The following is a 55,797-nucleotide window of genomic DNA, read 5'->3' on the forward strand; positions in this document are numbered from 1 at the left end:
GTTGCGGTCGAGCGTGCACCAGGTCTCGAAGGTGGTCCGCGCCGGGTCGCTCACATACATTTTGGCCAGCACATCGCCAGGGTATTCAAGCTGGCGGTAAAAGTTGCAAAACGCGTTCACAATCACCGGCCCTTGCCCCTTGGGGTTGAGGCCGCAGTTGGCCTTTTCCAGCCAATCGACCCGCGCAATTTCCAGATAGCGAAAGTACAGCGTGTTGTTGACATGCCCCATGGCATCCATATCACCCCAACGCAGGGGGATCACCGTTTCATAGACCAGCTTTTTGCGTGCAGGGATTTCGTAGCGCATAGCAACCTCTTAGAGTGCAAAACCATCGTCCGCGGCAATGATCGCGCCGTTGACAAACCCAGACTGATCGCTGGCCAACATCATCAGCACCGCATCCAGGTCGTGCGGCTGCCCGACACGCTTGCGCGGCAGCATCTGGATCAGTTTCTGGCCACTCTCGGTCTGCCAGTGGGCATGGTTGATTTCGGTGTCGATGTAGCCCGGGCAAATCGCGTTGACGTTGATGCCGAACTTGCCCCACTCCACCGCAAAGGCTTTGGTCATGTGGATCACAGCTGCCTTGCTCATGCAATACACGCTGATTTGCGGCAGCACCTTGAGCCCCGCCATGGATGCAATGTTGATGATCCGCCCACCAGTAAAGCTGCCTGGCGCCGCACCTTTGGCCCGTGCCAGCATGCGCTTGCCCACCTCTTGCGCCACAAAAAACGCACCGCGCACATTGGTGTTCATGACGAAGTCGTAGTCTTGTTCGGTCACGTCCTGAATACGGCAAGTGGCGCTCACGCCGGAGTTGTTGACCAATATATCGATCGTGCCGAATTCGGTTTCGGCATGCGCCACCGCAGCGGCAATGCTGTCCTTGTCGGTCACATCCATCTGCACCACATGGGCGCTGCCGCCTTCGGCTTCGATCTCGTTGCGCAGCTCCTTGAGCTTGTCCACTCGCCGCCCGGCCAGCACCACGCCTGCACCGGCTTTGGCCAATGTGCGCGCGAATTGCGCCCCCAAACCACTCGACGCCCCTGTGACCAAGGCGACGCGCCCAGACAAGTCGATTTCATAACTCATGGAAAACCCTTTACTCGACAAACATCAACATCTGCCATTTTGCTGTGAATACACATGATCGCCGCATAAAATGAGTCACAAGTCAGACACTCCAACCTTTGCACGTTTATGAGCCCAGAAGAAATCATCAGTACCTACGGTCCCCGTGAAGCCATGGAATACGACGTGGTCGTGGTCGGTGGTGGCCCGGCCGGTCTGTCCGCGGCCATCCGCCTGAAGCAACTGGCCGCCGAAAAAGGCCAGGATGTCTCGGTCGTGGTGCTCGAAAAAGGTGGCGAGCCCGGCGCTCACATCCTCTCGGGCGCCATCATGGACCCGCGCGCCCTGACCGAACTCTTCCCTGACTGGAAAGAGCTGGGCGCCCCGCTCAACCAGCCAGTGACCGACGACGCCTGGAGCTTTTTGAGTGAAACCGGTGCGACGCGTACCCCTGGCATCTTCCTGCCCGAGTGCGCTCAGAACCACGGCAACTACATCATCAGCCTGTCCAACTTCACGCGCTGGCTGGGCCAGCAGGCCGAGAACCTGGGCGTGGAAATCTTCCCTGGCTTCACCGCCGCCGAAGTGCTCTACAACGAAGACGGCAGCGTCAAGGGCGTGGCCACCGGCAACATGGGCATCGGCAAGGATGGCGAACCCACCGGGGAATTCCAGCTGGGCATGGAGCTGCACGCCAAGTACACCGTGTTTGCCGAAGGCGCGCGCGGCCACCTGGGCAAGCAAGTGATTGCCAAGTACAAGCTGGACGAAGGTCGCGACCCACAGACGTATGGCATCGGTATCAAAGAAGTCTGGGAAATCGATCCTTCACGCCACACCCCCGGCTTTGTCATGCACACTGCCGGTTGGCCCATGAACAACGACACCTACGGCGGCGCTTTCATGTACCACATGGAAGACAACAAAGTGGCCGTGGGCTATGTGGTCGGTCTGGACTACGCCAACCCCTGGCTGAGCCCCTTTGAAGAATTCCAGCGCTGGAAGACACACCCCAACGTCAAGTGGTACTTCACCGACGACAAGGGCGAAGTCAACGCCAAGCGCATCGGCTACGGTGCCCGCGCCATCACCGCTGGCGGCCTGATGAGTCTGCCCAAAACGGTGTTCCCGGGCGGTGCCCTGGTCGGATGTGACGCCGGTTACCTGAACGTGAGCCGCATCAAGGGCAGCCATGCCGCCATCAAGACCGGCATGCTGGCTGCAGAAGCCGCTTACGACGCCATCGTGGCAGGTCGCCAGCATGATGAATTGGAAGCCTACCCCGAAGCCTTCGAAGCCAGCTGGCTGCACACCGAGCTCAACAAGTCGCGCAACTTCAAGAGCTGGTTCAAGAAGGGCTTGACCGTGGCCACGTTGATGAACGGCTTTGAACAATACGTGCTGCGCGGTCACATTCCATGGACGCTGCGCCGCAGCAAGCCTGACCATGTTTACCTCAAGCCCGCGGCCGAGTGCGAAAAAATCGAGTACCCGAAACCCGACGGCAAGCTGACCTTTGACCGCCTCTCCAGCGTGTTCATCAGCAACACCAATCACGCCGAAGACCAGCCAGCCCACCTCACGCTCAAGGACGCCTCGGTGCCCGTGAGCGTGAACCTGGCCAAGTTTGCCGGCCCCGAGAGCCGCTACTGCCCAGCCGGCGTGTACGAGTTCGTCAAAAACGAGGACAACAGCGACCGCCTGCAAATCAACGCGCAAAACTGCGTGCACTGCAAGACCTGCGACATCAAGGATCCGACGCAGAACATCGTCTGGGTTACGCCCGAAGGCGGCGGCGGGCCGAATTATTCAGGCATGTGAGCTTGCTCCTCTCGACAAGAAAAGGCCCATATGGGCCTTTTCTTTTGGGATGCGAAGTGGCTGTAGAATTTGCGCTGTCAGGAGAGCGCTTTGTATCCACTTAAGGGTGCCAAGCCGCCGAAGGCGCAGGCTGCAGTGCAGCTGAACGCTCAGGCAAAAGGACTGACAAAACGTCTTGGACGTTGCCTCACTGGAGAGAGGTGCCGGGTCATCGAACCACAGCACCCACCGAAGGAGCAAACCGCAGAACGGACCCCGTTCCCGGCGAATCTCTCAGGTAAAGCGGACAGCGAGGGCCCACCACGGCATGTGCCTTGGTGAACCGTGCCCTTGAAAGCTCAACATGTCCGCCACCGAAAACCTGCTCACCACCCCTTTGAACGGCCTGCACCTCGAGCTTGGCGCGCGCATGGTGCCTTTTGCTGGCTACAGCATGCCGGTGCAATACCCCTCTGGCCTGGTCGCCGAACACCACCACACCCGCACTGCAGCTGGCTTGTTTGATGTTTCTCACATGGGCCAGTTGTGCCTGAGAGGACCTGATGCCGCAGCCGCCTTTGAGAGCCTGATGCCGGTGGACGTGATCGGTCTGGGCCTGCACAAGCAGCGCTATGGCCTCTTGCTCAACGACGAGGGCGGCATCATCGACGACCTGATGTTCGTCAACCGGGGCGAGGATATTTTTGTCATCGTCAACGGTGCTTGCAAACATGGCGATCTGGCGCACATCCAGGCACGCATCGGCAGTCGCTGCACCATCGAGCCGCAATTTGACCGCGCCCTGCTGGCCCTGCAAGGCCCGCAGGCCGTGACTGCGCTGGCCCGCCTGCTGCCTGGCGCCCAGCAGCTCGTGTTCATGACCGGCATGCCATTCACCTGGGAAGGCGCTGACCTTTACGTGACCCGTAGCGGCTATACCGGTGAAGATGGTTTTGAAATTTCGCTGCCTGCCCATGCCGCCGATGCCTTTGCCCGTGCCCTGCTGGCCCAGCCTGAAGTCAAGCCTATTGGCCTGGGTGCCCGCAACTCGCTGCGCCTGGAAGCCGGTCTGTGCCTGTACGGGAACGACATTGACACCAAGAGCACGCCCGTCGAGGCCAATCTGAACTGGGCCATGCAGAAGGTACGCCGCAATGGTGGCGCCCGCGCGGGCGGCTTTCCTGGTGCAGACAAGGTTCTGGCCCAGCTCGATGGCACACAAGCTGCTGAACGTTTGCGCGTAGGTCTGGTCGGCCTGGAACGTGTACCGGTGCGCGAGCATGTGGAGCTGCACAACGAAGCAGGCCTGAAAGTGGGCGAAGTCACCAGCGGTCTGCTCGCCCCCACGGCCGACAAGCCCGTGGCCCTGGCCTACGTGCAGGCAGAATATGCACCCGTAGGGACCCGTCTGAACGCCATGGTGCGCGGCAAAGCCGTACCGATGGAAGTCAGCGCCCTGCCCTTCGTTCCCAACCGCTATTACCGCGGTTGATTTCTGTCCAAACAATCGGGATCTGACCCCCATTACGCAATCGGGATCTGCCCCCCATTACGACCCCAATCAACCAATTCAACCGGAGCAAACCATGATCAAGTACACCGAAGACCACGAATGGATCAATGTTGAAGGCGACATTGCTGTCGTCGGCATCACCCACCACGCGCAGGACGCCCTGGGCGATGTGGTGTTTGTAGACCTGCCCGAAATCGGCAAGTCCTTTGCACAAAAAGATGTGGCCGGTGTGGTCGAGTCCGTCAAGGCTGCCGCTGACGTGTACATGCCCGTGTCGGGCGAGATCGTCGAGGTCAACGAAGACCTGCGCAATGACCCCGCTCTGGCCAACACCGACCCGCTCGGCAAAGGCTGGTTCTTCAAGGTCAAGCTGTCCAACGCTTCGGAAGTTGACGCGTTGCTCGACGAAACCGCCTACAACACCTTCACTGGCTGAGCCTGAACATGACCGACTCCTTGCGCACTCTCGAAAACGACAGCGAATTCATTGCCCGCCATATCGGCATCAGCCCGACGGATGAGCAACTCATGCTCGGCGTCATTGGCGAAGCCTCGCGCCGCGCCCTGATCGATTCGATCGTTCCGCGCTCGATTGCGCGCCAGGAGTCCATGCAGCTGCCCGCAGCCACCACCGAAGCCGCAGCGCTCGACCAACTCAAACGCATTGCGCGCAAGAACAAGCTCTTCAAGAGCTTCATTGGCCAAGGCTACCACGGCACGCACACGCCCGGCGTCATCCTGCGCAACATCCTGGAGAACCCCGCCTGGTACACCGCCTACACGCCCTACCAGGCCGAGATTTCGCAGGGCCGCATGGAAGCGCTGGTCAACTTCCAGACCATGGTCTGCGACCTGACCGGGATGCCGATCGCCAACGCTTCCATGCTCGACGAAGCCACCGCCGCCGCCGAAGCCATGACGCTGGCCAAGCGCTCGGTCAAGGCCAAAGGCGATGTGTTCATCGTGAGCGGCGACGTGCACCCGCAAACGCTCGAAGTCATCGAGACCCGTGCCGCCCCGCTGGGCATCACCGTCAAGGTGGTGCGCTCCAGCGATGAGTGGCAATCGGCCATCGCGCAAGACGACTACTTTGCGGCCCTCAACCAGTACCCCGGCAGCAGCGGCTGGCTGGCCGACTGGCAAGAGAGCGCCGACCTGATCCACAGCAAGCAGGCTGCCTTCATTCTGGCGGCTGACCTGATGGCGCTGGTGCTACTCAAGACCCCGGGCGAGATGGGGGCCGACATCGTGGTGGGCACCACCCAGCGCTTTGGCATGCCCATGGGCGCGGGCGGACCGCACGCGGCTTATCTGGCCTGCCGCGACGAGTACAAGCGCTCCATGCCTGGCCGTCTGGTGGGTGTGAGCGTGGACGCGCACGGTCAGCCCGCTTACCGCCTGGCCCTGCAGACCCGTGAGCAGCACATCCGCCGCGAAAAGGCCACCAGCAACATCTGCACTGCGCAGGTGCTCCCTGCCGTCGTGGCCAGCATGTACGTGGTCTACCACGGTCCAGATGGCCTCAAGCGCATCGCCCAGCGGATTGCCAGCTACACCGCCGTGCTGGCCGAGGGCCTCAAATCGCTGGGCGCCTCGCTCCTCCACGGCACCGCCTTCGACACGCTGACCGTGGACTGCGGCAGCGCCGCCGCGGCCGACGCCCTGCACGCCAAAGCCATGGCCAAGGAGATCAACCTGCGCCGCTACAGCGGTGGCCGTGCGGACTTTGTGGGCATCACGCTCGACGAAACCACCCAGCGCGAAGACATCGCCACGCTCTGGAGCCTGTTCGCGCAGGATGGCCAGAAGCTGCCGTCTTTTGAGCAGTTTGAAAAAGGCATCGCCCCGCTGATCCCCGAACCGCTGCGCCGCACCAGCAGTTTCCTCACGCACCCGGTCTTCAACCGATACCACAGCGAGACCGGGATGCTGCGCTACATCCGCCAGCTCTCCGACAAGGACCTGGCGCTGGACCGCACCATGATCCCGCTGGGGTCGTGCACCATGAAGCTCAACGCCACCAGCGAGATGATCCCCGTCACCTGGCCCGAGTTCGCACTGCCCCACCCCTTTGCCCCGGCCGACCAGCTGCAGGGCTATGCCGAACTGGACCAGCAGTTGCGCGACTGGCTGTGCCAGGCCACCGGCTACAAGGGCATCAGCCTGCAGCCCAACGCCGGCTCGCAAGGCGAGTACGCCGGTCTGCTCGTCATTCAGGCCTACCACCGCGCCCGTGGCGAAGGCCACCGCAACATCTGCCTGATCCCCTCCAGCGCCCACGGCACCAACCCCGCCAGCGCCCAGATGGTGGGCATGCAGGTCGTCGTGACCAAGTGCGACGACAACGGCAACGTCGACATGGCCGACCTGAAAGCCAAGTGCGAGCAGCACAGCGCCAACCTCGCCGCCGTGATGATCACCTACCCCAGCACCCACGGCGTGTTCGAAACGCAGGTCAAAGCCCTGTGCGAACTCGTGCACCAACACGGTGGTCGCGTGTACGTGGACGGCGCCAACATGAACGCGCTGGTGGGCGTGGCCGCCCCCGGCGAGTTTGGCGGTGACGTGAGCCACCTGAACCTGCACAAGACCTTCTGCATCCCCCACGGCGGTGGCGGCCCTGGCGTCGGCCCCGTCTGCGTGGTCGAAGACTTGGTGCCCTACCTGCCCGGCCATGCCACAGCGGGCGTTAAGGTCAACGGCGTAGGGGCCGTGTCCGCAGCCCCCTACGGCAACGCGGCCGTGCTACCGATCAGCTGGATGTACATCCGCATGATGGGCGCCGACGGCCTGCAGCACGCGACCGAAGCCGCCATCCTGGCCGCCAACTACATCAGCAAGCGCCTGGCACCGCACTATCCCACGCTGTACGCGAGCGAAAACGGCCATGTGGCCCACGAGTGCATCCTGGACCTGCGCCACTTCAAGGACACGTGCGGCGTGATGGCCGAAGATGTGGCCAAGCGCCTGATGGATTACGGTTTCCACGCGCCCACCCTCTCCTTCCCGGTGGCCAACACCCTGATGGTCGAGCCCACCGAAAGCGAAACGCTCGAAGAGATCGACCGCTTCATCGACGCGATGATCGCGATTCGCGAAGAGATCCGTCAGGTCGAAAACGGTGTCTGGCCGCAGGACAACAACCCGCTCAAAAACGCCCCTCACACCGCAGGCACGCTGATGGCCGCCGACTGGGATCGCGCCTACCCGCGCGAGGTTGGCGCTGCGCTCAAGGGCCGCGTGCCGGGCAGCGTCAAGTACTGGCCGCCCGTGGGCCGCGTGGACAACGTTTATGGCGACCGCAACCTGTTTTGCACCTGTCTGCCGATGGACGCTTATGCTGACTGAAGCGCTGCAATCCAAACCGGCAACTGCTCGTGCACGATGCGCAGCGCGGGTGCGGGCTGCCTTTTGGCCAGTGTGACAAGACCAAATTTTGCGGTGGCCTTCAATTCTGGCTTCATGTTCAAAATGCGCAAGTCCGGCCCTGCCGCCACAATGCTGAGCACCACCGCGTCACTTTGACGGGCAACTTCCACAATATGGCTGGTCTCGTCGCTGCGCAAGGTCACCAAATCATCCGGGTTGGCTTGAGGACCGTAGGTCGCCATGAGCATGCGCGCCACTTCGTCGCTGAGCGGGGTCGATGCAATGGGAAACACTTTGATGTCCTCCAGGCTCACCGATTTTCTTTTCAGCAAGGGATGCCCTGCTCGCACCATGAATGCGCCTTGCATCTCGAAGGTGTGCGTCACCTCAAAGTCAGACGATGGGCGCATTGCCCGGACATCAATCACCGCTGCATCCAACTCCTGTTCTTTCAGCGCACGCAGCAGCGTCTCTGTATTGCCCCGCGACAAGCTCAGTTGCAACCGCGGATGCTGTGTCGCCATATGACTCATCATCACGCCAGAAAACAGCAAGCCCGGTCCTGAGCCAAGCCCCATACGCAATTTACCGGTCAGACCTTGGTCCAGACCTGCCCCCAGCCGTTTAAGCGCATCCGCATCGCTGACGAGCAATCGTGCTCGCTGCAACACCTCCTGACCAAAGGGCGTCAGACCAATACGGCGGCCCATGCGATCAAACAATTTGCCGCCCAGCTCATCCTCTAGAGACTGAATGCTGCGTGTCAATGCAGGTTGCGTCAGAAACACCGCTTTGGCTGTTTGCGCAAAGGAGCCCCATTGCGCCAACGCCACCAGATGCTTAAGTTGGGTGAGGGTCATTTTTAACTTTAAATTTATAGATCATTGCTTTCGTATGCATTGGACTTTAACAAAACTGACACCTACGATGCAAGAAAAATCACCACCATGGAGACAAGGTGTACCAACTCAGCACTGAAGCCATTGAAGAATTCATCGGCCTGCGCCGTGACATTCATCGCCATCCTGAACTGGCCTACGAAGAGCATCGCACCAGCGCGCTGGTGGCCGACAAGCTTCGCCAGTGGGGCTACAGCGTCACCACCGGCTTGGGTGGCACGGGTGTCGTGGGTCAACTGGTGCGCGGCACCGGTAAAGTACGCATTGGACTGCGTGCCGACATGGACGCGCTGCCCATCGAAGAAAACAACGGCCTGGCCTGGAGCAGTTGCAAACCCGGCTTGATGCATGCCTGCGGCCACGACGGCCACACTGCCATGCTGCTGGCCGCGGCGCAAATGCTGGCCCTACAAACCAGTTGGTCCGGCACCCTGAACCTGATTTTTCAGCCTGCTGAAGAAGGCGGCGGCGGCGCGCTGCGCATGATGCAGGACGGCTTGTTCGAACAATTTCCCTGCGACAGCATTTACGCCATGCACAACATGCCAGGTTTCCCTCAGGGCCAGCTGGTTTTTCGCAACGGCCCCACCATGGCGTCGTCCGACTACATGAGCATCACCCTGCAAGGTCAGGGCGGGCACGGCGCCATGCCGCATCGCGCCAATGACCCCTTGGTGGCCGCCGCTTCGCTGATCATGGCGCTGCAAACCGTGGTCTCACGCAATGTGGACCCACTCCAACCGGCAGTGGTCACGGTCGGTTCGATTCAGGCAGGCAAAGCCAACAACGTCATCCCCGACACCGCCCAGCTTGAGATCAGTGTTCGTGCGCTCGACCCGCAGGTGCGCGTTCACATGCGCCAACGTCTGCACGAGCTGGTGCAACTGCAGGCGCAAAGCTATGGCGTTAAAGCGCACATTGACTGGCGCGACGGCTATGCCGTGCTGGTCAACGATGCGCAATGCACCGCACAAGCGCTGCAAGTGGCCCGCAAACACTTTGCGCCCGAACAGATTGTGGACAACGGCCCCATGCTGACCGGTAGCGAAGACTTCGCCTTCATGCTCGAACGCGTGCCCGGCTGTTACCTGTTCATCGGGAACGGCACTGGCCAGGAGCCTGGAGCCTGCATGGTGCACAACCCGGCCTACGACTTCAACGATCACAATATTGCCATTGGCGCTCAGTACTGGGTGGCTTTGGTCAATGACCTGCTTTCATAACCACCCAAAGGAGACAAACCATGAACCCACGTATCCGCGTCAAAGCCCTGGCAGCCACCGCAGCTGCAGCCGCTCTCTTCGCCACAACCGGCACTGCCCAGGCCAACACCGCCCTGACAATGTCCAGCTGGGTACCCCCTGCTCACTATGTGGTCAAGGACATCCTGGTGCCCTGGACCGAAGAAGTCAAAAAAGTGACCCAAGGCCGGGTCAGCATCAACCTGTTGCCCAAAGCCGTGGGCAGTCCGCCACAGCACTTCGAGCTGGCACGCAAAGGTGTCGCCGACGTCACATGGGGCAACTTCACCTACGAGCCTGAGCGCTTCAAGATGATGTGGTTTGCCGAGCTGCCGATGATGGGCTCCAACTGCGAAGCCACCTCAGTCGCACTGTGGCGCACCTATGACAAATTCCTGGCCTCCAATGACGCATTCAAAGGCGTCAAGATGCTCGGCGTAGGCATGCTCGGCGGCGGTCAATTCAATCATCCCAGCAAATTGATCGACAGCCTGGATGCACTCAAGGGGCAAAAAGTACGCATGGGAGGCCCTATCCAGAAGCGTCTGCTCGAAGAGATGGGCGCCATTCCGGTAGCCGGCCCCGCGACCAAGGCTTATGAAATGTTGCAAGGCGGCCAGATTGATGCATCCTTGCATGGCCTGGAGTCCGTGGTCAACTTCCGTCTGGACGGCGTGCTCAAGAACCACACCATCGTCCCCAATGGGTTGTATGACGGCACCTTCTTCATCGTGATGAATGAAGGCAAGTGGAGCAAAATCAACAAAGCCGATCAGGCCGCCATCATGAAAGTGTCGGGCGAGATGCTCTCACGCAGATGGGGGCAAGAGTTTGACAAACAGACCAAGTCTGCCGAAGCCAAAATGCGCGCCGATGGCCACAAGTTCGGTGAGCCTGGCAAAGACGTGATGAACGTGATTCGCAAAGTACGCGCTGACATGCTTCAGGAGCTCAATACCGAAGGCCCCAAGTTTGGCGTGAACAACCACAACGCCGTTCTGGACTTCTACGAGCAACAGTACAAGCTGCTGTCCAAATAAACCCGACTTACTCAAATGATGGTTGTCATGAAACGTGTTCTTCAACCCCTTCAGCGCTTTGTCGGCACTGGACTGGTCGTGATGCTTTTTTCCATGGTTGCAATGACATTTGTCGATGTGCTCGGCCGGCGCCTGTTCAACACCCCGGTGTTTGGCGCGAACGACATCACAGAACACCTCATGGCTGCCATCATTTTTTCGGGCTTACCCCTGCTGACCGGACAGCGTGGGCACCTGAGCATCGATTTGTTTGACAAATGGCTGCTCACCCCCGGCTGGCGCCTGTGGCACCGGGCTGTGGATGTGATCATCAGTGCGGTTCTGGCTTTGATCGCCTATGAGTACTACATGGCCATTGAAGAGGCACGCAACATCAACGAGGTCAGCCAGGCCCTGCTCATCCCTCGTTACTGGATGTATGCGTTCATTTCGTTCACAACGTCTTTGGCCGCAGTAGTTGCCTTGTTTGTGGATGCTCCACACCCCGAATACCACGAGGAGATACCGTCATGATGGTCGGTCTGTTTTGCCTGGCCGCCGTTTTGTTGCTGGCTTTTTTGCGTGTACCGCTGGGCATCAGCCTGATGGCTGTGGCCATAGGCGGCATCAGCTATCTCAACAGTTTCGATGTGGCTCGCACTTTGCTGCCGATGACCTTGACAGAAGCGTCATTTTCATATGACCTGGCAGTGGTTCCCCTGTTCATTCTGATGGGCGACATCCTGTCGCGCACAGGCATTTCAGCCGACTTGTTTCGCGCCGCTTATGCCTTTTTGGGCGCCATTCGCGGAGGTTTGGCATTGGCCACCATGGTGACCTGCGCTGGCTTCAGCGCCGTGTGTGGCTCCAGCTTTGCCACTGCAGCCACCATGGCCAAAGTGGCTTACCCCAGCATGCAAAAGTATGGCTACTCAGAGCGCCTGGCCACAGCCACTATCGCTGCTGGCGGCACCTTGGGCATTCTGATTCCACCGTCCATCATCCTGATGATTTACGGTATCCTCACTCAACAAAACATTGGTGAGTTGTTTGTGGCCGGCGTGTTGCCTGGGCTGCTGGGCCTGTCGCTGTACATGCTGGCGATTTACCTGATTGCCGTGTTCAAGCCCGAGCACGCACCACGCGGCGAAAAAGTATCTGCCAAGGAACGCTGGCAATCGCTTGCAGGCGTATGGCCCTTCATGGCGCTGTTCACCCTCATCATTGGTGGCTTGTACATGGGCTGGTTCACAGCCACCGAAGCCGGTGGCATGGGCGCGGGCACAGCCCTGATCATTGCCTTGCTGCAAAAACGCCTGTCCTGGCAAACCTTCCATGAGACGTTGCTAGCCACTGCCAAGACATCCGTCATGCTCTATGTGGTGCTGTTTGGCGCCATGATGTTTTCGCAGCTGATTTCGTTTTCAGGTCTGGCCGATGAACTGCTGAACATGGTGCAAGGTTCTGGGCTGTCAAAAACCGGCATTCTGCTGTCCATCCTGGCAGTGTTCCTGTTGCTGGGTTGCGTGATGGATTCGATGGCCATCATCCTGATTTTTGTTCCACTGTTCACGCCTGTATTGATCGCACAAGGTTTCGACCTGGTGTGGTTCGGCATCATCGTGGTGGTCCTGACCGAAATCGGTCTGATCACGCCACCTGTAGGCATGAACGTGTTTGTACTGAAAGCAAATTTACCGGGCGTGCGCGTGGGCACCATCTTCCGTGGTCTGGTGCCCTTCATCGCCGCCGACCTTGTGCGCTTGGGCGTGCTGGTCGGTTTCCCATCGATTTCGCTGGTTCTTGTTCAGCTCATGAGATAATCAAATTCGTCTGCATCGGGAGAGACCAGCCCCGCGCTGGCGCCGAAGGAGCAACCACCCCGGAAACTCTCAGGCCAAAGGACCGATGCAGGAAGGCGCCCGATAGGGCACCACACACTCTGAAGAGTGACCAGGACTCGTCACCTGGTCCACCGCAGGAGCAAGTTCCAGACTGGAACGAATCTCTCAGGTCTCAAACAGAGGGGGTCATGCCGTGCACATGCCGTGCGCTGCATGTCCTTCCATTTGAGACGTTTTGCAAAGAGAGAAAGCTCCATGAAAAAGCACATGGTTGTCATCGGCGGCGGCATCACCGGCGTCACTTCCGCCTACGCCCTCGCCCGTCAGGGTTTCCAGGTCACCCTCATCGAAAAGAACCGCTACGCGGCCATGGAAACGTCCTACGCCAACGGCGGTCAGCTCTCGGCCTCCAACGCCGAAGTCTGGACCCACCCGTCCACCCTCATCAAGGGCCTGAAGTGGATGATGAAAGCCGACGCCCCGCTCTTGATGAACCCCAAGCCCAGCTGGCACAAGTTCAGCTGGATCGCCGAGTTCGTCGCCAACATCCCCAAGTACGAACGCAACACGATCGACACGGCCAAACTGGCGATCGATGCCCGCGAGCACCTGTTCGCCTGGGCGGCCAGCGAAGGCATTGACTTCGACCACAAGCGCGAAGGCATCCTGCACATCTACCGCGACAAAAAGGGCTTTGACCATGCAGGCCGTGTCTCGAAGCTGCTGGCCGCAGGCGGCCTGGAGCGCCGTGCCGTCACGCCCGAGGAAATGCGCGCCATCGAGCCCACGCTGCAAGGCCAGTACTATGGCGGTTACTTCACCGAAAGCGATTCGACCGGCGACATCCACAAGTTCACTTTTGGTCTGGCACAGGCTTGCAAGCGACTGGGCGTGCAAATGCTCACGGGGCATGAGGTATTGAACGTCAGCAGTGATGGCGAAGTCGCCACAGTCCAGGTCCGCTATGAAGGACAGATCGACACCTTGCGTTTTGACGGCATCGTCATCAGCGCCGGCGTTCACAGCCGCCGCCTGGCCGCGCAGCTCGGCGACCGCCTCAACGTCTACCCGGTCAAGGGCTACTCGATCACCGTCAACATGCCCGACGCCGCCAGTCAGGCCGCTGCGCCGCAAGTCAGCCTGCTGGACGATGAAACCAAGCTGGTCACGAGTCGTCTGGGCGATGACCGTTTCCGCGTGGCCGGCACCGCCGAGTTCAACGGCTTCAACCTCGACATCCGCGCCGACCGCATCGCCCCGCTGATCCGCTGGGTCAACGAATGCTTCCCCGGCATCGACACCCGCAAGGTGGTGCCCTGGGCCGGCCTGCGCCCCATGATGCCTGACATGTTGCCGCGCGTCGGTGCTGGCAAAAAAGCCAATGTGTTCTACAACACGGGTCACGGTCACCTGGGCTGGACGCTGAGTGCCATCACCGCGCATCAGCTGGCCGGGCATGTCCAGCAGTCGCTGTTGCTCAGTCCAAGCCTGGGGGCCAGCGGCTTGTCAAAAACGGGTGCTGTACACCACGCCCACGGATGATCGACTGATGACAGGTACCAAGAGGTACCTGTCGCTGTACCAAGCCCCAATCGCTGAGCCGATGGCGTGCGAGGCCATATCAAGGTACTGGCTGGAACGCTTGCCGCCGCGAGCAATGCTTGCGCTTTCGACCAGTATCCCGGCAGCCGTGCTGGCAGCAAAACCGATCATGGCACGATGGGGTGAATCGCGGTACACATATGAAATTCCACCCGCCAACAAGGCTCCACCTGCGGCATGTGACACCTCACTTGTCCAGCCATCGTAAGCCTGGCATGTCCCTGCGGTAGCCAGCAGTACCCCCATCATGATGTGTTTCATTCGAGACTCCTGAGCTTGTATTGAACAATTTCGTGATTGTCGCTTCCCCCCGCGATGCGTCGTCATCCGATAATCGGACTATTGACCCTCATCAACATCGCATGCCAGAAGTTTCGTCCGTGAAGGTGCTCTGCCTCATCCCCCCGATGACGCAGCTCAACACCCCCTACCCCTCCACCGCCTACCTCACGGGCTTTCTGCGCTCGCGCGGTGTGAACGCGGAACAAGCCGACCTGGCGCTGGCACTGGTGCTGCAGCTCATGAGTCACTCAGGCTTGGTGCAACTGCGTGAGGCGGCCCTTGCGCAGCCTGAAGAAAAACGCAGTGGCCCGGTCAACTTTTTTTTGGACCACTTTGAACGCTACGCGCAAACGATCAATCCGGTCATAGCGTTTTTGCAGGGGCGCGACAGCACGCTGGCGCACCGCATCGCCAGCCGAGGCTTTTTGCCAGAAGGCCCACGCTTTGCCACGCTCGACAGCTACGACGATGAGGAAACCGGCGATCCACTGGGCTGGGCCTTTGGCGCTTTGGGCAGCACCGACCGTGCACGGCACCTGGCCACGCTGTATTTGAACGACCTGGCCGATGTGCTGCAAGGCGCGGTGGATGAGCGATTTGAGTTTGTGCGCTACGCCGAAAGTCTGGCCGCCGCGCAGCCCAGCTTTGACCCGCTGGCCCAAGCCTTGGCCGCGCCGCCCAATCTGGTGGACCGGACACTGGCCGAACTCACGCTAGCGGCCATCGCGCAGCACAGCCCCCAGCTGGTCTTGCTGTCGGTGCCTTTTCCTGGTTCGGTTTATGGCGCGCTGCGCATCGCCCAAACCCTCAAGCAACACCACCCCAACATTCGCATTGGACTGGGCGGTGGCTTTGTGAACACCGAGCTGCGCGAGCTGGCCGAACCGCGCTTGTTTGATTTAGTGGACTATGTGACGGTCGACAGCGGCGAGCGTCCGGTGCTCGCACTGGTCGAGCACCTGCAAGGCCAACGCAGCCGCGAACGCCTAGTGCGCACCTTTGTACGAGAAGATGCTCTCGTCAGGTGGATCAACTGGCCAGAGCCCGATATTCCCTTTGAAGACGTGGGCACGCCCACCTGGGACGGCCTGCCGATCCACGACTATCTGAGCTTGCTGGACATGCTCAACCCCATGCACCGTCTCTGGAGCGACGGGCGCTGGAACAAGCTGACCATTGCCCACGGCTGCTACTGGAAGAAATGCAGCTTCTGCGATGTGAGCCTGGACTACATCGGCCGCTACGAAACCGCACAGGCCAGCACGCTGGTGGACCGCATTGAAGCCATCGTGGCGGAAACGGGCCAGACCGGCTTTCATTTTGTGGACGAAGCTGCGCCGCCCAAAATTCTCAAGGCCCTGGCCGAAGAATTGCTGCGTCGCAAGGTGCAGATCAGCTGGTGGGGCAACATCCGCTTTGAAAAAACCTTCACCCCCGAGCTGAGCGAGCTGCTGGCCGAAAGCGGCTGCATTGCCCTATCGGGAGGTCTGGAGGTCGCCTCTGACCGCTTGCTGGCCCTCATGCAAAAAGGCGTGACGGTAGACCAGGTGGCACGCGTGACGCGTGGCATGGCCGACGCCGGCATTCTGGTGCACGCCTACCTGATGTACGGCTTTCCCACCCAAACGCTGCAGGACACGGTGGACGCGCTCGAATACGTGCGCCAGCTCTTTGAAAACGGCTGCATCCACAGCGGCTTCTTCCACCGCTTTGTCTGCACCGTGCATTCACCCGTGGGGCAAAACCCCGAGGCCTATGGCGTGCAACTGGTGCCGCTGCCCGAAGTCACCTTTGCCAAAAACGACGTCGGCTTCATCGACCCCACGCCCATGCCCCGGGGCGTGGACCACGACGTTCTCGGCCGAGGCCTCAAGAAGGCCATCTACAACTTCATGCACGGTGTGGGACTGGAACAAGACGTGCGCGACTGGTTCGAACTGCCAAAGGGCGTCTGCCCCAAGCCCACCGTCAAGCGCGACCGGATCGGCATCGCCTTGCGGCGCTAAGTTTCACCAGGCGATGGGCTGTCCCCGGTGGTCCAAGAAGACGGCCCGCCCGGTCGCAGGCGCCGCGTCCAGCGCCTGCAGCAGGCCCTGCACCGACGTCTCCGGCGCCAAGGCATCGCTCCCCACAAAAGGCGCACTCAGGCTTGAACGCACCGTGCCTGGCTGAAGTGCAGCCACCACCGCCAACGGGCGCTGGCGACTGATTTCAATCGCGGCGGTCTGCAGCAACTGGTTGAGCGCGGCCTTGGCTGCGCGGTAACCGTACCAGCCGCCTTTGTGGTTGTCTTCAATGCTGCCCACACGTGCCGACAGCTTGGCCCAGATCACGCGCTCGCCACGGGCCAGCAGCGGGTTGAGGTGGCGCAGCAGCAGGGCTGGCCCCACGGCATTGACCTGCACAGAGCGCAGCAGGCGGTTGGCATCCAGCTCCTGCAAGCGTTTTTCGGGGCCATGGCCGTCGATGGTGAGCGCTCCTGAGGCATCCACCACCAGATGCAAAGGGCCTTGCACCTGCAGGGCCAGTGCCTCGAGACTGGCTTGGTCCGCCAAATCCCACTCGGTGGGTTCACCTCGCCGAATGGCTTGCACATCGCTGCAGCGCGGGTCGGCACGCAAGGCCTGCACGAAGGCCTGTCCAATGCTGCCGCTGGCGCCAATCACCAGCGCACGGTAGCCCTCTGGCAGGCTGCGCATGGAGACCATCATCGCCGGCCTCCAGCCTCGTACACGCAGCGAAAGCCGATGTAGACCGCATAAAAGTCAGCGTTTTTGAAGGCCTGCACATCGGCTTTCATCTGGTAGGCCGGGTACCACCAGGAGCCACCCAGGGTCTGGCGCTCCTGGCCGCGGGCATCAAGCGCCCACTCCCATACATTGGCGCCCATGTCGTGCAGCCCATTCACACCGGCACGCGTCTGCGTGACCGGGGCGGCACGGGGCCAGGGGTCGGGGTCGCTGGTGTTGGCGCCTTGCGGACTCTCGCCTGTGGTCCAAGGGTAGGTTTTGCCGCGCACCCAGGGTTCCGGGGGTGCCGTGCGCAGCTCGGTAAAGCCGGCGCGGCGCCATTCGGCTGCGGTCGGCAGCCGCCCACCGGCCCACTGGCAATAGGCGGCGGCTTCCGCATGGGTCAAGTGCACAGCGGGCAAGTCGGGCGCAGCGGATACGCCATCGGGTTGGCGCCAGGTCCAACCGGGGCGGCGCTGCCAGCCTGCCACATATTCAAAGCCACCACCTTCTTGCTCGGCGCGGGTGCGCACCCCCGTGGCCTGCACGTATCGGGCAAATTGCCCAATGGTCACTTCGGTGCGGTCGATCTGCAGGCCGCCCATTTCTGGCAAGGCTACCCTCTCGCCCATCTGCGCATGTGCGCTGCTCAGCAGCAGCAGCAACAGCACCGCCACCATGGCTACGCCCCTCAGCTTCATCCCCTGGTCTCCTGATCAGGCCACCAGCGCAGCGCAGCGCGTTGCAAGCGCGGGCGCAGCGGCAAAAAAACGCGGTAAGCCAGCTCCAGCAGCCAAGACATGGGTGGCCAAACAAACACCCAGCCCAACACTCGCCAGCCCGGCAAAGCCAGCCACAAGCGCGAAAAGGCCGCACCTCCACTCCACAAGCGCTTGTGTTCATCGCGCACATGAAAGCGACGCATCGCGACCTCGCACGACAGGCCCTCACCCAGGGGCAGGCCAGCGCTCACGTCCAGCCAGCGCAGTCGGTCTGCACCTCGCAAACGGCGGTAGAGGGCAATCTCCCGTCGGCACAGCGGGCAGCTGCCGTCGTAATAAACCGTCAATTCAGTGCTCATCATGGTCTGACTCTAGTGCAGGCTAAAGGCGTCCATCGAAATCGTCCGGAACTGAACCTCACGGCTGATATAAACCGGGCCAGGACCATGGGTCCGCCCCCAACCCGCAGCGCCCAAAGCAAAGTAAATCGTCAGGAAGTGTTCATCGCTTGGGTGCGCCCGCTTTGCATCGGGCGCCCGAGCTCGATAGTCCAGCATGGAGGCTAAATCGCCTTGCATCAGCGTATCGTGGACCCAGCCGCAAAACGCGGCTACATAGGGCTCAGTGGGACCGTCTTCACGACGCAGCTCATACAGGTTGTGCGTCATGCTGCCCGATGCCACCAGCAAGATGCCTTGTTCACGCAAGGGGGCCAACGCTTGACCCACCGCATAAATATCGGCCGTGCTGAAGCCATCGGGCAAGGACACCTGAACCACTGGCACATCGGCCTGCGGGTACAAATGCATCAAAGGCACCCAGCAACCGTGATCGTAGGGACGTCGTTCGTCGGCTGCGTGTGGCACGCCAGCGGTTTGCAACAAGTCCATGACTTTGTCGGCCAAGGCCGGATCGCCCTGCGCCGGGTATTGCAGCTGGTAAAGCGCATCCGGGAAACCGCCAAAGTCATGCCAGGTACGCGGCATGGGTGTGCTCATCACCGCTACGCCACCGCGCGTCATCCAGTGCGGCGAGATCAGCACAATGCCTTTGATGCGGTCGGCAGGTGCCTGCTCTGCGGCCCATTGCTGCAAAGCCGGACCCGTCTGCCCAGGGTTCAAGGCAAACAAAGGCGAACCGTGCGAAACAAACAAGACTGGCGTGCGCGGCTGCTCACTCATTCGTCGGCTTCCCAGGCGGCCTGCGCCGCAATTTGCCGCAAGGCCTGCTCGAACACTGCAGAAGGTTGCCCGCCCGAAATCAAGTGCTTGTCGTTGATGATGACCGCTGGAACCGAACGGACCCCGGCCTGCTGGTACATGCGCTCCACGGCGCGCACTTTGTCGGCGTAGGCATCCATGTCCAGCACTTCGTTGGCAGCCACTTCATTCAAGCCCGCTTCCCGCGCAGCCGCAAGCAACACCGCTTTGTCGGCAATGTGCTCAGCTCGGCCATGGTAGGCCGCCAGCAAGGCTTGCTTGAGGCGCAGCTGAGCGCCTTCGCCCTGGCCCTCGGCCCAAGCCAACAGACGGTGGGCATCGAAGGTGTTCCACACGCGACCGCGTCCATCGGGGTTGAAGGCAAAGCCCACCTCCTGACCTCGGGCGGTGATGGTCTGGCGAATACGCGCCTGATCCGCAGCGGTGGAGCCGTATTTTTGCGTCAAGTGCTCGGACAGATCCTGCCCTTCAGGGCCCATGTCAGGGTTGAGTTCAAAGGGCTGAAAATGCAGCTCGGCGCTCACCTCGCCTTGCAGACGGCCGAGCGCCTGCTGCAAGGAATACAAACCCACCGCGCACCAAGGGCAAGCCACGTCCGAGACGAAATCGATTTTCAAAGGAATGCTCATGTCAGCATCTTGCCCCAAATCGCGGACAATGGGGATATTGCATACGCCATACCCCTGAGCACATCATGAAAATCCTGACCCTCAACGGCATCAATCTCAACATGTTCGGCAAACGCGATCCGGCTCAGTATGGCACCGCCACCCTGACCGAAATCGATGCAAAACTGGTCGCTTTGGGCAAGGAACTGGGCGCCGAGGTCGAGTGCTTCCAGACCAACTTTGAAGGCGAAATGGCTGAGCGCATTCACCGCGCCCACACGGACGGCACGCAAGCCGTGCTGATCAACGCAGGTGCCTGGACGCATTACAGCTACGGCATCCGCGATGCGCTGGCCATCCTCAAGTGCCCGATCATCGAGGTGCACATGTCCAACATCCACGCCCGCGAAGAATTCCGTCACCACTCGGTGATTGCGCCCATCGCCAAAGGCCAGATCGCCGGTTTTGGCGTGGACAGCTACCTGCTGGCCCTGCGCGCTGCCGTGTCAGCCATTCAGGCCTGATCACTCAAAGTCTGGATCAAGGCGGCGTTGAACGCCTGAGCCGCCTCATACTGAACCCAATGCCCTGCACCAGACACAGTGGTCCAGCGATTCCACTGACCACACAGCATTTGCATGGCCCCCTGCACCTCGGGTAGCCGCTCGCGATAAAGCGCATCGTGCTCACCATAAATGGCACTCACCGGCACCTGCACATCAGGCAGGGCTCGCGCCAGAATGTCGGTGCTGGACAAACGCCTGCGCGGCATGCGGTCGCGGTGCACATTGGCGGTATGCAAAGCCAGCGCCAGAGAGTCCAACGCACTGGCGTTTTGGAACATCAGCGCCATCAAGTTGTATTTATGGATCTCTTCCTGCGCCTCGGACGTGGCCAAGTGCCGCCAGCCTTTGAGGGGCGTACGCACCGCTGTTTGAAGGCCCATGCCAGGAGCGCCCACCAGCACAAGTGCGTGTGCGTCCTGCGGATAGGCCTGCAGCCACAAACCCGCCGTCATGCCGCCAAAGGAAAAGCCCACCAGCTGGACAGGCCCCTTGGGTGCCAGTTGCTGCAAGCCGTCATGCAAGTAAGAGGACAAAGCATCAACATCCACGCAACCAGGCGGCAAGTCTGAGTCGCCAAAGCCCGGCAAGTCCGGGACCAGTACGCGCCAGCCCGCATCACGCAAGGCGGCGATATTGCGCACCCAATGCAGCCAGCTGCCACTGCCGCCGTGCAACAACACCACAGTGGCGCTGTCTTGCTCACCCCAGCTGTGCCAGACCACGGTAACGCCGTCGACCTCGGTCACCAGGCGCTGCCCATCGGTCAGCGCGATACGCAAGTCGCCTTCAATGAAATCAGGCACATCCATCATCTTTTTCTCTCACTGCATGGCCGCGGGGTGCGTCAGACGCCACATGCGCCAGCCCGCCGCCATGGCCAACAAGGCGCACAAGGTCATGACGGCGAATACCGTGCGCAAGCCCCAGTATTCACTGATCACCCCCCCGGCGAAACCACCCAGTACACCCGGCACGCCATAAGCAATCACGGTATACAGGGCTTGGCCGCGACCACGCATACGCCCTGGGAAATGGTGCGACAGCAGCGCTACACAAGCCGTGTGATGGGCAGCAAAAGTCAAGGCGTGCAAGGCCTGCGCCAGCAGCAGCACCCACAACACATCAGCCCACACAGTGGTCACACCCATGCGCAGCGCCATGGCTGCCGAACACAGAACGATCCAGGCCGTCAGCGGCAAACGCGGCAACCAGCGCGATTGGGTAAAGAACCAAGCGATCTCAACCAGCACAGAAACAGCCCACAAGGCGCCGATCATGGTTTTGCTGTATCCCAATGCATCCAGATACAGCGAGAAAAACACATAAAGCCCCATGTGCGAGAGCACATGAAAAAACGCTGCAATAAAAAACCAGCGAACTTCCGGGCGTTGCACAACAGCCCAGACCCGCACGCTTTGGGCGTGCACAGGCTGGGCTTCTTTCAAATTGGGCATGAGCAGCGTGCTCACCCACACAGCCAGCAGACTCAACACCGTCCAGGTCGCAAAGCTTTGCATGCCTTGAGCTTCAAACCAGGCACCGGCTACGAACACAGTGGCCATGAAGCCCAGCGAGCCCCACAAACGCACACGTCCATAACGCCGTGCATCAAAGCCGCCCCCCAGACTGACCAGGTGAGCCATGGCCGCCTCGCTCATGGGCATCATGGCACTGGTGTGCGTGAACATCACGAGCAGCACAACGCCCAGCATGACCGGAGACAGAGACCACCACAACGCACTGGCGCACAGCAAAGCCACGGCAGCACCCCAGCGCAGAAAGCGCACACGCTCACCCGTGTGGTCACTGAGCCAGCCCCACACGTAGGGGGCAAACAAGCGCGTCACCGCCTGCATCGAGCTGAGCACACTGATGGTCAGCAAGCCCAGGCCCAAATCCTTGAGCCACAGCGGAAGGTAGGAGTTGAACAGCCCAATGTGGGCGAAGTACGTCGCCGACAGGGCTGCAAAGGGCAGCAGCGCCTTGCGCTCTGCCATCAAGGCTTGCTGGCCGCAATCGGGGCCAGATCATGGGCCACATCCGCGCTTTGGGCACGGAACTGCAACGCATGCTCCATGATCACCAGGGCCAGCATGGCCTCGGCAATGGGTGTGGCTCGAATGCCCACGCAAGGGTCGTGACGACCTTTGGTGATGACCTCGGTCGCATGGCCTTCCGAGTCAATCGTCTGGCGAGGAATCAGGATCGAGCTGGTCGGCTTGATGGCGATGGACACCTCAATGTCCTGGCCCGAGCTGATGCCTCCCAGAATGCCACCGGCATTGTTGCCCACAAAGCCTTCGGGCGTGAGCGAGTCGCCTGCCGTGCTGCCCTTTTGCGTGACGCAGCCAAAGCCAGCGCCAATCTCGACGCCCTTGACAGCGTTGATGCCCATCATGGCGTAGGCAATATCGGCGTCGAGCTTGTCAAACAGCGGCTGCCCCAGGCCAACGGGAACTCCGCGAGCCACCACACGCAGACGCGCACCGCATGAGTCGCCGGATTTGCGCAGCGCGCTCATGTAGTCCTCTAGCGCTGACACATCAGCCACGGGTGCAAAAAACGGATTGTTGGGCACATGGTCCCAGCTTTCAAAACCAATCGGCACTTCACCAATTTGCGTCATGCAGCCCACAAAGGTGGTGCCCAGTTTTTCCTTGAGCCACTTCTTGGCCACCGCACCCGCTGCCACCATGGGCGCAGTCAGTCGGGCCGAAGAGCGGCCGCCGCCACGTGGGTCGCGGATGCCGTATTTGCGCCAGTAGGTGTAGTCAGCATGACCGGGGCGGAAGGTTTGCAGAATGTCGCCGTAATCCTTGCTGCGCTGGTCGGTGTTCTGGATCAGCAGGCAGATCGGGGTGCCGGTGGTCTTGCCCTGGTACACGCCAGAGAGAATTTGGACCGCATCGGGCTCATTGCGCTGGGTGACGAATTTGCTGGTCCCTGGACGGCGACGGTCCAGATCGGGCTGAATGTCGGCCTCGGACAGTGCAAGCCCCGGCGGACAGCCGTCAATCACGCAGCCGATGGCCGGGCCGTGGGATTCACCGAAGTTGGTGACTGCGAAGAGGTTTCCGAAGGTATTGCCGCTCATGGGTGCAGATTATCCCAGAGCCAACGGCCATCAGGCCTCGTCTTTCTCCGGCCAGTCACGAATGTAGGCCTTGAGCATCTTGTTTTCGAAATTCTGCGCGTCCACCACGGCTTTGGCGACGTCATAAAAGCTGATCACGCCCATGAGCAGCGTGCCATCCATCACAGGCATGTAGCGGGCATGGCGCTCCAGCATCATGCGGCGTACCGCGTCCATATCGGTGTCACTGGAGCAGACCAGAGGGCTGGCGTCCATGGCCTCGGCGACCTGGGTGATGCCGACCTGACCCCCGTTGCGGTTGATTTGCAAGATCACTTCGCGAAAAGTCAACACACCTGCCAAGCGACCTTTATCCATCACCACCAAGGACCCAATGTCCTGCTCCTGCATCAAAAGCATGGCTTTGGCCAGCGTTTCATGCGGCGGAACCGTGAACAGCGTGTGGCCTTTAACGCGCAGGATGTCGCTGACTTGCATGGTATTTGTCTCCAATGTGATGCGGCACAAATTCTGGCTCTCAATATAGCCCACAATAAGCCTGACCAAGCTTAGTGCTGAGCCCTTGCCGCAAGCTTTCGAGCAAGGACCACCATAGGAGACAACCATGCCCGGCTATTCCGACCCCGGCTTTGACACCCTTTCCCTGCACGCTGGGGCCTCACCAGACCCGACCACCGGTGCACGCGCGGTACCCATCCACCTGACCACGTCTTTTGTCTTCGAGTCCAGCGACCAGGCCGCCGCCCTCTTCAACCTGGAGCGGGCGGGTCATGTGTACAGCCGCATCAGCAACCCGACGACTGCCGTGCTGGAGCAGCGCATATCGGCCCTCGAAGGCGGCATTGGGGCCATTGCCACGGCCAGCGGCCAGGCCGCGTTGCACCTGGCCGTCAGCACATTGATGGGCGCGGGCAGCCACATCGTGGCGTCCACCGCGCTGTACGGCGGCTCGCAAAACCTGCTGCACTACACGATGCGCCGCTTTGGCATCGAGACGACTTTTGTGAAGCCCGGCGACATCGACGGCTGGAAAGCGGCCGTGCGCCCCAACACCAAATTGTTCTTTGGCGAGACCGTGGGCAACCCGGGCCTGGACGTGCTGGACATCCCCACCGTGAGCCAGATCGCCCACGAGGCCGGCGTGCCGCTGCTGGTGGACTCGACACTGACCTCCCCCTGGTTGATCAAGCCTTTTGACCACGGCGCCGATCTGGTCTACCACTCGGCGACCAAATTCCTGTCGGGCCACGGCACCGTGATCGGCGGCGTGCTGGTGGATGGTGGCAGCTTTGACTGGGAGCGCTCGTGCAAATTCACCGAACTGACGCAGGCCTATGAGGGCTTTCACAACATGGTCTTCACCGAGGAAAGTACGGTGGGCGCCTTTTTGCTGCGTGCCCGACGCGAAGGCCTGCGCGACTTCGGGGCCTGCCTGTCGCCGCACAGCGCCTGGCTGATCTTGCAGGGCATGGAAACCCTGTCGCTGCGCATGGAACGCCACATGGCCAACACCGCCAAAGTGGTCGAATTTCTGGCCTCACACCCTTTGGTGTCACGCGTCGGCCATCCGCTGCTGGAAAGCCACCCCAGCCACGCGCTGGCGCAAAAGCTGCTGCCGCGCGGCGCCGGTTCGGTCTTCAGCTTCGACATTGCAGGCAGCCGCCAGCAAGGCAAAGCCTTCATCGAGGCACTCAAGGTCTTCAGCCACCTGGCCAATGTAGGCGACGCCAAGAGCCTAGTGATCCACCCGGCCAGCACCACGCATTTCCGCATGAGCGACGAAGCGCTCGCGCAGGCCGGCATCGGCCCGGGCACCATCCGCCTGTCGATTGGCCTGGAAGACGCGGCCGACCTCATCGATGACCTGAAAAAAGCCTTGAAGGCTGCGGAGAAAGCGGCATGAAGCTGGGGAGCATTTACGCCTACACCGGCGGCAAGGAATTTGACGCCGCCAAGCCCACCGTGGTTTTCATCCACGGGGTGCTCAACGACCACAGCGTCTGGATTTTGCAAAGCCGCTACCTGGCACACCACGGCTGGAACGTGCTGACCATTGACCTGCCGGGCCACTGCAAAAGCGGCGGTGAGCCGCCCTCCACCGTCGAAGAAGCCAGCGCCGCCATCGTGGCCCTGCTTGACGCCGCCGGGGTACAAAAGGCCGCGCTGGTCGGCCACAGCTTTGGCTCACTGATCGCCCTGGAGACCGCTTCCCGAAACCCTGAGCGCGTGAGCCACCTGGTGCTGGTGGGCACAGCCTTCCCGATGCGCGTGTCGCCTGCCTTGCTCGAATCGAGTGTGTCCTCACCCATGAAGGCCATCGACATGGTCAACACCTTTTCGCACTCCACACTGGCGCCACCGCCCTCGGCGCTGGGCCCCGGCACCTGGCTGTACGGCGGCAGCCGCGCGCTGATGCGCCGCGTGCTGGCCAGCAACACCAAAGTCAATGTGTTTTTCACCGGCTTCAAGGCCTGCGACAGCTATGCCAATGGCGACGCTGCGATGGAAAAAGTGCAGTGCCCCACCCTGTTTTTGCTGGGCAGCCAGGACCAAATGACGCCACCCAAAGCCGCGCAAAGCCTGGTGAGCAAAGCCCAAAACGCCAAAGTGGTGAAACTGCCCGCCGGCCACTCGCTGATGACCGAGGCCCCCGACGGTGTGCTGCAGGCGCTCAAGGACTTTCTCAAGGCATGAACACCATCACGCCCGCCATGACCGCTGCCCGGGCCGCAGAAATTGCAGCCCATCTGGACCTGCGCCAACTGCCTGCCGATTTTCTGGCCAACCCCTACCCGGTCTATGCCCGGTTACGCGAGACCGATCCTGTCAAACGCATGCCCGATGGTTCGGTGTTCCTGACCCGCCACGCTGACTTGGTGGCGGTGTACCGCGACGCGCAACTGTTCAGCTCGAACAAGCAGGTGGAATTTGCCCCCAAGTACAACCACGGGCCCTACGATCAGGCCCCCTGGGCGGTAGCACCCGGCGTCTCGCCACTGTTCCAGCACCACACCAGCTCGCTGGTGTTCAACGACCCGCCGCTGCACACCCGTGTGCGCCGCATCATCATGGGCGCCCTCACGCGCCGCGCCATCGAAGGCATGACGCCGGGGCTGGTACGTCTGGTGGACGAGTTGCTGGACGCCATGCAAGCCAAGGGCGGCGGCGACCTGATCGAAGACTTTGCCAGCGCGATCCCGGTGGAGATCATCGGCAACCTGCTGGACGTACCGCATGGCGACCGAGGCCCACTGCGCGGCTGGTCTCTGGCTATTTTGGGCGCACTCGAACCCGCACTCACACCCGAACAAGAAGCCTTGGGGCATCGCAGCGTCAACGAATTTCTCGACTACCTCAAGCAACTGGTCGCAGATCGCCGCAAGCACCCCGGCGATCCGGAGCACGACGTCCTGACCCGCCTCATCCAGGGCGATGGTGGCGAAGCGCTGAGCGAAGTGGAGTTGCTGCAAAACTGCGTGTTCCTGCTCAACGCAGGACATGAAACCACCACCAACCTGATCGGCAACGCCCTCATCAGCCTGCAAGAGTGGCCCGAACAACGTGCGCAGCTCATGGCCGACCTGCACGCGGCAGCCGACGAAGAAGCCAGAGAAGATGTGCTGACCCTGGCGGTCGACGAGTTTTTGCGCTTTGAATCGTCCAACCAGCTGGGCAATCGCCGTGCCCTGCAAGACTGCACCGTGGGCGGTGTGGCTCTGCCCGCTGGCAGCCTCATCACGCTTTGCATTGGCGCTGCAAATCGTGACCCTGCGGTTTACGACAAGCCTGAAGCGCTCAACTTGCGCCGCACCGGCAACAAGCACCTGGCCTTTGGTTTTGGCCCCCACCAATGTGCGGGCCTGAGTCTGGCCCGGCTCGAAGGCCGGATTGCGATTGGGCGGTTTTTACAGCGCTTCCCACATTACCAGCTGACGACCACGCCCATACGCGGCATGCGTGCACGCTTTCGCGGATTTTTGAACGCACCCTTCAAGCCTTGACATCGATCGCATCAGACACATGCAGCTTGTGCAGCCGACTGCTTTGCCAAAACGCTTGCAACTCTTGCGAGGGCGCAAGAAGCAAACGTTCATTGAGCGGATTCAACAGCGTATGCTCAGGTGCAATCAGCAGCACCCAACGAGGCTGCAAAGGCCTTTGCTCGTCTTGTAACTGGCCCACCCAATCGAGCTCCTGCAAGACCCGCATCGGTTCATCGAGCTGACGCAGATCGACCCGTAGCAGTCGCCCCAAAGACGCAAGATCCAGCCCGCGCAAGTCGGTCGATTGGGCTTTATGCAACTGGGTCAACACCTCCAGCGCCATACGGTAGCTCCAGCCTGCTCCCGAGGGTTGGCGCAAGTGCTGGCGTCCCAGCTCAGGCAGGCTCGAAGCCACGACTGCCCCCAACAAGACAATCACCCAGGCCACATAAATCCAGACCAGCAAAATCGGTACTGCAGCAAATGCGCCGTAAATCGCTGAATAGGTGGGGATCTGGGCCAGGTAAATCGTCAGGGCTTTTTTAGCCACTTCAATGCCCAACGCACACATCACCCCGGCTGTGATGGCGTGTCGCCATCGCACGCGTACGTAGGGCACATAAAAATACAAACCACTGATGCAGGCCACCAGCAAGACGAATTCAAGCATGTCCAGCCACAGGCGAGCACCGCCCGGCAAGGCATCACCCACCACAGACCGAGAAACACTGACCAGGTATGAGCTGATCGCCAGACTCCCCCCCAGGAACAAGGGGCCTAACGTCAACGCAGACCAATACAGCAAGATACGCTGCGCCAAAGGACGTTGACGCTGGACATGCCAAATTTGACCGAGCGTCCGTTCGATCGTCACCATCAAAGCCACAGCCGCGCCCACCACCGCCACCAGCCCCACCGAGCCCAAGCGGTTGGCCTTGCGGGAGAATTGCGTCAGATACCCCATGACCTGGCGCGCAATGCTGTCGGGCACCAGACTGTCCACCAACCAGCGCTGCAAGGTGTCCTGAAACTTGCCAAATACCGGGAAAGCCGTAAAAAGGGCCAAGCCTACGGCCAGCAAAGGCACCAGTGCCAACAGGGTTGTAAAGGTCAAGGAGCTGGCCGAAACGCCCAAGCGCGCCTCCCTGAAGCGCCAGCGCAAATGCCGTGCCATCTGCCGCCACGGAACTTGGGCCATTTCGTCCCACCATTCATTCCAGATGGTCTTCAGGCGGTTGATCGCATTCAGGTCGTTCGTCATCCCGGTATGATGCCACCGCAATGAAGCCGAACACTGACAAACCTGCATTTAACCTCAATCTGACGCGCTGGCTGGCTGTCGGCAGCCTGCTGGGCCTGATCCTTTTGGGACTGTCCTGGGAACTGTGGTTGGCGCCCTTGCGCCCCGGTGGCTCCTGGTGGGCCTTGAAGGTGTTGCCTTTGACACTGCCCATGGCGGGTCTGCTGAAAAACCGGATGTACACCTATCGCTGGGTCAGCCTGCTGGTGTGGCTGTACTTCACGGAAGCCTGCGTGCGCGGCTGGAGTGACCGTTGGCCCTCCAATGCACTGGCCATGGCCCAGGGCGTGCTCTGTCTGCTGCTGTTCATCGCCTGCGCCATGCACGTGCGCCTTCGTTTCAAGGCTGCCAAAGCTCAAACTGCCGCCACCGCCACATGAGCACACTGCTCCAACAGCTGCGTCAGACCGTCGGCCACGAGCATGTGCTCACCCCCGAAACGGATCTGAGCGCCTGGGAGCAAGACTGGCGCCAACGCGCCAGGGGTAAGGCCTTGGCCGTGGTTCGCCCGGCCACAACAGACGAAGTAGCTCAAGTGGTGCGTTCATGCGCAGCTTCTGGCACGGCCATCGTGCCCCAAGGCGGCAACACAGGCTTGGTGGTCGGCTCGGTACCCGACGACAGCGGTACGCAAATCGTGCTGAGCCTGCAACGCATGAACCGTGTGCGCGCCCTGGACACCGAAAACCTGACCCTCACGGTCGACGCAGGCTGCATCTTGCAGCAAGTGCAGGACGCAGCCGCACAAGCCAGTTTGCTTTTCCCGCTGAGCTTGGCCTCCGAAGGCAGCTGCACCATAGGCGGCAACCTGGCCACCAACGCCGGGGGTACGCAGGTCTTGCGTTATGGCAATGCACGGGAACTTTGCCTGGGACTGGAAGTGGTCACGGCACAAGGCGAAATCTGGCATGGCCTCAGTGGTCTGCGCAAAGACAACACCGGCTACGACTTGCGCCACCTGATGATGGGCAGCGAGGGCACTTTGGGCATCATCACTGCAGCCACACTCAAACTGTTTCCTCAGCCGGCGGCGCAGCTGACCGCCTGGGCCACCGTGCCCGACCTGCACGCAGCCGTGCAACTTCTGAGTTTGGCGCAACGCCAGCTGGGCGCGGCACTGACCGGCTTTGAGGTCATGAGTCAGTTCTCCCTGAGCCTGGTGGCCAAACACTTGCCACAGCTGAATGTGCCGCTTTACACCCAGTCGCCCTGGTGCGTGCTGCTGGAACTTTCAGACAATGAGTCTGAGGCTCATGCACATCAGGCATTTGAAATATTGCTCGGTGCGGCCATGGAGGCCGAGGTGGTGACAGACGCGGTGATCGCCCAGAACCTGAGCCAGGCTCAGGCCTTGTGGCAAGTGCGGGAGAGCATTTCCATGGCACAGGCCCAGGAGGGCCTGAACATCAAACACGACATCAGCCTGCCCATTTCAAGCATCCCGGCCTTTGTGGCCGAAACCGACGCCTTGCTGGAGCGCGAAATTGCTGGCGTGCGTCTGGTCAACTTTGGCCACCTGGGCGATGGCAACCTGCACTACAACGTACAAGCCCCCGAAGGTGGCAATAGCCAGCAGTTTTTGCAGACCCAGGAAGACCGAGTCAACACCCTGGTGTTTGAACAAGTGCGCAAGTACCAAGGCTCCATCAGTGCCGAACACGGTATTGGGACACTGAAAGTCCACACCCTGCCCCGCTACAAGGATGCCACGGCACTGGTTATGATGCGCGCCCTCAAACAGGCCCTGGACCCGCAAAACATCTTTAACCCTGGCAAGGTATTGCCTTGATCCGCGACCGTTAAACTTGAGTCCATGAACACCCTAGCCAGCCCTCAGCGCCCTGTGCGCAGCCAGTATGAAGACTTCATGCGCCATGTCTACACAACAGGCGTACAAAAAGGCGACCGCACCGGCACCGGTACGCGAAGCGTGTTCGGCCACCAGATGCGTTTCGACCTCTCGGAGGGCTTCCCTCTGGTGACCACCAAGAAGGTGTTCCTCAAAGCCATCATCGTCGAGTTGCTGTGGTTTTTGCGCGGTGACAGCAACGTGAAATGGCTGCAAGAGCGCGGCTGCACCATCTGGGACGAATGGGCGCGCGAAGACGGCAGCCTGGGCCCGGTGTACGGCGTACAGTGGCGCAGCTGGCCTACGCCGGACGGTGGTCACATTGATCAGGTTCAGCAGGTCATGGACACGCTCCAAAACAATCCGGACAGCCGACGCATCATCGTTTCGGCCTGGAACGTGGCCGAGCTGGACAAGATGGCGCTCATGCCTTGCCACGCCTTCTTCCAGTTTTATGTGGCGCCACCGCAAAAACCAGGCGGGAAGCCCAAACTCAGCTGCCAGCTGTACCAACGCAGCGCCGACATTTTTCTGGGTGTGCCCTTCAACATTGCCAGCTACGCGCTGCTGACGCACATGATCGCGCAGCAATGCGACATGGATGTGGGTGACTTCATCTGGACCGGTGGTGACTGCCACATCTACAGCAACCACCACGAACAGGTAGAACTGCAGCTCAGTCGCCAGCCTTTCGCTTACCCTACGCTCAACATCAAGCGCAAGCCCGCCTCCATCTTCGACTACGAATATGAAGATTTCGAGGTCACCGGCTACGAATGCCACCCGGCCATCAAAGCGCCTGTAGCCGTTTGATGCAAGAGCCGTGATCAATCGTCGTCAGCTTTGGGCCCTGTTGGCCCTCACGCTCATGTGGGGCGTGAACTGGCCCATGATGAAGCTGTCGCTATCGCAGCTCTCACCCCTGTACTTTCGCGCCATCACCATGACGCTGGGTGCCAGCTGGTTGTTTGCCTTTGTGGCCTGGCGTGGCGAGCGCATGCGCCCACGTCCTGAAGAATGGCGTGGCATTGCTTTGCTGGGTCTGCCCAATATTCTGGGCTGGCACACCCTGTCAATCTTTGGGGTACAAGCCTTGGCCTCCGGCAGAGCAGCCATTCTGGGCTTCACCATGCCCATCTTTACCGTGGTGTTGGGCGCCTTGTTTTTTGGCGAAAAAATCACACCTCGTGTTCGCCTGGCCCTGGTCAGCGTGGTGCTGGCCATTGGTTTGTTGCTCTGGCACGAGCTCGCCAGACTGAGTGGTCGTCCCGCTGGTGTGGCGTGGATGCTGGGTGCCGCAGCGTGCTGGGCCTTGGGGACCTTGTTGTTTCGCCGTGCGCACCTCACGCTCTCACCCATGGTGGTCACGGTGTGGATGCTGCTCTTGTTTTCTGTGGCGCTATGGGTCATGGCCTTGAGCCTGGAGCCCCTGCCTCGCCCTGAGACCTTTACGCCCATGATGTGGGTCAGCCTGGCCTATGGCGTCGGCGTCAACTATGGCGTGGCCCAACTCATCTGGTTTGGCATGGCGCGCGACCTCCCGCCGGCGACCAGCGCCATGAGCGTGATGGCCATTCCTTTGGTTGGCACTTTAAGTGCCACCTTCATCACCGCGGAAGTGCCGCACTGGCAAGACTGGCTGGCCATGGCTTTTGTGATGGTCGCGATTGCCAGCGTATTGCTCCCCTCCCGGCCTTCCGGCCTACCTGTCAAAGCATCATGAGTACACCTGCACTGCCTCGCCTGCACTTGATTTATGCCCGAGCCCGCAATGGCGTTATTGGCAAAGACGGTCAAATGCCTTGGCATCTCCCCGAAGACCTGGCGCACTTCAAACGCGTCACCTTGGGTCAACCTGTCATCATGGGCCGCAAGACTTGGGAGTCTCTACCCGAACGTTTCAGGCCTCTGCCAGGTCGCATCAACATCGTCATCACCCGCCAATCTGACTGGCAGGCCTCAGGTGCGTTACGCGCGGGCTCCATAGAGCAAGCCCAGCATCTGTGCGGCGAGGCACACGATGCCTGGATCATGGGGGGCGCCGAAATTTACCGACAAGCTGAGCCATTGGCACATACCGCCGTGGTCACCGAAATCGACGCTGATTTCGAAGGGGATGCCTTTGCCCCCACCTTGTCTTCAGCCTGGAAAGAAACACAACGTGAAGCTCACACCGCCGCCAATGGCCTGGGCTTCAGTTTTGTCACACTCACCCGTACATCATGAAAATCGCCACCTGGAACGTCAACTCATTGGGCGTGCGCTTGCCGCAAGTGCTGGACTGGCTAGCTGCCAACCCCGTAGATGTGCTGGCCCTGCAGGAACTCAAACTCACAGACGACAAATTCCCCCTGGATGCGTTTCAGGAGGCCGGTTGGCACGCACAGTGGTTTGGTCAGAAAACCTACAACGGCGTCGCCCTGATTTCACGAACTCAAGGTCGGGATGTGGTCAAGAACATCCCTGGCTTTGAAGACGATATGTCGCGCGTGATTGCCGCCACTTACACCGATGCCTCTGGGCAAAACATTCGGGTCATTGGCGCCTACTTCCCCAACGGTCAAGCGCCAGACAGCGACAAATTTGCCTACAAAATGCGCTGGCTCGATGCACTGCACCACTGGCTGCAAACGGAAATAGGACAACACCCCCAACTCACACTGGTGGGCGACTACAACATCACCTTTGATGACCTGGATGTGTGGGATCCCGAGGGCCTGCGCGAAACCATTCATTGCACCAGCGCCGAACGCGCCAAGTTGCAAGCCTTGATCGATCTGGGCCTGAGCGATGCTGTGAGACTATTTGAGCAGCCCGACAAAAACTACAGCTGGTGGGATTACCGCGAATTTGCATTTCGTCGCAACCGAGGCCTGCGCATTGACCACATTCTGATCACCGATGCACTCAAGACTCGTGCCACAGCTTGTGCAGTCGACAAGGCCCCACGCAAAAACGAGCGCCCGAGCGATCATGCACCTGTGGTGCTGACCCTGGACTGAAGTACGAAAGGGGAGTTTGGAGGCGCGGGCCGGAGTCGAACCGACCTACACGGATTTGCAATCCGGTGCATAACCGCTTTGCTACCGCGCCTTGTTCTTTGACAAAAAAGGGAAGCATTGCTTCCCTTTTTTGATTGGCTTGTTTGGAGCGGGATAAGAGGCTCGAACTCTCGACCTATACCTTGGCAAGGTATCGCTCTACCAACTGAGCTAATCCCGCGTTAGACATGAATTATAGCCACAAAAACACCCGTTTTTCAAGCCTCGCTATTTAATGAGGAAAATCAATGCGTCGCATTCCCCAAACCCGTAGACACTTTTCTAGCGCAGTTTGAAGCTGCCTCTCGAACGCTTGAGTCTTCAGCCCACCACCAGGCGAATCGCCGGAGCAACGCCCGACACCTGATCCCGCATCTCCAAGGCTTTGCGCAGATTCATCAAGGCCACCTCAATGTGCTCGATAGCCAGATTTTGGGCGCGAGTTGCATCACTCCGCACCAAAGCATCAAACAGCATGTGATGCTGCTTGTGGGCATACAGCATCCAATCCCGATCCATGTCCACCACGCCTTGCATGGGCAGCATGGCCGAAGCCTGGGCAAACGGCAGTTTGTCGTTCAGATCCAGCGCACGTTGCAATGCACGGTTACCGCACGCCTGCAGGATCAGCGCATGAAAACGATCATTCATTTGGGCATAGGCTGCATAGTCTTCAAGTGAGAGCGTTTTGTTCTTGAACAAACGATCCCCAGCCAGCAAACACGCTTCCAAATCGGATGCCAGCTTTCTGGACACGCCATGTTCAGCCACATTTTTTGCTGCCATGCCCTCCAGGTGCCCACGTACCAAAATGGCATCCATGATCTCTTGCACAGTAAATTCGCGAACCGCGTATTTACCCAGATCATTGGCCTCAATCAAACCCTCTTGCTCTAGCGACATCAAGGCGCTGCGCACAGGTGTTCGCGAAACCCCAAGTCTCTCAGCCAATTGCTGCTCGGCCAACTTGTGCCCTGGCAAAAACTCACCCTTCAGAATGAGGTCGCGCAAAGCCATCAAAACGGTATCGTGTCTGCTCATGAGAAAATTGTATTCTGTTTTTAAAAAATGGGATACCATTTTGGAAAATGGAGACAAAATGAAAGCAGACATCAACGAACGCATCACCCGTATTGGCCCTGACACCCCCTGCGGCAAACTGATGCGCCACTACTGGCAACCTGTCGCCTTGGTGGATGAATTCAATCCTTCGCTCGACCCGCATATGGCGATTCGTCCTGTCAAAGCTGTGCGCTTGCTGGGGCAAGACCTGGTGCTGTTCAAGAATGAACAAGGCGAATTTGGCTTGCTGGACCGCGATTGCCCACACCGCGGAGCTGATCTGTCCTTTGGCCGAAACGAGGGCGATGGTCTACGCTGCCCATTTCACGGTTGGAAATTTGACATCCAGGGCCAATGCTTGGACACGCCCGCAGAACCCAATGGCAGCAAGTTGTGCCAGCATGTGCGGCAGCGTCATTACCCGATTGTCGAGCGAAACGGTATCCTGTTTGCCTGGCTGGGCGAAGAAGACACGCTCCCACCACCCTTGCCCGCCATTGACAGCCTGAGTGCACCTGGCTCCCATGTTTTTGCTTTCAAAGGTATGTGGGCCTGCAACTGGTTGCAAGCCTTCGAGGTCGGCGTCGATCCTGCCCACGCATCCTTTTTGCATCGATTCTTTTTTGACGAATCGCTTGAAAACACCTACGGACGCCAGTTCCGTGGTGCCAGCGCTGGTGAAATTGATGGACAGCGATTACCGATGACTCGCGTGATGCGCGAGTTTGATCAACCAGACATTCGTGTTGAACCACAGCCCTATGGCATCCGCTTGACAGCTCTTCGCCAAATGAGTGAAGCCTTGACGCATGTGCGCGTCACCAACGCCATCTTCCCCCACACCTTTGTGATTCCGTTGTCCGAAACAATGACAATCACTCAGATACATGTGCCTATCGACGACACCCATACCTATTGGTACGCCATGTTCACCAGCTTTGCCGACCCTGTCGACAAAGATGTGATGCGCGAACAGCGGCTGCGACACATCACCTTGCCCGACTACATTCCCAAGTCCGGTCGGCACAACAACTGGGGATTTAACCCGCAAGAGCAAATCAGCCGCACATACCTGGGCATGGGCGAAGACGACATCAACGTCCACGACCAATGGGCCTGCGAAAGCATGGGGCCCATCCAGGACAGGACACGCGAACACTTGGGCACCAGCGACCGTGCCATCATGGCCAACCGTCGCTTGTTGTTGCAAGCCATTGACGATGTCGAAGCTGGCAAAACGCCTCTGGGCATGGCTAAAACCGATATCGCGGTCAAACGCATCGGTCCCGACACAGTGGACGGCATTGCCCCCACACAGGCTTGGGGTGACTGGTGGACACAGGCTGTCAAAACCAAACGCGCCAACGCGCCTTGGCGCGATGCTGTGGACACTTCGGAGCCCTCTGCATGACGACCGCCGAGCGCGAACTCGCCTTGCGCCAATGTGCTCAAGCCATTGAAGACAACGACCTCGAGTTGGTTCGTTTCGTCTGGTGCGACACACATGGCCAGACACGCGGCAAGACCCTGACACGCAACGCAGCCCTTCGGGCATTGACCCATGGTGTTGGCATGGTCAGCACGCTCATGCTCAAAGACACTTCCGACCGCACCGCCTACAAGGTGTTTGAACCGGGCATGGACGACACACTGCCCGGCTTTGAGTTCGCCAACAACCTGACCCTGCACCCCATTGCAGAGACTTTTCATGTTCTGCCCTGGGCCGAGAAAACAGGCTGGATCCAATGCCAGCCCTTCTTTGGCGATGGGCGTGCCGTCACCCTCGACAGCCGCTGGCAACTGCAACGCGCGCTCGAACGCCTGACCGCAAAAGGTCTGCAAATGATGTGCGGCCTGGAAATCGAGTTCCATATTTATCGCATACACAACCACACGGCCAGAACTGATCGTGACCCTTCTCAGGCGGCCTGGCCAGGTCTTGCACCCGAGGTATCGCTGATTCATCCTGGCTACAACCTGCTGTCAGAACAGTGGTTCGACATGAGCGAAGAGCCTCTGCGTATTGTTCAACGCACAGCACAGGCTTTAGGCTTGCCCTTGATTTCGCTGGAAATTGAATTGGGCCCCAGTCAAGTTGAAGCGGTTTTCGAACCCAGCGATGCACTGACCGCTGCCGACAACATGGTGTTGTTTCGAAGCGCCGTGCAGCAAGCTTTGCGCCGCGCTGGCTACCACGCCACTTTCATGTGCCGCCCGCCATTTCAGCACATCATGTCCAGCGGCTGGCACCTGCACCAGTCCTTGGTGGATGCAACAAGCGGACACAACGTGCTGATGCGGGAATCACCCGCCGCAGGCACCCATAAACGCGATGCCTCTTACAGCCTGAGCACCACGGGCAGCCAATTTTTGGCGGGTCTCTTGCAACACGCGCCAGGCATGACCCTGTTTTGCACACCCACCATCAATGGCTTCGGTCGGTTCCGTCCCAACGCGCTGGCCCCTCAGTCCATTTTGTGGGGATTTGACAACCGGGGGGCCATGCTGCGCGTCATTGGTGGGCCCGGTGATGCAGCTACGCGCATTGAGAACCGATTGGGTGAACCAGCAGCCAACCCTTACCTGTACATGGCCGCGCAAATTCATGCTGGTCTGTCGGGCATGGGTCAGTCCATCGAGCCTCCTCAGGCCACCGAGTCCCCCTATGCCGAAGGCGATGCGGTACAACGCATTCCCTCGAACATGACCGATGCACTCGCAGCGCTGCAAAACGACTACGCCATGTCGTCTGGCTTTGGTGCTGACTTTGTCACCCACTACATCCACTTGAAGCGCGCCGAACTGCAACGTTACGAAGCCGCAACCGATAAGGATGAGTTCCAACGCCGGGAATACTTTTCACGCACATGAACACAAGAGAACACCCATGATTGAAATCACATTTTTTGAACACCAGCAAAGTGAAGGCACAACCATCACAGCCAAACCCGGCACTTCCTTGATGAAGGCTGCCCTGGCCGGGGGCATTGAGGGCATCGCGGCCGATTGTGGTGGCACCCTGACCTGCGCCACCTGCCACGTGATGGTGCGAGAGCCTTGGCTGTCGCAACTGCCTACCGCCAAAGAAGATGAGCGTGGCATGCTCGAATTTGCGGCCTGTAGACCTCAAGCCAACAGCCGATTGGCGTGCCAGATTGAACTGACACCCGCGCTCAACGGCATGCAGGTGGATTTGCCACAGTCCCAATACTGAAAACAAAAAAGCCACTGCGTTCGGGCAGTGGCTTTAAAGATAACTGGAGGCGCGGGCCGGAGTCGAACCGACCTACACGGATTTGCAATCCGGTGCATAACCGCTTTGCTACCGCGCCTTGTTCTTTGACAAAAAAGGGAAGCATTGCTTCCCTTTTTTGATTGGCTTGTTTGGAGCGGGATAAGAGGCTCGAACTCTCGACCTATACCTTGGCAAGGTATCGCTCTACCAACTGAGCTAATCCCGCGTGAGCTTGAAATTATACGCAGAAAAAGCTCGTTCGCGAGCTTCTCCTGAACAAATTTTTCAGTGCTTGGTGGCGGCCTCTTTGGCCTCCCCTGCAACCACCACAGCAGCCGCTGCCGGAACCTCTTCCGGCAAAGGTTGCGGACGAGACTCCAAGGCGATATCGAGCACCTGGTCAATCCATTTGACCGGCACAATTTCCAGGCCGCTTTTGACGTTGTCGGGAATGTCCTGCAAGTCTTTGACGTTCTCTTCAGGAATCAAGGCCGTCTTGATGCCACCGCGCAAGGCAGCCAGCAATTTTTCTTTCAGTCCGCCAATAGCCGTGACTTCGCCGCGCAGCGTGATCTCGCCGGTCATGGCCACATCACAGCGAACGGGAATACCAGTCATAGCCGAAACCATGGCCGTGGTCATGGCTGCACCCGCACTGGGGCCATCCTTGGGGGTGGCGCCATCGGGCACGTGGATGTGCAGGTCTTTCTTCTCGAACACCTCGTCCTTGATGCCCAACATACGCGAGCGACTGCGGACCACCGTGCGTGCTGCTTCGACGGACTCCTTCATCACATCGCCCAAGGAGCCCGTACGGGTGATGACGCCTTTTCCAGGCATGAGCGCAGCCTCGATGGTCAACAAATCGCCGCCCACCTCGGTCCAGGCCAGACCCACCACCTGGCCCACCTGATTTTTCTGCTCGGCACGGCCATAGGTGTACTTGCGCACCCCCAGGAAGTCGGGCAAGTTATCAGCGGTGACTTGGACCTGCGGCTTCATTTGTTTGAGCAGCAGGCTCTTGACCACCTTACGGCAAACTTTGGAGAGCTCACGCTCGAGCGACCGCACACCAGCCTCGCGGGTGTAATAGCGCACGATGTCGCGCACTGCATCTTCACTGACCGCCATTTCTTCGGGCTTGATGCCGTTGTTTTGCATCTGCTTGGGCAGCAGGTAACGCATGGCAATGCTGGTCTTTTCGTCTTCGGTGTAGCCCGACAAACGAATGACTTCCATGCGGTCCAGCAGTGCTGGAGGAATGTTCATGGAGTTGGAGGTCGCCACGAACATGACATCGCTGAGATCAAAGTCCACCTCGACGTAATGGTCGCCAAACGTATTGTTCTGCTCCGGGTCCAGCACTTCCAGCAAGGCACTGGACGGGTCACCACGAAAATCAGTGCCCAGTTTGTCGATCTCGTCGAGCAGAAACAGCGGGTTACGAACGCCGACCTTGTTCAGGCTTTGCAGCACCTTGCCCGGCATGGCGCCAATGTAGGTGCGGCGGTGCCCACGGATCTCGGCCTCATCGCGCATACCGCCCAAGGCCATGCGCACGTACTTGCGCCCGGTGGCCTTGGCAATGGATTGCCCCAACGAGGTTTTGCCCACCCCTGGAGGCCCAACCAGGCACAGAATGGGGGCCTTGACCTTGTCTACACGCTGCTGCACAGCAAGGTACTCAAGAATGCGGTCCTTGACCTTTTCCAGGCCGTAGTGATCTTCGTTGAGCACCGTCTCGGCGTTGCCCAAATCGTGCTTGATCTTGGTTTTTTTGGACCAAGGCAAACCGGTCAACACTTCAATGTAGTTACGTACCACCGAAGCCTCAGCGGACATGGGCGACATGAGCTTGAGCTTCTTGAGCTCGGCATCGGCCTTTTTACGGGCCTCGGCTGGCATCTTCGCGAGTTTGATCTTCTTCTCGATCTCTTCGATGTCAGCACCCTCTTCGCCCTCGCCCAGCTCTTTCTGGATGGCTTTGACCTGTTCGTTGAGATAGAAGTCGCGCTGGTTTTTCTCCATCTGGCGCTTGACGCGGCCACGGATACGCTTGTCCACGTTAAGGATGTCCACCTCACGTTCAAGCTGTGCAAACAGATCTTCGAGACGACCACGGATTTGCACCTGATCGAGCACTTGCTGTTTGTTTTCCAGCTTGAGCGGCAAGTGCGCGGCAATGGTGTCCGCCAAACGGCCAGCATCGTCAATGCTGGAAATCGACGTCAGGATTTCCGGCGGAATTTTCTTGTTGAGTTTGACGTATTGCTCAAACTGCTGCATCACCGCACGGCGCAAAGCCTCGACCTCGCTGTCAGCCGCTGTTTCGTCGGGCGTTACCGGTACAGCGTGGGCCACAAAATGCGACTCGCCATCGGTGATGCTCTCCACCCGGGCCCGCTGCTGCCCTTCAACCAGCACTTTGACGGTGCCATCAGGCAGCTTGAGCATTTGCAAGATGGTGGACACGCAGCCAACAGCGAACATATCCTCAACAGCAGGCTCATCCTTGGCCGCGGTTTTTTGCGCGAGCAGCATGATACGGCGGTCCTGCGCCATGGCAAATTCCAGCGCCTTGATGCTCTTGGGGCGCCCCACAAAAAGGGGAATGACCATGTGCGGAAAAACCACCACGTCGCGCAAAGGCAACATGGGCAAATCCAGGGGTGTCGGGGGCAAAGGGGTATGTCCGGACATGGTGGCCTCCATCAAGCCTGTTTGGCGCTCTCGCGATACACCAGCAAAGGCGCCTTGTTTTCTTCGATGGTGGACTCCTCCACCACCACTTTGTCCACATTGCTCATTGTGGGCAAATCGAACATGGTGTCGATCAGCGCTTGTTCAAGGATGGAGCGCAAACCACGCGCACCTGTTTTGCGTGCAATGGCCTTGCGGGCGATCGCATGCAGCGCGTTGGCACGCACTTCCAGCTCCACGCCTTCCATGCCCAAAAGCTTGGCGAACTGCTTGACCACAGCGTTTTTGGGTTCAGTCAGGATCTGGACCAGCGCGTCTTCAGTCAGTTCAGCCAAGGAGGCCACAACCGGCAAACGGCCGACCAACTCGGGAATCAGGCCGTACTTGATCAGGTCTTCAGGCTCGACTTCGCTGAACATTTCCGACAGCGAACGTTGCTGCTTGCTCTTGACCGTCGCACCAAAACCAATACCACCGGCTTCGGTACGGTTTTCAATCACCTTTTCCAGGCCAGCAAAGGCGCCGCCACAAATGAACAGGATGTTGGTCGTGTCGATCTGCAAAAAGTCCTGGTTGGGGTGCTTGCGCCCGCCTTGGGGCGGTACGCTGGCCATGGTGCCTTCGATCAGCTTGAGCAGCGCTTGTTGTACGCCCTCACCCGACACATCACGGGTAATGGAGGGGTTATCAGACTTGCGGGTGATCTTGTCGATCTCGTCGATATAGACAATGCCGCGCTGCGCGCGATCGACGTCGTAGTTACAGGTCTGCAGCAGCTTGGAGATGATGTTTTCCACATCCTCGCCCACATAACCGGCCTCGGTGAGCGTGGTGGCATCCGCCATCACAAAGGGCACGTCCAACATGCGGGCCATGGTCTGCGCCAGCAAGGTCTTGCCCGAGCCAGTAGGGCCCACCAACAAGATATTGCTCTTGGCCAGTTCGACATCGTCTTTCTTGGCGCCTTCTTTGTGGCGCAGACGTTTGTAGTGGTTATAGACCGCTACAGCCAGACTGCGCTTGGCTTTTTCCTGGCCAATCACATAGTTGTCCAGATTTGCCTTGAGTTCGGAAGGGGTGGGCAAACCATCCTTTCCCTTCTCGCCGGCTTCAACATCGGTGACTTCATCGCGGATGATGTCGTTGCACAAATCGATACATTCATCGCAAATAAAGACCGATGGGCCGGCGATGAGTTTCTTGACCTCGTGCTGGCTCTTGCCGCAGAAAGAGCAGTACAGGTTCTTTTCGGAGGAGGTGCCTTTTTTGTCGGCCATATCGGTTGCCTAGCTGTGTTATGCAGCAATCATAACGAAAGAAAAACGGCGCTCACCTCGGGGTAAACGCCGCTGCAGACAAAGCCATTTCAGCCAGCTTTGTCAAAGAAGTCGATCTTAAGGACGCTTGGCAATGACCTGGTCGACCAGACCGTACTCTTTGGCCTCGTCGGCCGAGAGGTAATAGTCACGCTCGGTGTCGTTTTCAATCCGGCTCAGGGGCTGGCCAGTGTTACCCGCCAGAATCTTGTTGAGCTGCTCGCGCGTCTTGATGATTTCGCGCGCTGCAATTTCGATTTCGGTGGCCTGACCCCGTGCGCCACCCAAAGGCTGGTGAATCATGACCTTGGAGTTGGGCAAGGAAAAACGCTTGCCCTTGGTGCCCGACGACAACAGGAAAGCGCCCATGCTGGCAGCCATGCCCATGCACAGCGTGGACACATCAGGCTTGATGAAGTTCATGGTGTCGTAAATCGCCATGCCAGCGCTCACAGAGCCACCGGGCGAGTTGATGTACAGGGAAATGTCCTTTTCAGGATTTTCGCTTTCCAGAAACAGGAGCTGGGCGATCACCAGGTTGGCCATATGGTCATTGACCTCGCCCACCAGAAACACCACGCGCTCTTTGAGCAGGCGCGAGTAAATGTCATAGGCGCGCTCGCCGCGGCCCGAGGTTTCGATCACCATCGGGACCATGCCCAATGCTTGCGTTTCCAATGCGCTCATCTTGACTCCAAAAATACTGCAGCTACTGTAACCATTTTTCAATGCGCTTTAACAACATGGGGCTTGTTGCGCGAACAACAAGCCCCATGAATTCAGGAAGCCTGAAAATTGATCAGGCCTGTCCCATCAGTTCTTCGAAAGACAGGGTCTTCTCAGTCACTTTGGCTTGAGACAGCACGTAATCGGCCACGTTGGACTCGATCACCACAGCCTCGACTTCAGCCAGGCGCTGGTTGTCGCCGTAGTACCAACGGCTCACATCTTCGGGACGCTCGTAGCTGGCCGCCAGCTCTTCGATGTGGGCACGGATCTGCTCGGGCTTGGCGTGCAGGTCGTTGGCCTTGACCAGCTCAGCTACCACCAGGCCCAGACGCACGCGCTGCTCGGCTTGGGGGCGGAAGATGTCGTCAGGAATCGGGGCCTTGTCGGCGTCCTTGATGCCGCGTTGCTTGAGGTCAGCGCGGGCGCCTTCCTTCAGACGCTCCACCTCGGACTGCACAATGGCCTGCGGCAGGTCCAGCTCGGCCTTGGACACCAGGGCTTCCATGGCTGCTGCCTTGTTGCGCGAGAGCAAGCGGAACTTGACTTCGCGCTCCAGGTTCTTGCGGATGTCGGCGCGCAGGCCTTCGACGGTGCCGTCGGCAATGCCCAAGGACTTGGCCAGTGCTTCATTGACTTCGGGCAGGTGAGCGGCCTCGATTTTCTTGACCGTCACCAGGAAGTCGGCGGTTTTACCAGCCACATCCTTGCCGTGGTAGTCGGCGGGGAAAGCCAGGGGGAAAGTCTTGCTCTCGCCGGACTTCATGCCACGCACCGCGTCTTCAAACTCCTTGAGCATTTGGCCTTCACCCACCAGGAACTGGAAGTCTTCGGCCTTGCCGCCGGCAAAGGGTTCGCCGTCGATCTTGCCTTCGAAGTCGATAGTGACGCGGTCACCGTCCACAGCAGCATCAGCCTGAGCACGCTGTGCAAACGTACGGCGCTGCTTGCGCAGGATGTCCACGGTCTTGTCGATCGCTTCGTCGCTGACGGAAGCAGTGGCTTTTTCCACCTCCACGCTCGACAAGTCGGCCAGTTTGACATCGGGGTACACCTCGAAAATGGCGTCAAAGGTCAGTTCACCTTCGGGAGCGCCTTCTTTTTCGGAAATACGGGGCTGGCCCGCCACGCGCACTTTGGCTTCATTGGCAGCTTGGGCAAACGCTTCACCGACTTTGTCGTTGAGCACTTCATATTGCACGGAATAGCCGTAACGCTGAGCCACCACATTCATGGGCACCTTGCCAGGACGGAAACCGTCCATCTTGACGGTGCGGGCCAGCTTTTTCAGTCGGGCGTCCACTTCGGTCTGGATGCTGGTGACGGGCACGCTCAGCGTGATCTTGCGTTCCAGCTTTTCAAGGGTTTCAACAGTCACAGTCATGTTGCTTCTCTGAGTTAATGGTGCGCGGGGGGGGACTCGAACCCCCACAGTGTTGCCACCGTCAGGACCTAAACCTGGTGCGTCTACCAATTTCGCCACCCGCGCGGGTCCAAACAAAACGGGCGGACAGGTGCTTTTTCCTGACCACCCGCGTGAAATCGGTCAACCCATTATTCTAGCCGCTCCGGTCGGGCCCTCACTGGAGTTTCATCCTGCTGGGGCGCTCCACCTTGAACCAGGCCGCGTACATGGCTGGCAAAGCCAGCAGCGTCAGGGCTGTGGCCACAATCAGCCCCCCCATGATGGCCACCGCCATGGGCCCCCAGAACACGCTGCGCGAGAGCGGAATCATGGCCAGGACCGCTGCCGCAGCTGTCAGCACAATGGGGCGCAGACGGCGTACGGCCGACTCCACAATGGCCTGCCAATCGGGCACGCCACTGGAACGGTCTTGCTCGATCTGGTCAATCAGGATCACCGAATTGCGTTGAATCATGCCCATCAGAGCGATCACCCCCAGCAAGGCGACAAAACCAAACGGTCTGTCCAGCGCCAGCAAGGCCGCAGCCACCCCCGCCATGCCCAACGGCCCCGTGAGGAACACCAGCATGGCGCGACTGAAGCTTTGCAACTGCAGCATCAGCAGGGTAAAGGTGATGAACAGCATGATGGGCATGCCCGCCGCAATCGAGGAAGAACCCTTGGAGCTCTCTTCCACCGCCCCTGCCACTTCAATGCGATAAGGCTGCAAGCCTTTGTCATGCCAGGCTTGCTCCATCTGCTTGAGGGCAGGCATCAATTGCGCCGTGACCGTAGCGCCCTGAACACCATCGACCACATCGGCCTGTACGGTGATGGCGTATTCGCGACCTTCGCGCCACATGACGCCAGGCTCCCAGCCCAATACGGGGGTCGCCACCTGCAACAAAGGCACGCTCTTGCCACTGTTGGTTTGCACATAGGCCTGGGACAGGTCTTGCAAGGCATCCCTCTCGCTATGCGGCTGGCGCAAAACAATGTCAATCAAGCGGTCTTCGTCGCGCAGATGCGCCACGGTAGTGCCCACCGTCATGGTGCGGGTCGCCTGGGCAATCGCCTGGCTGCTCACGCCCAAAGCGCGAGCCTTGGCCTGATCCACCTCCAGCCGGACAGACTTGATCGATTCATTCCAGTTGTCATTGACCCCGCGTGCATTGGGATTTCCCTGCATCTGCGCCTTGACCTCGTCGGCCAGCAAACGCAGCTGAACAGGGTCCGGCCCCATGACCCTGAATTGCACCGGGTACGGCACCGGAGGACCATTCGGCAACAGTTTGACGCGCGCACGCACCTCCGGGAACTCCTGCGCCAGCACTGCAGGCAGACTCTGGCGCAAGGACTCACGCAGCTTCAGGGTTTCGGGCACCACAATCAACTGGGACACATTGGTTTGCGGGAACACCTGGTCCAGCGGCAAATAAAAGCGTGGAACGCCTGAGCCCACCCAAGTGGTGACCGAGCTCACACCCTGTTCTTTCATCAAACGCTGCTCAACCCGTTTTGCGACCTCCTCACTCGCCTGGACCGATGATCCTTCGGGCAACCACAAGTCCACCAGAATCTCGGGGCGACTGGAGTCCGGAAAAAACTGCTGCTGCACTTTGCCCATACCCACTATGCCCAGCACAAACAGCGCCAGCGTGATGCCAATGGTTTTCCAGCGATGCTCTACACACCAGGTCACCCAGGCGCGGAAACGCTCGTAAAACGGCGTATCGAACATTTCATGCGGTTCATGGTCATGCGCGGTGGATGTTGTCACATGCGCTGGGGCACGCAGCAAGCGTGAACCAAGGTAGGGCACGAAGTACACCGAGGCCACCCAACTGACCAGCAGCGCAATCACCGTGACGGCAAAAATCGCAAAGGTGTATTCGCCCACGGTGGACTTGGCAATACCAATGGGCAAAAAGCCTGCCGCCGTGATCAAGGTGCCCGTGAGCATGGGCATGGCGGTAAGTTCGTAGGCAAAAGTGGCCGCACGCAGCTTGTCATAGCCCTCCTCCATTTTGCGCACCATCATTTCCACCGCGATGATGGCGTCATCCACCAGCAAGCCCAGCGCAATGATGAGCGAGCCCAACGAAATCTTGTGCAAGCCAATGCCAAAGTACTGCATGGCCAAAAACGTGACCGCCAGCACCAGTGGAATGGTGATGCCCACCACCAGACCAGGGCGCATGTCCAGCGTCCAGCGGCGCCAGAACTGCAGCATGCTGGCCGTGGTACCCGGACGCTTGTGCAAGCCCAAAGACAAAAAGCTCACCACCAGCACAATGACCACGGCCTCGATCAACACCTTGATGAATTCATTGACCGATGTGGCCACAGCCTTCGGCTGGTCTTGTACCTGCACCAACTGCAAGCCTGCAGGCAGCAGCTGCTCGATCCGCACGGTGGCTTCATTCAGCGCCTTGCCCAAAGCGATGATGTCGCCGCCCTTGGCCATGGTCACGCCCAAGGCAACGACCTCTTGCCCCCCATGGCGCACTTTCACCTGCGCCGGATCAATATAGCCCCGACGTACTTGTGCCAAGTCAGCCAGGCGAAACTGCTGTCCGGAAGGTCCACGCACCGGTAGCGCACGCACCTCGTCGAGTGTGTTCAAAGCCCCGCTCACTCGCAGCTGCACCACATCACCGGGGGTTTGCACCGCACCGGCAGACTCCATCGCATTTTGCTGCGACAACTGGGCCAGCACCGAGGGCAAATCCAGCCCCATCTGTGCCAGCTTCTTGTGCGAAATTTCGATGTAGACCTTCTCGTCCTGCACGCCAAACAAATCGACCTTTGCCACGTCTTGCACACGCAACAGCGCCTGACGCACGTTGTCGGCTTGTTGCTTGAGCTCGGCGGGGGTAAACCCATCACCCTGCAAGGCGTAGATCACGCCATACACATCGCCAAAGTCATCGTTGAAAAATGGCCCCACCACTCCTTGCGGCAAAGTACCCCGCATATCGCCAATTTTTTTGCGTACGGTGTACCAGGTTTGTGGCACATCTCCCGGCTTGGAAGAATCCTTGAGCTGAAAAATGATTTGCGCCTCGCCGGGCTTGGAGTAACTGCGGATCTTGTCCGCATAGGGCACTTCCTGCAGGGTGCGTTCGATCTTGTCTGTCACCTGATCAGCAACCTGCTGCGCTGTTGCCCCCGGCCAATAAGCCCGCACCACCATGGCCCTGAAAGTAAACGGCGGGTCTTCATCCTGCCCCAGCTGAAAGTACGAGGCCAGGCCCAGCACCATCAGCACCACCATGAGGTAGCGCGTCAGCGCCGCGTGCTCAATCGCCCAGCGCGAGAGGTTGAAGCCTTGTTTGTCTGCAACCGCCATGTCACTGCCCTGCCTTGTCGGCTGGCGACACATAGACACTCACCTTCTGACCTTCAGCCAGCACATGGACGCCAGCCACGACCACTTTTTCCCCGGCTTTGAGGCCCTGCAGAATCTGCACATCATTGCCTTGCACTGCGCCCAGCTTGACGACCTGGCTGCGTACGGCCATGCCAGTTTCATCGAACACCCAAACCGCCGAACCCTCCCCCTGCTGGCGCAAAGCTGTCATGGGCACAGTCAGGGGCTGCGCACTGCCTGCTGCACCACTACCACTGGCCAACACATGTACCGTGGAACCCAGAGGAACAACAGCCTCTTTGGGTAAAGTCAGCTTCACCACAAAAGTCCGCGTAGCCGGATCGGCACTGGCCGCAACCTCCCGCACCTGGGCTGGCCACTGTTGCTGCCCGGCAGGCCACACGACCTGCATCGACTGCCCTCGTTTGATGCCGGTGACAGTTTGTTCGGGCACCGCAAACACCGCGTCTTGCGCGCCTAGCTGGGCAACTCGCACAAGAGTCTGCCCGGCAGCGACCACCTGGCCCTCTTCAGCCTCGACCGCTGTCACCACCCCATCATGGCTGGCCAGCAGTCGCGTATACCCCGCTTGATGTCCTTGTACCTGTGCTTGCGAGCGTGCTTGCTCCCACTGCGCTTGCGCAGCCGTCAAAGCCGCGCGGCGACGCTCCAACTCGGCCTGACTGATGAAGCCTTGACGCAGCAGCGATTCAAACCGGTCAAATTCAGCCTTACTCACCTCCAGCTGAACTTGAGCCGAACGCAGCTGCGCTTGAGCCGCTCCCTCTGCCAACAGATAGTCTTTGGCATCGATCTCGGCCAACACCTGGCCTTTACGCACCCTTTCGCCGACCTGTACCCTGCGACTGAGCAGCTTGCCCGACACCTGCAAGCCCAATTTGGACTCCACTTGCGCACGGACCTCGCCTGCATACTCCTGCGCGAAGGCGCCTGTCGACGCCCCCACACTGACCAGCTTGACCGAACGCACAGGCTCCGGTGCCTTTTCAGAGCGCGAACAGCCCGTTAACACCAAAGCCACACACAACAAGGGCAGTGCTTTGAACAGCTTGAGTTTTTTTGCCAACATGGGAGGATCATCCGAGTAATGACTGATTGGTCATTAATATAGCATGCAGCTTATCCGCGTGCATGGCCCGCTTAAGATCAAGGGTATGTCCACCCCCCCTGCTTTTCCCGGGTCTTTGCAGCTCCTGCTTGGGCAGGTGTCGCGCTCTTTTGGCTTGTCGCTGCGACTCTTGCCTGCGTCAGTTCGCCCAGTGATCAGCCTGGCCTATCTGCTGGCGCGTACCTCAGACACCCTGGCAGACGCATCGTTCGTGCCTGCTGCGCAACGCCAGTTGGCCTTGCAAGCCTGGCTGGCCGCAGTTGACTTACCGCTTGAAGGCGGCAGTGAAGACCGCTTGCCCACCTTGCAAGCCCTTTTCCAAGTCTACCGACAGGCTGACTTACCGACAGCAGAATGGGCACTTTTGCAAACGGGCCCGGAGTGCCTGAAGCTTTTGAACAACATGTCCGATCAGGATCAGGACACCATTCGCCGTGTGATGAGCCCCATTGGCCAAGGACAGCTGCTGGACCTGCAACGCAGCTTGCAGCCCTTGGCCTTGCTGAGCACCGAAGAAGACCTCAACACTTACACCTGGCAAGTGGCCGGTTGTGTGGGGCGTTTCTGGACCGAGTGTCTGCAAAACCATTTGCCCGGGGCCTTGCAACTTCCGCAAGCAGAGATGCGCGCCTTGGGTGAGCATTACGGCTGCGGCCTGCAAAGGCTTAACATCCTGCTCGATGCAGCACAGGATCTGCGCGACGGGAGATGCTACTTTCCCGAACAGTCCTTGCACAGCCTGGGACTGACAGCCCAGGAACTGCAACAAGCCAGCTTGCAAGGCGATGTCCGGGTCCTGCATCAGCTCATGCCTTTGCAAACACAGGGGTTTGACCAAGTCGAGAACGCCCTGCGCGAGGGACTGCGCTACAGCTGCGCCCTGGACAACTGGCGCTTGCGTCTGGCCAGTGCCCTTCCTGCCCTGGTAGGCGCTGCCTCGTTGCACATGTTGCGCCATCAACCCACTCTCAGTCTGATGCAACGGCTCAAATGGCCACGCACCACTTTGCAAAAGCACTTGCTGCTACTCGTTCTCCAGGGCGCCAGTCGCAAGGCCTTGCAACACCACTTTGAAATACTGCTGCAAGCACCCGCCAACGCCCACGGTGAGACAATGTCGGCATGACTCCACAAGCGTACGTTCAGCAAAAAGCCGCCGCCTCGGGCAGCAGTTTTTATTACGCCTTCCTTTTTCTGCCCTCCACACAACGCGCCGCCATCACCGCGTTTTATGCCTTCTGTCGTGAAGTGGACGATGTGGTGGACGAGGTCTCAGACCCCAGCGTGGCCCAGACCAAGCTGGCCTGGTGGGAACGAGAGGTTCGCCAGGCCTTTGCAGGCCAGGCCAGCCACCCCGCCCTTCAAGCCTTGATGCCGCATGCGCAAACCTTTTCCATCACTGCAGAGCACCTCCTTGCCGTGGTGGAAGGCTGCCGCATGGACCTGAGTCAAAGCCGCTACCTGGACTATGCCGGACTGCGCCACTATTGCCATCTCGTTGCGGGCGTGGTGGGTGAAGTATCAGCGCGCATTTTTGGACCGCAAGACCCGCGTGTGGACGCTTACGCCCACACCATGGGTTTGGCTTTTCAGCTGACCAACATCATTCGCGATGTCGGCGAAGACGCCATGCGTGGCCGCATCTACCTGCCCATTGACGAATTACAGCGCTTTGATGTGAAGGCGCAAGACTTGCTCCAGCGCCAACACAGTCCCGCTTTTGTGGCTTTGATGCAGTTTCAGGCCCAACGCGCCCACGCTTTGTACGAGCAAGCGCTACAAGAGCTACCCAGCGAACACCGCCGCCACCAAAAACCCGGCCTGATGATGGCCAGCATCTACCGCACCTTGCTGCGCGAAATTGAAGCCAGCAACTTTGACGTGCTCAGGCACCGGATTGCACTGACGCCTTTGCGCAAGCTGTGGCTGGCTTGGAAGATGCAGGCACTGGGACGTTTCTAACCCCCTTGGGGTCTCAGCGCCCCAGCTTGCGAGCGCTGTGGTGCGCAGCGCGGTTAACGCACTGGTGCAGCCACTCGCTAACAGCCGGATAAGCATGCATCAGCGACTCGGCCGGTCGCACCCAGTTGACCACACTGGCCACACACACATCCGTCACGGTAAACCGGTCTGCCCCAAGGTGTGCTTGACCTTGGGCGTGTTGGCGCTGCAACGCTTGTTCCAGCACACGCAGCGGTGCTTTCAAACGCCCCTCTGCCGCATCGGCCAGTTCCGGCTTTCTCTGTTCAGCAGGCATCGCCATCCGGTGCATCAGCACCGTCAAAGCGTCACGTTCGATCTCGGTCATGGTCCAGAAGCTCCAACGCAGAGCTTGCCCCTCTTCTTGTGCATTGGCGGGACTGATGTCCACCCCATCTGCGCGGCCATATACCCTCGCCAAGTACAGCGCACACGCCATGCTTTCCCACACCACAACTTCCCCCTCAGGACGCACGTCCACCACCGCAGGAATATGCCCATTGGGATTGATGGCCAAAAACTCGGGCGTGCGCGTGGCGCCACCAACGTACGGCATGTTGACATGCTCGAAGTCCAGACCCAACTCAGTTGCCGTCCACAGCGGGCGAATGGCGCGCGAAGCGGCAATACCGTAAATGCGAATACTCATCCATCGTTCTCCTGAACTTGAGGCCATTGTGCACACAACTGCAGCAAGTCGCGCACCTCCAGGTGCGCAAGCCTGTCACCTCCGTGCCAGGCATGACCACCCCGATTGACCCAGACCGTCTGCATGCCTACATCCAGAGCCGCGCAGACATCCAGCTGCACATCATCGCCAACATGTAAAACGGCATCGATCGGTTGTCGCAAGATCTGCGCTGCGTACTCAAAAATAGCGCGATCGGGCTTGGCCACACCCACATGCTTTGCAGCCACTGTCCCCACAAAATACCGACCCAGGCCGATACGCTGAACATCGGCATTGCCGTTGGACAAGGCCAACACAGGCAAACGAGCACTTAAAAATGCAAGGGCTTGCACGGTGTCGTCATACAAACAGACCTGCTGGCGGGCAGCAAAAAACACCTCAAAAGCAGGCTCAGCATGGTGCTGCCCCTCGCCTGCCTCATGAAGCAAATGACGCAGGCTTTGCAGACGCAAGAAAGAAAGGTCATGCAACTGATCGGGCCACTGCTGCTGAACCGTCTGCCGAATTCGCTGACGCACACCAGGTTGCCTGGCCAAGGCAGCGGCCGCGGGGACATGCGCTGCCAGCCAGTCCTGAAGGACCTGTTCGGCTTGGGTTATCGTCGGGGCGATTGGCCAAAGCGTGTCATCCAGATCGATGGTGATGGCCCTGATTTTTTGGAGGTCGAGCATGATCGAAGAGAATAACGCATGACTTTCGCAAAAGAACCCCCCTATACCCACGGCACCCCTGCACGCACCGCTGTTGTTTTGTGCAACCTGGGTACCCCCGAAGCCCCTACTGCCTCGGCCCTGCGCCGCTACCTGGGCCAGTTTTTAAGCGACTCACGCGTGGTCGAGATTCCAAAGCCGATTTGGTGGCTGATCCTGCACGGCATCATCTTGCGGGTGCGTCCGGCCAAGTCTGCTGCCAAGTACGCCAGCATCTGGACTGAGCAAGGCTCCCCACTCAAGGTCCACACTGAACAGCAAGCCCAAATGCTCCAAGAGCAGCTGCAACAGCAAGGCCATGACGTGATCGTCCGTGCCGCCATGCGCTATGGGCAAAGCGCGATTGACCAGACCCTCAACGAACTCAAGGCCCAAGGCGTGCAGCGCATTTTGGTCCTGCCAGCCTATCCGCAATACAGCGGCACCACCACCGCCAGCGTGTTTGACGAGTTCTACCGCTGGGGGCTCAAGCGCCGTCACCTGCCAGAGCTGCGCTTCATCAACCACTACCACGACGATGCCGGCTACATCCAGAGCCTGGCCAACCAGGTGCGCGAGCACTGGCAAGCCCATGGCAAAGGCGAATGTCTGGTGATGAGTTTTCATGGCGTGCCCGAACGCACCTTGCACCTGGGCGACCCCTACCACTGCGAATGCATGAAAACCGCCCGCCTTCTGGCCCAAGCACTGCAATTGCCACCGGAGGGTTACCGTATTACCTTCCAATCGCGTTTTGGCAAAGCCAAATGGCTGGAACCCGCTACCGAGCCCGCCCTGGTCTCCATGGCCCAATCGGGTGTCAGGAAAGTGGATGTGATATGCCCGGGCTTCACCAGCGACTGCCTGGAAACCCTGGAAGAAATCCAGCAGGAAGCCAAGGTGGCTTTCGTTCAGGCTGGTGGCGAAGGGTTCAATTACATACCCTGCCTGAACACACGCGCTGACTGGATCGGTGCCATGACCGCTTTGTGCATGCGACATCTGCAAGGTTGGCCGACACAAACACCCCCAGATGCGCAAGCACTGCAAACCCAAAAACAGCTGGCCTTGGCCGGCGGAGCGAGAAATTAATACCAAAGAAATATTTATTTCAAATTCCCATACGCCAATTGGCGTACAGACAATGCGAAATCTGGCGCTACGCTATGGGAATGAATTTCGATGACTTCAATGGCCACGTCTATCTGATCGACGACGACCCGTCAGTCGGCCGCAGCTTGGCCTTTGCATTGGGTCAATCCAATTATTCGGTCCAGACCTTCAGCGATCCTGAAGCATTTCTGCGCGACTCCCTGCCACTGTCTCCAGCCGTGATCCTGCTGGACATGTGCATGCCCAGAATGCATGGCATTGAGCTGCAAAAGCGACTGCTGCAAAGCGGCCGGGAAACACCGATCGTCTTCATTTCCGGCGAAAGCCAGCCGCAGGAAATTGTGACCGCCATGAAGCAAGGTGCCATCGAGTTCCTGCTCAAACCCTTTGGCATGGCCGCTTTGCTGCACGCTGTCGAAGAAGGTCTGGCCCGCGACCGTGCCCTCCATTCCCAACTGGTGCGAACCCTCGAAATCAGCGCGCGCTACAAACGCCTGACCGACAAGGAGCGAGAGGTTTGCAGCCTCATGATCCGCGGCTTTGGCAACAAGGAAATCAGCGAACTCAAAGGCTCCGCACCTGCCACCGTCAAACTCCACCGCGCGCGGGTGCTCGAAAAAATGGGATTTGAGTCCCTGCCCGAATTGATTGATATGGCCATGTCTGATCCGGCCTTCATGCAGCTGCTCCACCGTCCCAGCGAACAGGACGACAACCTTTCAGGTTGACACCTAAACAGCCATTGCGCATTGGTGAAAGACAGCTACAGGCACAAGGTCGGCGACTGAACGCCAGACCAGACACCCGGCCGCATGCTCTTGAGGGGAGCCGCCGGGTGTTTTTATGCATAAAAAAAACGCACCCTAGGGTGCGTTTTTGCTGTACTTGGCGGAAACGGAGGGATTCGAACCCTCGATGAGGCTCTACACCCCATACTCCCTTAGCAGGGGAGCACCTTCGGCCACTCGGTCACGTTTCCAGGTGAGGGGAATTATGCCTGATTATGGTCGAGGTCAAAAGCCTTGTGCAGTGCGCGCACCGCCAGCTCCATGTACTTCTCGTCGATGACCACCGAGGTTTTGATTTCAGAGGTCGAGATCATCTGAATGTTGATGCCCTCTTCGCTCAGCGAGCGGAACATCTTGCTGGCCACACCCACGTGCGAGCGCATGCCAATGCCCACGATGGACACCTTGCAAATCTTGGCGTCGCCCGTCACTTCGGGCGAACCCAACGAAGGCAAAACTTCGTTTTTCAGCAGCTCAATGGCGCGCGCGTAATCGTTGCGGTGCACGGTGAAGCTGAAGTCGGTTTTGCCATCCTTGCTGATGTTCTGGATGATCATGTCCACTTCAATGTTGGCTTGTGCCACGGCGCCCAAAATTTGATAGGCAATGCCGGGCTTGTCCGGCACGCTCATGACAGAAATTTTGGCTTCGTCGCGGTTGAATGCAATGCCAGAAACAACGGCTTGTTCCATTTGTTCATCTTCCTCAAAAGTGATCAGCGTGCCCGATGCGGCTTCTTCTTGAATGTCAATGTCCCAGGGCGTGAAGCTCGACAGCACGCGCAAAGGCACTTTGTATTTGCCTGCAAACTCAACCGAACGAATTTGCAAAACCTTGCTGCCCAAAGAGGCCATTTCCAGCATCTCTTCAAAGCTCACCGTTTTCAGGCGGCGGGCCTCGGGCACCACGCGCGGGTCGGTGGTGTAAACGCCATCGACATCGGTGTAAATGAGGCACTCGTGGGCTTTAAGGGCGGCTGCCACGGCCACGGCCGAGGTGTCGGAGCCGCCACGCCCCAAGGTGGTGATGTGGCCTTGATCATCAATGCCCTGAAAGCCCGTGATGATGACCACCTTGCCCGAGTCCAGGGCCTGGCGCACGCGCACATCGTCGATGGATTCGATGCGGGCCTTGGTGTAGGCGCTGTTGGTGCGCACGGGCACTTGCCAGCCGGTGAAGCTGATGGCGGGCATGCCCTCGGCTTGCAAAGCCAAGGCCAGCAGGGCCGAGGAGGCTTGCTCGCCCGTGGCTGCCAGCATGTCGAGTTCGCGCAATTGGTCGGCGGTGACGGAGCCGGGGCTCAGCTCTTTGGCCAAGCCCAGCAAGCGGTTGGTTTCACCACTCATGGCCGAGGGAACCACCACCATTTGGTGGCCTGCTCGCGCCCACTTGGCCACGCGCTTGGCCACTTGCGAAATGCGCTCGGTTGACCCCATCGAGGTGCCACCGTATTTATGAACAATGAGTGCCATTTGATTGCTAAAGAGAGGAAGTGGGCGCTTCGGGCCCAAAGTCAAGCGGGCGATTGTAGCCAACCAGTGCTTCGTCTTTCCTGACGACACGCCCCTGCCCCACCTTCAGATCGATGTGATGGCCACGCGTTTGGCAGGCCCGAATTTGGCTCACCAACGCTTGCAATTGGGCCGTGCTGGGCGGCAGGTTTTGCGCGTTCAGCCACACCCGCAACACGTTGTGCAAACGGGCATCGCTCAAGGCTTGCAAGGCCGCAATGCGCGGCGGCTGGCCACACTGCGCCAAGTCGGCCTGCCCCACTTCCAAAAGCAAGGCCTGCGCCTGTGCCGCATGCTGGGCCGTGCGCGCAAAGGTGG

52 protein-coding genes, 6 tRNA genes and 4 riboswitches (1 of these 62 only partly in view) are annotated in these 55,797 nt (G+C 59.5%); of the genes, 27 read left to right on the plus strand and 31 right to left on the minus strand.

Going from position 1 to position 55,797, the window contains the following annotated elements; genetic code table 11:
• Both AAFM15_RS03000 and AAFM15_RS03005 read right to left on the minus strand, forming a co-directional pair.
• Positions 1-309 (minus strand): acyl-CoA thioesterase (locus AAFM15_RS03000; protein WP_371833073.1); only part of this gene is annotated, 309 nt, incomplete at its 3' end.
• 9 nt (positions 310-318) lie between these two features.
• Positions 319-1,101, minus strand: coding sequence for an SDR family oxidoreductase (locus AAFM15_RS03005; protein ID WP_341685217.1), 783 nt, complete (start codon positions 1,099-1,101; stop codon positions 319-321).
• Positions 1,102-1,209: 108 nt separating this feature from the next.
• Between AAFM15_RS03005 and AAFM15_RS03010 the strand changes: the two genes are divergently transcribed.
• From AAFM15_RS03010 to gcvP, 4 genes are all read left to right on the plus strand, one after another.
• Positions 1,210-2,901, plus strand: coding sequence for an electron transfer flavoprotein-ubiquinone oxidoreductase (locus AAFM15_RS03010; RefSeq protein ID WP_341685218.1), 1,692 nt, complete (start codon positions 1,210-1,212; stop codon positions 2,899-2,901).
• Positions 2,902-2,969: 68 nt separating this feature from the next.
• Positions 2,970-3,076: riboswitch (glycine riboswitch) on the plus strand.
• A 5-nt stretch (positions 3,077-3,081) separates the two neighbouring features.
• Positions 3,082-3,201: riboswitch (glycine riboswitch) on the plus strand.
• A gap of 43 nt (positions 3,202-3,244) precedes the next feature.
• A complete protein-coding gene (gcvT, locus tag AAFM15_RS03015; RefSeq protein WP_341685219.1) occupies positions 3,245-4,372 on the plus strand; it encodes a glycine cleavage system aminomethyltransferase GcvT in 1,128 nt (375 codons plus the stop codon).
• Between the two features lie 94 nt (positions 4,373-4,466).
• Positions 4,467-4,829 (plus strand): glycine cleavage system protein GcvH, encoded by a 363-nt coding sequence (gene gcvH / locus AAFM15_RS03020; protein WP_341685220.1) that lies wholly within the window; start codon positions 4,467-4,469, stop codon positions 4,827-4,829.
• A gap of 8 nt (positions 4,830-4,837) precedes the next feature.
• Entirely contained in the window at positions 4,838-7,741 is a 2,904-nt protein-coding gene (gcvP, locus tag AAFM15_RS03025) for an aminomethyl-transferring glycine dehydrogenase (RefSeq protein ID WP_341685221.1), read from the plus strand.
• On the opposite strand, the gene AAFM15_RS03030 is transcribed toward gcvP, so the two are convergent.
• A complete protein-coding gene (locus AAFM15_RS03030; RefSeq protein WP_341685222.1) occupies positions 7,729-8,622 on the minus strand; it encodes a LysR family transcriptional regulator in 894 nt (297 codons plus the stop codon). The two genes, gcvP and AAFM15_RS03030, sit on opposite strands and share 13 nt — an antisense overlap.
• A 98-nt stretch (positions 8,623-8,720) precedes the next feature.
• Between AAFM15_RS03030 and AAFM15_RS03035 the strand changes: the two genes are divergently transcribed.
• From AAFM15_RS03035 to AAFM15_RS03055, 5 genes are all read left to right on the plus strand, one after another.
• Positions 8,721-9,884 (plus strand): M20 aminoacylase family protein, encoded by a 1,164-nt coding sequence (locus AAFM15_RS03035; RefSeq protein ID WP_341685223.1) that lies wholly within the window; start codon positions 8,721-8,723, stop codon positions 9,882-9,884.
• Positions 9,885-9,904: 20 nt separating this feature from the next.
• Positions 9,905-10,942 (plus strand): TRAP transporter substrate-binding protein, encoded by a 1,038-nt coding sequence (locus AAFM15_RS03040; RefSeq protein WP_341685224.1) that lies wholly within the window; start codon positions 9,905-9,907, stop codon positions 10,940-10,942.
• A 27-nt stretch (positions 10,943-10,969) separates the two neighbouring features.
• The gene (locus AAFM15_RS03045) at positions 10,970-11,455 is read left to right on the plus strand and encodes a TRAP transporter small permease (protein WP_341685225.1); all 486 of its coding nucleotides are present in this window, start codon (positions 10,970-10,972) and stop codon (positions 11,453-11,455) included.
• Positions 11,452-12,744 (plus strand): TRAP transporter large permease, encoded by a 1,293-nt coding sequence (locus AAFM15_RS03050; protein ID WP_341685226.1) that lies wholly within the window; start codon positions 11,452-11,454, stop codon positions 12,742-12,744. Before AAFM15_RS03045 ends, AAFM15_RS03050 begins: the two co-directional genes overlap by 4 nt.
• Positions 12,745-12,750: 6 nt before the next feature.
• Positions 12,751-12,839: riboswitch (glycine riboswitch) on the plus strand.
• A gap of 14 nt (positions 12,840-12,853) precedes the next feature.
• A riboswitch (glycine riboswitch) is annotated at positions 12,854-12,955 on the plus strand.
• Between the two features lie 65 nt (positions 12,956-13,020).
• Positions 13,021-14,307: a D-amino acid dehydrogenase gene (locus AAFM15_RS03055; RefSeq protein WP_341685227.1), complete on the plus strand. Its 1,287-nt coding sequence runs from the start codon at positions 13,021-13,023 to the stop codon at positions 14,305-14,307.
• Here AAFM15_RS03055 and AAFM15_RS03060 read toward each other — a convergent pair.
• Complete coding sequence (locus AAFM15_RS03060; RefSeq protein ID WP_341685228.1) at positions 14,272-14,628, minus strand: hypothetical protein; 357 nt, start codon at positions 14,626-14,628, stop codon at positions 14,272-14,274. The genes AAFM15_RS03055 and AAFM15_RS03060 overlap by 36 nt on opposite strands.
• Before the next feature lie 146 nt (positions 14,629-14,774).
• Between AAFM15_RS03060 and AAFM15_RS03065 the strand changes: the two genes are divergently transcribed.
• Positions 14,775-16,655 (plus strand): radical SAM protein, encoded by a 1,881-nt coding sequence (locus AAFM15_RS03065; protein ID WP_371833074.1) that lies wholly within the window; start codon positions 14,775-14,777, stop codon positions 16,653-16,655.
• A 3-nt stretch (positions 16,656-16,658) separates the two neighbouring features.
• Here AAFM15_RS03065 and AAFM15_RS03070 read toward each other — a convergent pair whose 3' ends face one another.
• From AAFM15_RS03070 to AAFM15_RS03090, 5 genes are read right to left on the minus strand one after another with little or no spacing between them, the layout of a single operon-like run.
• Entirely contained in the window at positions 16,659-17,360 is a 702-nt protein-coding gene (locus AAFM15_RS03070; protein ID WP_341685230.1) for an SDR family NAD(P)-dependent oxidoreductase, read from the minus strand.
• Positions 17,357-18,079, minus strand: coding sequence for a formylglycine-generating enzyme family protein (locus AAFM15_RS03075; protein ID WP_341685231.1), 723 nt, complete (start codon positions 18,077-18,079; stop codon positions 17,357-17,359). Before AAFM15_RS03075 ends, AAFM15_RS03070 begins: the two co-directional genes overlap by 4 nt.
• Positions 18,076-18,462, minus strand: a complete 387-nt coding sequence (locus tag AAFM15_RS03080) for a DUF393 domain-containing protein (RefSeq protein WP_341685232.1) — start codon at positions 18,460-18,462, stop codon at positions 18,076-18,078. The genes AAFM15_RS03075 and AAFM15_RS03080 overlap by 4 nt, the downstream gene beginning before the upstream one ends.
• Before the next feature lie 9 nt (positions 18,463-18,471).
• Positions 18,472-19,281: a class III extradiol ring-cleavage dioxygenase gene (locus AAFM15_RS03085; protein WP_341685233.1), complete on the minus strand. Its 810-nt coding sequence runs from the start codon at positions 19,279-19,281 to the stop codon at positions 18,472-18,474.
• Positions 19,278-19,949, minus strand: a complete 672-nt coding sequence (locus AAFM15_RS03090; protein ID WP_341685234.1) for a DsbA family oxidoreductase — start codon at positions 19,947-19,949, stop codon at positions 19,278-19,280. Before AAFM15_RS03090 ends, AAFM15_RS03085 begins: the two co-directional genes overlap by 4 nt.
• A 65-nt stretch (positions 19,950-20,014) precedes the next feature.
• Here AAFM15_RS03090 and aroQ point away from each other — a divergent pair, with 65 nt between their 5' ends.
• Entirely contained in the window at positions 20,015-20,452 is a 438-nt protein-coding gene (gene aroQ / locus AAFM15_RS03095; protein WP_341685235.1) for a type II 3-dehydroquinate dehydratase, read from the plus strand.
• Here the strand turns inward: aroQ and AAFM15_RS03100 are convergent.
• From AAFM15_RS03100 to AAFM15_RS03115, 4 genes are read right to left on the minus strand one after another with little or no spacing between them, the layout of a single operon-like run.
• A complete protein-coding gene (locus AAFM15_RS03100; protein WP_341685236.1) occupies positions 20,443-21,306 on the minus strand; it encodes an alpha/beta hydrolase in 864 nt (287 codons plus the stop codon). The genes aroQ and AAFM15_RS03100 overlap by 10 nt on opposite strands.
• Before the next feature lie 9 nt (positions 21,307-21,315).
• A complete protein-coding gene (locus AAFM15_RS03105) occupies positions 21,316-22,491 on the minus strand; it encodes an MFS transporter (RefSeq protein WP_341685237.1) in 1,176 nt (391 codons plus the stop codon).
• Positions 22,491-23,588, minus strand: a complete 1,098-nt coding sequence (aroC, locus tag AAFM15_RS03110; protein WP_341685238.1) for a chorismate synthase — start codon at positions 23,586-23,588, stop codon at positions 22,491-22,493. The genes AAFM15_RS03105 and aroC overlap by 1 nt, the downstream gene beginning before the upstream one ends.
• Positions 23,589-23,618: 30 nt before the next feature.
• Positions 23,619-24,065 carry a CBS domain-containing protein gene (locus tag AAFM15_RS03115; protein ID WP_341685239.1) on the minus strand — a complete coding sequence of 149 codons (447 nt, stop codon included), beginning with the start codon at positions 24,063-24,065 and terminating at the stop codon, positions 23,619-23,621.
• Positions 24,066-24,192: 127 nt separating this feature from the next.
• On the opposite strand from AAFM15_RS03115, the gene AAFM15_RS03120 reads away from it, so the two are divergent.
• The 3 genes from AAFM15_RS03120 to AAFM15_RS03130 are packed head-to-tail and all read left to right on the plus strand — an operon-like array spanning position 24,193 to position 27,589.
• Entirely contained in the window at positions 24,193-25,491 is a 1,299-nt protein-coding gene (locus tag AAFM15_RS03120) for an O-acetylhomoserine aminocarboxypropyltransferase (RefSeq protein ID WP_341685240.1), read from the plus strand.
• Entirely contained in the window at positions 25,488-26,282 is a 795-nt protein-coding gene (locus AAFM15_RS03125; protein WP_341685241.1) for an alpha/beta hydrolase, read from the plus strand. The genes AAFM15_RS03120 and AAFM15_RS03125 overlap by 4 nt, the downstream gene beginning before the upstream one ends.
• The gene (locus AAFM15_RS03130; RefSeq protein ID WP_341685242.1) at positions 26,279-27,589 is read left to right on the plus strand and encodes a cytochrome P450; all 1,311 of its coding nucleotides are present in this window, start codon (positions 26,279-26,281) and stop codon (positions 27,587-27,589) included. The genes AAFM15_RS03125 and AAFM15_RS03130 overlap by 4 nt, the downstream gene beginning before the upstream one ends.
• Here the strand turns inward: AAFM15_RS03130 and AAFM15_RS03135 are convergent.
• The gene (locus AAFM15_RS03135) at positions 27,579-28,832 is read right to left on the minus strand and encodes a YihY family inner membrane protein (protein WP_341685243.1); all 1,254 of its coding nucleotides are present in this window, start codon (positions 28,830-28,832) and stop codon (positions 27,579-27,581) included. The genes AAFM15_RS03130 and AAFM15_RS03135 overlap by 11 nt on opposite strands.
• 20 nt (positions 28,833-28,852) lie before the next feature.
• Here AAFM15_RS03135 and AAFM15_RS03140 point away from each other — a divergent pair, with 20 nt between their 5' ends.
• The 6 genes from AAFM15_RS03140 to xth are packed head-to-tail and all read left to right on the plus strand — an operon-like array spanning position 28,853 to position 33,722.
• Positions 28,853-29,251: a DUF2069 domain-containing protein gene (locus AAFM15_RS03140; RefSeq protein WP_341685244.1), complete on the plus strand. Its 399-nt coding sequence runs from the start codon at positions 28,853-28,855 to the stop codon at positions 29,249-29,251.
• Positions 29,248-30,660: an FAD-binding oxidoreductase gene (locus AAFM15_RS03145; protein ID WP_341685245.1), complete on the plus strand. Its 1,413-nt coding sequence runs from the start codon at positions 29,248-29,250 to the stop codon at positions 30,658-30,660. The genes AAFM15_RS03140 and AAFM15_RS03145 overlap by 4 nt, the downstream gene beginning before the upstream one ends.
• 24 nt (positions 30,661-30,684) lie before the next feature.
• On the plus strand, positions 30,685-31,533 hold the full coding sequence (locus AAFM15_RS03150; RefSeq protein WP_341685246.1) for a thymidylate synthase: 849 nt from the start codon (positions 30,685-30,687) through the stop codon (positions 31,531-31,533).
• A gap of 10 nt (positions 31,534-31,543) precedes the next feature.
• A complete protein-coding gene (locus AAFM15_RS03155; protein WP_341685247.1) occupies positions 31,544-32,443 on the plus strand; it encodes a DMT family transporter in 900 nt (299 codons plus the stop codon).
• Positions 32,440-32,946 carry a dihydrofolate reductase gene (locus tag AAFM15_RS03160; RefSeq protein WP_341685248.1) on the plus strand — a complete coding sequence of 169 codons (507 nt, stop codon included), beginning with the start codon at positions 32,440-32,442 and terminating at the stop codon, positions 32,944-32,946. Before AAFM15_RS03155 ends, AAFM15_RS03160 begins: the two co-directional genes overlap by 4 nt.
• Positions 32,943-33,722: an exodeoxyribonuclease III gene (xth, locus tag AAFM15_RS03165; protein ID WP_341685249.1), complete on the plus strand. Its 780-nt coding sequence runs from the start codon at positions 32,943-32,945 to the stop codon at positions 33,720-33,722. The genes AAFM15_RS03160 and xth overlap by 4 nt, the downstream gene beginning before the upstream one ends.
• 17 nt (positions 33,723-33,739) lie before the next feature.
• On the opposite strand, the gene AAFM15_RS03170 is transcribed toward xth, so the two are convergent.
• The 3 genes from AAFM15_RS03170 to AAFM15_RS03180 form a co-directional block, all read right to left on the minus strand.
• Positions 33,740-33,813 (minus strand) — tRNA-Cys (locus tag AAFM15_RS03170).
• Positions 33,814-33,866: 53 nt separating this feature from the next.
• Positions 33,867-33,942: transfer RNA gene (locus tag AAFM15_RS03175), tRNA-Gly, on the minus strand.
• A gap of 140 nt (positions 33,943-34,082) precedes the next feature.
• Positions 34,083-34,802, minus strand: a complete 720-nt coding sequence (locus AAFM15_RS03180; RefSeq protein ID WP_341685273.1) for a GntR family transcriptional regulator — start codon at positions 34,800-34,802, stop codon at positions 34,083-34,085.
• Positions 34,803-34,860: 58 nt separating this feature from the next.
• Between AAFM15_RS03180 and AAFM15_RS03185 the strand changes: the two genes are divergently transcribed.
• The 3 genes from AAFM15_RS03185 to AAFM15_RS03195 are packed head-to-tail and all read left to right on the plus strand — an operon-like array spanning position 34,861 to position 38,037.
• Entirely contained in the window at positions 34,861-36,234 is a 1,374-nt protein-coding gene (locus AAFM15_RS03185; protein WP_341685250.1) for an aromatic ring-hydroxylating dioxygenase subunit alpha, read from the plus strand.
• On the plus strand, positions 36,231-37,694 hold the full coding sequence (locus tag AAFM15_RS03190; RefSeq protein ID WP_341685251.1) for a glutamine synthetase family protein: 1,464 nt from the start codon (positions 36,231-36,233) through the stop codon (positions 37,692-37,694). The genes AAFM15_RS03185 and AAFM15_RS03190 overlap by 4 nt, the downstream gene beginning before the upstream one ends.
• A gap of 16 nt (positions 37,695-37,710) precedes the next feature.
• Positions 37,711-38,037, plus strand: a complete 327-nt coding sequence (locus AAFM15_RS03195) for a 2Fe-2S iron-sulfur cluster-binding protein (protein WP_341685252.1) — start codon at positions 37,711-37,713, stop codon at positions 38,035-38,037.
• A gap of 44 nt (positions 38,038-38,081) precedes the next feature.
• On the opposite strand, the gene AAFM15_RS03200 is transcribed toward AAFM15_RS03195, so the two are convergent.
• From AAFM15_RS03200 to AAFM15_RS03240, 9 genes are all read right to left on the minus strand, one after another.
• A tRNA-Cys gene (locus AAFM15_RS03200) sits at positions 38,082-38,155 on the minus strand.
• Positions 38,156-38,208: 53 nt separating this feature from the next.
• Positions 38,209-38,284: transfer RNA gene (locus AAFM15_RS03205), tRNA-Gly, on the minus strand.
• 59 nt (positions 38,285-38,343) lie between these two features.
• Positions 38,344-40,758, minus strand: coding sequence for an endopeptidase La (gene lon / locus AAFM15_RS03210; protein WP_341685253.1), 2,415 nt, complete (start codon positions 40,756-40,758; stop codon positions 38,344-38,346).
• Between the two features lie 11 nt (positions 40,759-40,769).
• On the minus strand, positions 40,770-42,035 hold the full coding sequence (clpX, locus tag AAFM15_RS03215) for an ATP-dependent Clp protease ATP-binding subunit ClpX (RefSeq protein ID WP_341685254.1): 1,266 nt from the start codon (positions 42,033-42,035) through the stop codon (positions 40,770-40,772).
• Between the two features lie 117 nt (positions 42,036-42,152).
• Positions 42,153-42,761: an ATP-dependent Clp endopeptidase proteolytic subunit ClpP gene (gene clpP / locus AAFM15_RS03220; RefSeq protein ID WP_341685255.1), complete on the minus strand. Its 609-nt coding sequence runs from the start codon at positions 42,759-42,761 to the stop codon at positions 42,153-42,155.
• 112 nt (positions 42,762-42,873) lie between these two features.
• Positions 42,874-44,184, minus strand: a complete 1,311-nt coding sequence (tig, locus tag AAFM15_RS03225; RefSeq protein ID WP_341685256.1) for a trigger factor — start codon at positions 44,182-44,184, stop codon at positions 42,874-42,876.
• An 18-nt stretch (positions 44,185-44,202) separates the two neighbouring features.
• Positions 44,203-44,289, minus strand: a tRNA-Leu gene (locus AAFM15_RS03230).
• Between the two features lie 91 nt (positions 44,290-44,380).
• Complete coding sequence (locus tag AAFM15_RS03235; RefSeq protein WP_341685257.1) at positions 44,381-47,557, minus strand: efflux RND transporter permease subunit; 3,177 nt, start codon at positions 47,555-47,557, stop codon at positions 44,381-44,383.
• A 1-nt stretch (position 47,558) separates the two neighbouring features.
• Positions 47,559-48,668 carry an efflux RND transporter periplasmic adaptor subunit gene (locus AAFM15_RS03240; RefSeq protein WP_341685258.1) on the minus strand — a complete coding sequence of 370 codons (1,110 nt, stop codon included), beginning with the start codon at positions 48,666-48,668 and terminating at the stop codon, positions 47,559-47,561.
• A gap of 85 nt (positions 48,669-48,753) precedes the next feature.
• Between AAFM15_RS03240 and AAFM15_RS03245 the strand changes: the two genes are divergently transcribed.
• Together AAFM15_RS03245 and hpnD are read left to right on the plus strand one after the other, a co-directional pair.
• Complete coding sequence (locus AAFM15_RS03245) at positions 48,754-49,833, plus strand: squalene/phytoene synthase family protein (protein ID WP_341685259.1); 1,080 nt, start codon at positions 48,754-48,756, stop codon at positions 49,831-49,833.
• Positions 49,830-50,669: a presqualene diphosphate synthase HpnD gene (gene hpnD, locus AAFM15_RS03250; RefSeq protein WP_341685260.1), complete on the plus strand. Its 840-nt coding sequence runs from the start codon at positions 49,830-49,832 to the stop codon at positions 50,667-50,669. Before AAFM15_RS03245 ends, hpnD begins: the two co-directional genes overlap by 4 nt.
• A gap of 13 nt (positions 50,670-50,682) precedes the next feature.
• Here hpnD and AAFM15_RS03255 read toward each other — a convergent pair whose 3' ends face one another.
• Positions 50,683-51,336: a glutathione S-transferase family protein gene (locus tag AAFM15_RS03255; RefSeq protein WP_341685261.1), complete on the minus strand. Its 654-nt coding sequence runs from the start codon at positions 51,334-51,336 to the stop codon at positions 50,683-50,685.
• On the minus strand, positions 51,333-52,049 hold the full coding sequence (locus AAFM15_RS03260) for an HAD-IA family hydrolase (protein WP_341685262.1): 717 nt from the start codon (positions 52,047-52,049) through the stop codon (positions 51,333-51,335). Before AAFM15_RS03260 ends, AAFM15_RS03255 begins: the two co-directional genes overlap by 4 nt.
• A gap of 18 nt (positions 52,050-52,067) precedes the next feature.
• Here AAFM15_RS03260 and hemH point away from each other — a divergent pair, with 18 nt between their 5' ends.
• Both hemH and AAFM15_RS03270 read left to right on the plus strand, forming a co-directional pair.
• Positions 52,068-53,159, plus strand: coding sequence for a ferrochelatase (hemH, locus tag AAFM15_RS03265; RefSeq protein ID WP_341685263.1), 1,092 nt, complete (start codon positions 52,068-52,070; stop codon positions 53,157-53,159).
• Between the two features lie 74 nt (positions 53,160-53,233).
• Positions 53,234-53,908: a response regulator gene (locus AAFM15_RS03270; protein ID WP_341685264.1), complete on the plus strand. Its 675-nt coding sequence runs from the start codon at positions 53,234-53,236 to the stop codon at positions 53,906-53,908.
• 158 nt (positions 53,909-54,066) lie between these two features.
• Here the strand turns inward: AAFM15_RS03270 and AAFM15_RS03275 are convergent.
• From AAFM15_RS03275 to tilS, 3 genes are all read right to left on the minus strand, one after another.
• A tRNA-Ser gene (locus AAFM15_RS03275) sits at positions 54,067-54,159 on the minus strand.
• A gap of 12 nt (positions 54,160-54,171) precedes the next feature.
• Positions 54,172-55,440 (minus strand): aspartate kinase, encoded by a 1,269-nt coding sequence (locus tag AAFM15_RS03280; RefSeq protein WP_341685265.1) that lies wholly within the window; start codon positions 55,438-55,440, stop codon positions 54,172-54,174.
• Between the two features lie 7 nt (positions 55,441-55,447).
• A protein-coding gene (gene tilS, locus AAFM15_RS03285) for a tRNA lysidine(34) synthetase TilS (RefSeq protein WP_341685266.1) crosses the window boundary here: on the minus strand, positions 55,448-55,797 show its final stretch. Its footprint extends 634 nt past the window's final position; only the last 350 of its 984 coding nucleotides appear in the window; its start codon lies off the right edge, out of view; its stop codon occupies positions 55,448-55,450.

Origin of the sequence: Limnohabitans sp., assembly GCF_038134685.1 — a bacterium.
In the GTDB taxonomy this organism is placed as follows: domain Bacteria; phylum Pseudomonadota; class Gammaproteobacteria; order Burkholderiales; family Burkholderiaceae_C; genus Limnohabitans_A.

Excerpts from the sequence above, each read along its gene's own strand:
- AAFM15_RS03245 (WP_341685259.1), top strand. The coding sequence starts at position 48,754 with ATGTCCACCCCCCCTGCTTTTCCCGGGTCTTTGCAGCTCCTGCTTGGG.
- clpX (WP_341685254.1), bottom strand. The coding sequence starts at position 42,035 with ATGGCCGACAAAAAAGGCACCTCCTCCGAAAAGAACCTGTACTGCTCT.
- AAFM15_RS03255 (WP_341685261.1), bottom strand. The coding sequence starts at position 51,336 with ATGAGTATTCGCATTTACGGTATTGCCGCTTCGCGCGCCATTCGCCCG.
- AAFM15_RS03115 (WP_341685239.1), bottom strand. The coding sequence starts at position 24,065 with ATGCAAGTCAGCGACATCCTGCGCGTTAAAGGCCACACGCTGTTCACG.
- AAFM15_RS03240 (WP_341685258.1), bottom strand. The coding sequence starts at position 48,668 with ATGTTGGCAAAAAAACTCAAGCTGTTCAAAGCACTGCCCTTGTTGTGT.
- AAFM15_RS03145 (WP_341685245.1), top strand. The coding sequence starts at position 29,248 with ATGAGCACACTGCTCCAACAGCTGCGTCAGACCGTCGGCCACGAGCAT.
- AAFM15_RS03105 (WP_341685237.1), bottom strand. The coding sequence starts at position 22,491 with ATGGCAGAGCGCAAGGCGCTGCTGCCCTTTGCAGCCCTGTCGGCGACG.
- clpP (WP_341685255.1), bottom strand. The coding sequence starts at position 42,761 with ATGAGCGCATTGGAAACGCAAGCATTGGGCATGGTCCCGATGGTGATC.
- AAFM15_RS03030 (WP_341685222.1), bottom strand. The coding sequence starts at position 8,622 with ATGACCCTCACCCAACTTAAGCATCTGGTGGCGTTGGCGCAATGGGGC.
- AAFM15_RS03085 (WP_341685233.1), bottom strand. The coding sequence starts at position 19,281 with ATGAGTGAGCAGCCGCGCACGCCAGTCTTGTTTGTTTCGCACGGTTCG.
- AAFM15_RS03055 (WP_341685227.1), top strand. The coding sequence starts at position 13,021 with ATGAAAAAGCACATGGTTGTCATCGGCGGCGGCATCACCGGCGTCACT.
- aroQ (WP_341685235.1), top strand. The coding sequence starts at position 20,015 with ATGAAAATCCTGACCCTCAACGGCATCAATCTCAACATGTTCGGCAAA.
- lon (WP_341685253.1), bottom strand. The coding sequence starts at position 40,758 with ATGTCCGGACATACCCCTTTGCCCCCGACACCCCTGGATTTGCCCATG.
- AAFM15_RS03185 (WP_341685250.1), top strand. The coding sequence starts at position 34,861 with ATGAAAGCAGACATCAACGAACGCATCACCCGTATTGGCCCTGACACC.
- AAFM15_RS03010 (WP_341685218.1), top strand. The coding sequence starts at position 1,210 with ATGAGCCCAGAAGAAATCATCAGTACCTACGGTCCCCGTGAAGCCATG.
- hpnD (WP_341685260.1), top strand. The coding sequence starts at position 49,830 with ATGACTCCACAAGCGTACGTTCAGCAAAAAGCCGCCGCCTCGGGCAGC.
- AAFM15_RS03140 (WP_341685244.1), top strand. The coding sequence starts at position 28,853 with ATGAAGCCGAACACTGACAAACCTGCATTTAACCTCAATCTGACGCGC.
- AAFM15_RS03130 (WP_341685242.1), top strand. The coding sequence starts at position 26,279 with ATGAACACCATCACGCCCGCCATGACCGCTGCCCGGGCCGCAGAAATT.
- AAFM15_RS03125 (WP_341685241.1), top strand. The coding sequence starts at position 25,488 with ATGAAGCTGGGGAGCATTTACGCCTACACCGGCGGCAAGGAATTTGAC.
- AAFM15_RS03040 (WP_341685224.1), top strand. The coding sequence starts at position 9,905 with ATGAACCCACGTATCCGCGTCAAAGCCCTGGCAGCCACCGCAGCTGCA.
- AAFM15_RS03180 (WP_341685273.1), bottom strand. The coding sequence starts at position 34,802 with ATGAGCAGACACGATACCGTTTTGATGGCTTTGCGCGACCTCATTCTG.
- tig (WP_341685256.1), bottom strand. The coding sequence starts at position 44,184 with ATGACTGTGACTGTTGAAACCCTTGAAAAGCTGGAACGCAAGATCACG.
- hemH (WP_341685263.1), top strand. The coding sequence starts at position 52,068 with ATGACTTTCGCAAAAGAACCCCCCTATACCCACGGCACCCCTGCACGC.
- AAFM15_RS03120 (WP_341685240.1), top strand. The coding sequence starts at position 24,193 with ATGCCCGGCTATTCCGACCCCGGCTTTGACACCCTTTCCCTGCACGCT.
- AAFM15_RS03070 (WP_341685230.1), bottom strand. The coding sequence starts at position 17,360 with ATGATGGTCTCCATGCGCAGCCTGCCAGAGGGCTACCGTGCGCTGGTG.
- xth (WP_341685249.1), top strand. The coding sequence starts at position 32,943 with ATGAAAATCGCCACCTGGAACGTCAACTCATTGGGCGTGCGCTTGCCG.
- AAFM15_RS03280 (WP_341685265.1), bottom strand. The coding sequence starts at position 55,440 with ATGGCACTCATTGTTCATAAATACGGTGGCACCTCGATGGGGTCAACC.
- gcvP (WP_341685221.1), top strand. The coding sequence starts at position 4,838 with ATGACCGACTCCTTGCGCACTCTCGAAAACGACAGCGAATTCATTGCC.
- AAFM15_RS03045 (WP_341685225.1), top strand. The coding sequence starts at position 10,970 with ATGAAACGTGTTCTTCAACCCCTTCAGCGCTTTGTCGGCACTGGACTG.
- AAFM15_RS03235 (WP_341685257.1), bottom strand. The coding sequence starts at position 47,557 with ATGGCGGTTGCAGACAAACAAGGCTTCAACCTCTCGCGCTGGGCGATT.
- AAFM15_RS03260 (WP_341685262.1), bottom strand. The coding sequence starts at position 52,049 with ATGCTCGACCTCCAAAAAATCAGGGCCATCACCATCGATCTGGATGAC.
- aroC (WP_341685238.1), bottom strand. The coding sequence starts at position 23,588 with ATGAGCGGCAATACCTTCGGAAACCTCTTCGCAGTCACCAACTTCGGT.
- AAFM15_RS03080 (WP_341685232.1), bottom strand. The coding sequence starts at position 18,462 with ATGATGAGCACTGAATTGACGGTTTATTACGACGGCAGCTGCCCGCTG.
- AAFM15_RS03090 (WP_341685234.1), bottom strand. The coding sequence starts at position 19,949 with ATGAGCATTCCTTTGAAAATCGATTTCGTCTCGGACGTGGCTTGCCCT.
- AAFM15_RS03075 (WP_341685231.1), bottom strand. The coding sequence starts at position 18,079 with ATGAAGCTGAGGGGCGTAGCCATGGTGGCGGTGCTGTTGCTGCTGCTG.
- AAFM15_RS03100 (WP_341685236.1), bottom strand. The coding sequence starts at position 21,306 with ATGATGGATGTGCCTGATTTCATTGAAGGCGACTTGCGTATCGCGCTG.
- AAFM15_RS03195 (WP_341685252.1), top strand. The coding sequence starts at position 37,711 with ATGATTGAAATCACATTTTTTGAACACCAGCAAAGTGAAGGCACAACC.
- AAFM15_RS03060 (WP_341685228.1), bottom strand. The coding sequence starts at position 14,628 with ATGAAACACATCATGATGGGGGTACTGCTGGCTACCGCAGGGACATGC.
- AAFM15_RS03005 (WP_341685217.1), bottom strand. The coding sequence starts at position 1,101 with ATGAGTTATGAAATCGACTTGTCTGGGCGCGTCGCCTTGGTCACAGGG.
- AAFM15_RS03270 (WP_341685264.1), top strand. The coding sequence starts at position 53,234 with ATGGGAATGAATTTCGATGACTTCAATGGCCACGTCTATCTGATCGAC.
- AAFM15_RS03050 (WP_341685226.1), top strand. The coding sequence starts at position 11,452 with ATGATGGTCGGTCTGTTTTGCCTGGCCGCCGTTTTGTTGCTGGCTTTT.
- AAFM15_RS03065 (WP_371833074.1), top strand. The coding sequence starts at position 14,775 with ATGACGCAGCTCAACACCCCCTACCCCTCCACCGCCTACCTCACGGGC.
- AAFM15_RS03135 (WP_341685243.1), bottom strand. The coding sequence starts at position 28,832 with ATGACGAACGACCTGAATGCGATCAACCGCCTGAAGACCATCTGGAAT.
- gcvH (WP_341685220.1), top strand. The coding sequence starts at position 4,467 with ATGATCAAGTACACCGAAGACCACGAATGGATCAATGTTGAAGGCGAC.
- gcvT (WP_341685219.1), top strand. The coding sequence starts at position 3,245 with ATGTCCGCCACCGAAAACCTGCTCACCACCCCTTTGAACGGCCTGCAC.
- AAFM15_RS03150 (WP_341685246.1), top strand. The coding sequence starts at position 30,685 with ATGAACACCCTAGCCAGCCCTCAGCGCCCTGTGCGCAGCCAGTATGAA.
- AAFM15_RS03160 (WP_341685248.1), top strand. The coding sequence starts at position 32,440 with ATGAGTACACCTGCACTGCCTCGCCTGCACTTGATTTATGCCCGAGCC.
- AAFM15_RS03190 (WP_341685251.1), top strand. The coding sequence starts at position 36,231 with ATGACGACCGCCGAGCGCGAACTCGCCTTGCGCCAATGTGCTCAAGCC.